The organism is Cohnella massiliensis (assembly GCF_900169535.1).
Classification (GTDB): Bacteria; Bacillota; Bacilli; order Paenibacillales; family Paenibacillaceae; genus Cohnella; species Cohnella algarum.
The window spans coordinates 803,004-860,674 of record NZ_LT821258.1; the positions used below are offsets into that span (position 1 = coordinate 803,004).

51 protein-coding genes, 2 pseudogenes and 1 riboswitch (2 of these 54 cut by a window edge) are annotated in these 57,671 nt (G+C 51.2%); of the genes and pseudogenes, 7 read left to right on the forward strand and 46 right to left on the reverse strand.

Annotated features, from left to right (window positions below):
• From B7E11_RS13150 to B7E11_RS28960, 12 genes and pseudogenes are all read right to left on the reverse strand, one after another.
• Nucleotides 1-100, reverse strand: the beginning of a protein-coding gene (locus B7E11_RS13150) for a class I SAM-dependent methyltransferase (RefSeq protein WP_080835011.1). 290 nt of this gene lie to the left of the window's left edge; the window shows 100 of its 390 coding nt (coding positions 1-100); its start codon is at nt 98-100; the stop codon falls past the left edge of the window.
• Between the two features lie 79 nt (nt 101-179).
• Nucleotides 180-425 (reverse strand): annotated as a pseudogene (locus tag B7E11_RS30800) (rhodanese-like domain-containing protein); the annotation flags it as partial.
• Nucleotides 426-597: 172 nt separating this feature from the next.
• Entirely contained in the window at nt 598-948 is a 351-nt protein-coding gene (locus B7E11_RS13160) for a rhodanese-like domain-containing protein (protein ID WP_245809724.1), read from the reverse strand.
• A gap of 22 nt (nt 949-970) precedes the next feature.
• On the reverse strand, nt 971-1,288 hold the full coding sequence (locus tag B7E11_RS13165; protein ID WP_080835017.1) for a rhodanese-like domain-containing protein: 318 nt from the start codon (nt 1,286-1,288) through the stop codon (nt 971-973).
• 33 nt (nt 1,289-1,321) lie between these two features.
• Nucleotides 1,322-1,588: a metal-sensitive transcriptional regulator gene (locus B7E11_RS13170; protein ID WP_080835020.1), complete on the reverse strand. Its 267-nt coding sequence runs from the start codon at nt 1,586-1,588 to the stop codon at nt 1,322-1,324.
• A 69-nt stretch (nt 1,589-1,657) separates the two neighbouring features.
• A complete protein-coding gene (locus B7E11_RS13175) occupies nt 1,658-2,134 on the reverse strand; it encodes a DsrE/DsrF/DrsH-like family protein (protein WP_080835023.1) in 477 nt (158 codons plus the stop codon).
• A gap of 123 nt (nt 2,135-2,257) precedes the next feature.
• Nucleotides 2,258-3,049 (reverse strand): sulfite exporter TauE/SafE family protein, encoded by a 792-nt coding sequence (locus B7E11_RS13180; RefSeq protein WP_080835026.1) that lies wholly within the window; start codon nt 3,047-3,049, stop codon nt 2,258-2,260.
• 299 nt (nt 3,050-3,348) lie between these two features.
• Nucleotides 3,349-3,576: a sulfurtransferase TusA family protein gene (locus B7E11_RS13185; protein ID WP_080835029.1), complete on the reverse strand. Its 228-nt coding sequence runs from the start codon at nt 3,574-3,576 to the stop codon at nt 3,349-3,351.
• Nucleotides 3,577-3,591: 15 nt separating this feature from the next.
• Nucleotides 3,592-4,713, reverse strand: coding sequence for an MBL fold metallo-hydrolase (locus tag B7E11_RS13190; protein WP_080835032.1), 1,122 nt, complete (start codon nt 4,711-4,713; stop codon nt 3,592-3,594).
• Between the two features lie 49 nt (nt 4,714-4,762).
• Nucleotides 4,763-5,158, reverse strand: a complete 396-nt coding sequence (locus B7E11_RS13195; RefSeq protein ID WP_080835035.1) for a DsrE/DsrF/DrsH-like family protein — start codon at nt 5,156-5,158, stop codon at nt 4,763-4,765.
• Nucleotides 5,159-5,183: 25 nt separating this feature from the next.
• Nucleotides 5,184-5,765, reverse strand: coding sequence for a sulfurtransferase TusA family protein (locus B7E11_RS13200; protein ID WP_080835038.1), 582 nt, complete (start codon nt 5,763-5,765; stop codon nt 5,184-5,186).
• 961 nt (nt 5,766-6,726) lie between these two features.
• Complete coding sequence (locus B7E11_RS28960; protein WP_139787170.1) at nt 6,727-7,362, reverse strand: hypothetical protein; 636 nt, start codon at nt 7,360-7,362, stop codon at nt 6,727-6,729.
• A gap of 192 nt (nt 7,363-7,554) precedes the next feature.
• Between B7E11_RS28960 and B7E11_RS13215 the strand changes: the two genes are divergently transcribed.
• Both B7E11_RS13215 and B7E11_RS13220 read left to right on the forward strand, forming a co-directional pair.
• Entirely contained in the window at nt 7,555-7,884 is a 330-nt protein-coding gene (locus B7E11_RS13215) for an ArsR/SmtB family transcription factor (RefSeq protein ID WP_036684721.1), read from the forward strand.
• Between the two features lie 175 nt (nt 7,885-8,059).
• On the forward strand, nt 8,060-9,820 hold the full coding sequence (locus tag B7E11_RS13220) for a SulP family inorganic anion transporter (protein ID WP_080835047.1): 1,761 nt from the start codon (nt 8,060-8,062) through the stop codon (nt 9,818-9,820).
• 676 nt (nt 9,821-10,496) lie between these two features.
• Here the strand turns inward: B7E11_RS13220 and arsC are convergent.
• Genes arsC through B7E11_RS13235 form a run of 3 tightly spaced genes read right to left on the reverse strand, consistent with a single transcriptional unit; the run spans nt 10,497 to nt 12,341 of the window.
• On the reverse strand, nt 10,497-10,925 hold the full coding sequence (gene arsC, locus B7E11_RS13225; protein WP_080835050.1) for an arsenate reductase (thioredoxin): 429 nt from the start codon (nt 10,923-10,925) through the stop codon (nt 10,497-10,499).
• Between the two features lie 20 nt (nt 10,926-10,945).
• The gene (gene arsB, locus B7E11_RS13230; RefSeq protein WP_080835578.1) at nt 10,946-12,001 is read right to left on the reverse strand and encodes an ACR3 family arsenite efflux transporter; all 1,056 of its coding nucleotides are present in this window, start codon (nt 11,999-12,001) and stop codon (nt 10,946-10,948) included.
• A 16-nt stretch (nt 12,002-12,017) separates the two neighbouring features.
• On the reverse strand, nt 12,018-12,341 hold the full coding sequence (locus B7E11_RS13235) for an ArsR/SmtB family transcription factor (RefSeq protein ID WP_080835580.1): 324 nt from the start codon (nt 12,339-12,341) through the stop codon (nt 12,018-12,020).
• A gap of 178 nt (nt 12,342-12,519) precedes the next feature.
• Here B7E11_RS13235 and B7E11_RS13240 point away from each other — a divergent pair, with 178 nt between their 5' ends.
• The gene (locus B7E11_RS13240) at nt 12,520-12,972 is read left to right on the forward strand and encodes a MarR family winged helix-turn-helix transcriptional regulator (RefSeq protein WP_080835052.1); all 453 of its coding nucleotides are present in this window, start codon (nt 12,520-12,522) and stop codon (nt 12,970-12,972) included.
• A 79-nt stretch (nt 12,973-13,051) separates the two neighbouring features.
• Here B7E11_RS13240 and B7E11_RS13245 read toward each other — a convergent pair whose 3' ends face one another.
• From B7E11_RS13245 to B7E11_RS13270, 6 genes and pseudogenes are all read right to left on the reverse strand, one after another.
• Complete coding sequence (locus B7E11_RS13245; RefSeq protein WP_080835056.1) at nt 13,052-14,065, reverse strand: IS110 family RNA-guided transposase; 1,014 nt, start codon at nt 14,063-14,065, stop codon at nt 13,052-13,054.
• 234 nt (nt 14,066-14,299) lie between these two features.
• Nucleotides 14,300-14,773 carry a hypothetical protein gene (locus tag B7E11_RS29565; RefSeq protein ID WP_080835059.1) on the reverse strand — a complete coding sequence of 158 codons (474 nt, stop codon included), beginning with the start codon at nt 14,771-14,773 and terminating at the stop codon, nt 14,300-14,302.
• Nucleotides 14,774-14,898: 125 nt separating this feature from the next.
• A complete protein-coding gene (locus B7E11_RS13255) occupies nt 14,899-15,966 on the reverse strand; it encodes a sensor histidine kinase (RefSeq protein ID WP_139787171.1) in 1,068 nt (355 codons plus the stop codon).
• Entirely contained in the window at nt 15,963-16,655 is a 693-nt protein-coding gene (locus B7E11_RS13260) for a response regulator transcription factor (protein ID WP_041049405.1), read from the reverse strand. The genes B7E11_RS13255 and B7E11_RS13260 overlap by 4 nt, the downstream gene beginning before the upstream one ends.
• Before the next feature lie 82 nt (nt 16,656-16,737).
• Nucleotides 16,738-17,487: pseudogene (lgt, locus tag B7E11_RS13265) on the reverse strand (prolipoprotein diacylglyceryl transferase).
• A gap of 169 nt (nt 17,488-17,656) precedes the next feature.
• Nucleotides 17,657-18,055: a DUF1259 domain-containing protein gene (locus B7E11_RS13270; RefSeq protein WP_080835584.1), complete on the reverse strand. Its 399-nt coding sequence runs from the start codon at nt 18,053-18,055 to the stop codon at nt 17,657-17,659.
• Between the two features lie 147 nt (nt 18,056-18,202).
• On the opposite strand from B7E11_RS13270, the gene B7E11_RS13275 reads away from it, so the two are divergent.
• Nucleotides 18,203-19,741 (forward strand): multicopper oxidase family protein, encoded by a 1,539-nt coding sequence (locus B7E11_RS13275; protein ID WP_245809706.1) that lies wholly within the window; start codon nt 18,203-18,205, stop codon nt 19,739-19,741.
• Nucleotides 19,742-19,871: 130 nt separating this feature from the next.
• Here B7E11_RS13275 and B7E11_RS29980 read toward each other — a convergent pair whose 3' ends face one another.
• The 6 genes from B7E11_RS29980 to B7E11_RS13305 form a co-directional block, all read right to left on the reverse strand.
• Nucleotides 19,872-21,866: a C40 family peptidase gene (locus tag B7E11_RS29980; protein WP_213084138.1), complete on the reverse strand. Its 1,995-nt coding sequence runs from the start codon at nt 21,864-21,866 to the stop codon at nt 19,872-19,874.
• Nucleotides 21,867-21,898: 32 nt separating this feature from the next.
• The gene (locus B7E11_RS13285; protein ID WP_245809707.1) at nt 21,899-22,309 is read right to left on the reverse strand and encodes a DUF6075 family protein; all 411 of its coding nucleotides are present in this window, start codon (nt 22,307-22,309) and stop codon (nt 21,899-21,901) included.
• 115 nt (nt 22,310-22,424) lie between these two features.
• Nucleotides 22,425-22,844: an RNA polymerase sigma factor gene (locus B7E11_RS13290; protein WP_080835065.1), complete on the reverse strand. Its 420-nt coding sequence runs from the start codon at nt 22,842-22,844 to the stop codon at nt 22,425-22,427.
• Between the two features lie 620 nt (nt 22,845-23,464).
• Nucleotides 23,465-24,004 (reverse strand): hypothetical protein, encoded by a 540-nt coding sequence (locus B7E11_RS13295; protein ID WP_139787172.1) that lies wholly within the window; start codon nt 24,002-24,004, stop codon nt 23,465-23,467.
• A gap of 224 nt (nt 24,005-24,228) precedes the next feature.
• Complete coding sequence (locus B7E11_RS13300) at nt 24,229-24,942, reverse strand: response regulator transcription factor (RefSeq protein ID WP_080835071.1); 714 nt, start codon at nt 24,940-24,942, stop codon at nt 24,229-24,231.
• A gap of 90 nt (nt 24,943-25,032) precedes the next feature.
• A riboswitch (cyclic di-GMP riboswitch) is annotated at nt 25,033-25,118 on the reverse strand.
• 147 nt (nt 25,119-25,265) lie between these two features.
• The gene (locus B7E11_RS13305) at nt 25,266-26,138 is read right to left on the reverse strand and encodes an SDR family NAD(P)-dependent oxidoreductase (protein WP_080835074.1); all 873 of its coding nucleotides are present in this window, start codon (nt 26,136-26,138) and stop codon (nt 25,266-25,268) included.
• A 70-nt stretch (nt 26,139-26,208) separates the two neighbouring features.
• Between B7E11_RS13305 and B7E11_RS13310 the strand changes: the two genes are divergently transcribed.
• Entirely contained in the window at nt 26,209-26,835 is a 627-nt protein-coding gene (locus tag B7E11_RS13310) for a TetR/AcrR family transcriptional regulator (protein WP_139787173.1), read from the forward strand.
• An 888-nt stretch (nt 26,836-27,723) separates the two neighbouring features.
• On the opposite strand, the gene B7E11_RS13315 is transcribed toward B7E11_RS13310, so the two are convergent.
• Together B7E11_RS13315 and B7E11_RS28970 are read right to left on the reverse strand one after the other, a co-directional pair.
• Nucleotides 27,724-32,127 (reverse strand): InlB B-repeat-containing protein, encoded by a 4,404-nt coding sequence (locus B7E11_RS13315; protein ID WP_080835080.1) that lies wholly within the window; start codon nt 32,125-32,127, stop codon nt 27,724-27,726.
• A 50-nt stretch (nt 32,128-32,177) separates the two neighbouring features.
• Nucleotides 32,178-36,446 carry an RCC1 domain-containing protein gene (locus tag B7E11_RS28970; protein ID WP_176220733.1) on the reverse strand — a complete coding sequence of 1,423 codons (4,269 nt, stop codon included), beginning with the start codon at nt 36,444-36,446 and terminating at the stop codon, nt 32,178-32,180.
• 338 nt (nt 36,447-36,784) lie between these two features.
• Here B7E11_RS28970 and B7E11_RS13375 point away from each other — a divergent pair, with 338 nt between their 5' ends.
• Nucleotides 36,785-39,301 (forward strand): LuxR C-terminal-related transcriptional regulator, encoded by a 2,517-nt coding sequence (locus tag B7E11_RS13375; RefSeq protein ID WP_176220734.1) that lies wholly within the window; start codon nt 36,785-36,787, stop codon nt 39,299-39,301.
• Between the two features lie 186 nt (nt 39,302-39,487).
• On the opposite strand, the gene B7E11_RS13380 is transcribed toward B7E11_RS13375, so the two are convergent.
• From B7E11_RS13380 to B7E11_RS13395, 4 genes are read right to left on the reverse strand one after another with little or no spacing between them, the layout of a single operon-like run.
• On the reverse strand, nt 39,488-41,815 hold the full coding sequence (locus B7E11_RS13380; RefSeq protein WP_080835086.1) for a VirB4-like conjugal transfer ATPase, CD1110 family: 2,328 nt from the start codon (nt 41,813-41,815) through the stop codon (nt 39,488-39,490).
• Nucleotides 41,808-42,173, reverse strand: coding sequence for a PrgI family protein (locus B7E11_RS13385; protein ID WP_080835089.1), 366 nt, complete (start codon nt 42,171-42,173; stop codon nt 41,808-41,810). Before B7E11_RS13385 ends, B7E11_RS13380 begins: the two co-directional genes overlap by 8 nt.
• A 27-nt stretch (nt 42,174-42,200) precedes the next feature.
• Entirely contained in the window at nt 42,201-42,563 is a 363-nt protein-coding gene (locus B7E11_RS13390; protein WP_080835091.1) for a hypothetical protein, read from the reverse strand.
• 30 nt (nt 42,564-42,593) lie between these two features.
• A complete protein-coding gene (locus B7E11_RS13395) occupies nt 42,594-42,779 on the reverse strand; it encodes a hypothetical protein (RefSeq protein ID WP_080835094.1) in 186 nt (61 codons plus the stop codon).
• 169 nt (nt 42,780-42,948) lie between these two features.
• On the opposite strand from B7E11_RS13395, the gene B7E11_RS13400 reads away from it, so the two are divergent.
• Nucleotides 42,949-43,200 carry a helix-turn-helix domain-containing protein gene (locus B7E11_RS13400; RefSeq protein ID WP_054819090.1) on the forward strand — a complete coding sequence of 84 codons (252 nt, stop codon included), beginning with the start codon at nt 42,949-42,951 and terminating at the stop codon, nt 43,198-43,200.
• A gap of 2 nt (nt 43,201-43,202) precedes the next feature.
• On the opposite strand, the gene B7E11_RS13405 is transcribed toward B7E11_RS13400, so the two are convergent.
• From B7E11_RS13405 to B7E11_RS13465, 13 genes are all read right to left on the reverse strand, one after another.
• Entirely contained in the window at nt 43,203-44,042 is an 840-nt protein-coding gene (locus B7E11_RS13405; RefSeq protein ID WP_080835097.1) for a VirB6/TrbL-like conjugal transfer protein, CD1112 family, read from the reverse strand.
• Between the two features lie 66 nt (nt 44,043-44,108).
• A complete protein-coding gene (locus B7E11_RS13410; RefSeq protein WP_425351434.1) occupies nt 44,109-44,408 on the reverse strand; it encodes a glutamyl-tRNA amidotransferase in 300 nt (99 codons plus the stop codon).
• 5 nt (nt 44,409-44,413) lie between these two features.
• Nucleotides 44,414-46,066 carry a VirD4-like conjugal transfer protein, CD1115 family gene (locus B7E11_RS13415; RefSeq protein WP_245809708.1) on the reverse strand — a complete coding sequence of 551 codons (1,653 nt, stop codon included), beginning with the start codon at nt 46,064-46,066 and terminating at the stop codon, nt 44,414-44,416.
• A gap of 103 nt (nt 46,067-46,169) precedes the next feature.
• The gene (locus tag B7E11_RS13420) at nt 46,170-46,361 is read right to left on the reverse strand and encodes a hypothetical protein (RefSeq protein ID WP_080835107.1); all 192 of its coding nucleotides are present in this window, start codon (nt 46,359-46,361) and stop codon (nt 46,170-46,172) included.
• A gap of 39 nt (nt 46,362-46,400) precedes the next feature.
• Nucleotides 46,401-47,306: a hypothetical protein gene (locus B7E11_RS13425; RefSeq protein WP_080835110.1), complete on the reverse strand. Its 906-nt coding sequence runs from the start codon at nt 47,304-47,306 to the stop codon at nt 46,401-46,403.
• Nucleotides 47,303-48,199: a PcfB family protein gene (locus tag B7E11_RS13430; protein WP_080835113.1), complete on the reverse strand. Its 897-nt coding sequence runs from the start codon at nt 48,197-48,199 to the stop codon at nt 47,303-47,305. The genes B7E11_RS13425 and B7E11_RS13430 overlap by 4 nt, the downstream gene beginning before the upstream one ends.
• Complete coding sequence (locus B7E11_RS13435; protein ID WP_080835116.1) at nt 48,117-49,532, reverse strand: relaxase/mobilization nuclease domain-containing protein; 1,416 nt, start codon at nt 49,530-49,532, stop codon at nt 48,117-48,119. Before B7E11_RS13435 ends, B7E11_RS13430 begins: the two co-directional genes overlap by 83 nt.
• 14 nt (nt 49,533-49,546) lie before the next feature.
• Entirely contained in the window at nt 49,547-49,987 is a 441-nt protein-coding gene (locus B7E11_RS13440) for a plasmid mobilization protein (protein ID WP_245809709.1), read from the reverse strand.
• 219 nt (nt 49,988-50,206) lie between these two features.
• Complete coding sequence (locus B7E11_RS13445) at nt 50,207-50,524, reverse strand: type II toxin-antitoxin system RelE/ParE family toxin (RefSeq protein WP_080835118.1); 318 nt, start codon at nt 50,522-50,524, stop codon at nt 50,207-50,209.
• The gene (locus B7E11_RS13450; protein WP_054819087.1) at nt 50,502-50,792 is read right to left on the reverse strand and encodes a type II toxin-antitoxin system Phd/YefM family antitoxin; all 291 of its coding nucleotides are present in this window, start codon (nt 50,790-50,792) and stop codon (nt 50,502-50,504) included. The genes B7E11_RS13445 and B7E11_RS13450 overlap by 23 nt, the downstream gene beginning before the upstream one ends.
• 164 nt (nt 50,793-50,956) lie before the next feature.
• Entirely contained in the window at nt 50,957-51,907 is a 951-nt protein-coding gene (locus B7E11_RS13455) for a DUF3991 and TOPRIM domain-containing protein (protein WP_080835123.1), read from the reverse strand.
• 49 nt (nt 51,908-51,956) lie between these two features.
• Nucleotides 51,957-52,241 (reverse strand): hypothetical protein, encoded by a 285-nt coding sequence (locus B7E11_RS13460; protein ID WP_041052803.1) that lies wholly within the window; start codon nt 52,239-52,241, stop codon nt 51,957-51,959.
• 181 nt (nt 52,242-52,422) lie between these two features.
• Nucleotides 52,423-57,671, reverse strand: partial view of a helicase-related protein gene (locus B7E11_RS13465; protein ID WP_245809710.1) — the 3' portion only. 691 nt of this gene lie beyond the right edge of the window; only the last 5,249 of its 5,940 coding nucleotides appear in the window; the start codon falls outside the window, past its right edge; its stop codon occupies nt 52,423-52,425.

Genomic DNA, 57,671 nt, shown 5'->3' on the forward strand with positions numbered 1-57,671 from the left:
AATTGAGTTTATCAAGCAGCGGCTCCGGAGGATTGGCTGCTCTGCGTTCAGGACTCTCCAACTTCGCCATATGTTCCGGATTGAACCTTCGATCATGCATAGGATCTCTCCTCCTTAGCAGTTCCAACAGTACTCATCGAATTAAGCTTACCCATACGATAAAGGGTTAACCCTCCCGTTTATCGCTTCGACACCGGGCCTGTCCAAGCGCTGATACCACCGCGCAAGTGAGCCAGCCGGGTAAAACCGTTCTTCATCAGAATCCGCGCTGCACTTTTGCTTCTCATGCCGCTTCGGCAATAGAGCAGCAGATCCCGATCCTTGGGGATTTCGCAAAGCCGGCGATTCAACTGGGACAAAGGGATATTCTTCGCCCCTTGAATATGTCCTCCCTTGAACTCTCCGGGTTCGCGTACGTCGATAAGAACCGTTTGCTTGGACCCCTAAAGCTCTTGTTTGAAATTTGCCGCACTAAGCGTCTTTAGCCCCTTCGTCGGACCGAATCGGAAATAGAAAAATGCGAGTACCAGAACGACGAGAATGATATTTACCCAAAGGTCGCTGTTCAACTAAAAAGGCCTCCTTTCGCCTTGGCTTTTATGCGCATCCTTTGCCTTCTCCGGTGTATAACTTCCGGAAGCCGCGTCGTCTGAGGATTCGCGCGGCGGATCTTCGCTCGTAATCGCCATCCGCGATGATGAGAACGGAATCCTCTGGCGACAACTCCTTCTTCCAAAGCACCGGAAGACGGCCTAAAGATATGTTAATGGAGCCATTCACGTGGCATGCTTCATAGTCCATGGCATCGCGAACGTCCAACAGTTTCATTTCAGAATTCCGGTCGATGGCTTCTTTCCATGTTTGGGAATCCACCCAATTTAGCCCTTTAGCCGGCCAAATTCGGCGGAGTCCCCAAGAAGCCGGAACAAGAACGACCAGAGAAAACACGATCGCCAACGTTCCTCCTACTTTATTCGCGGACCAACTCGTCCGTCCAGTTATTGAGACCGCCTGTCATGTTTACGACGTTGTATCCTAGTTCGCTAAGCAGTTCGCATGCAAGACCGCTACGGTTGCCGCTTCTGCAAATGACGATGGTTTCGCGCTGGGGGTCCAGTTCATTGCGACGTTCGCCCAGTTGACCGAGGGAAATATGTTTGGCTCCGGCCACGTGTCCTTCCGCCCATTCCACCGGTTCCCGTACATCCAGCAACATCAGAGGTTCTCCTGATTTCAGACGGGCTGCAACTTCTTGCGGAGTAATTTGCTTTGGAATCTTGAATGCCATGTTTTTCTCTCCTTCAGATTGTTATTTGTTGCGTTAGCGGCTCTTAACCAGAAGCTCCACAGCTTCCTTGACCATCTTTCCCGTATCGTTACCGGCAGCCTGTTCCGCCAGGATGCATTGCTGCAAATTTTCCGCAACGATCTGAGCGATTGCCTTGTCCGATGCGTTGCGAACGGCGGACAACTGTGCCACAACTTCTTTGCAGGACTTTCCTTCCTCCATCAAACGCAGCACCCCGCGGACTTGTCCTTCGATTCTGCGCAGCCGGGTTTTGATTTCGTCCGTGTATTCGTAGTTCATGTTCAACATCTCCTTATACGTGTATGGGTATAGTATAAAGAAAAAAATAATAAGTTCATACCCGCTTGTTCAAATGAACAAGTTTACTTTGCCGTTCGCGGCGTCACCCAGATATGCGGCTACTCCTGCATACTCCAGACCATCGATCAATTCTTCCTGTTTCAGACCGAGCAAGTCCATCGTCATCGTACAGGCGACCAGTTTCACGCCTTGTTCTTGAGCCAACTCAATCAACTCGGGCAGCGACAAGGCCTTGTGCTTTTTCATGACATGCTTGATCATCTGGGGTCCCAGGCCGCCGAAGTTCATTTTCGACAAGCCCAGCTTCTTCGCGCCGCGCGGCATCATCCATCCGAACGCTTTTTCGAGCAGGCCTTTGTTCGTCTTGATCGGTTCGGCACGGCGAAGCGCGTTTAATCCCCAGAACGTGAAGAAGATCGTCACCTCGTGATCATACGCCGCAGCTCCGTTCGCAATGATGAATGCCGCAATGGCTTTATCCAAATCGCCGCTGAAGAGCACGATTGTCGTTTTATCTTTTGCCATATCCTCGTCACATACCTTCTCTCTCATGAATTTTTACATATACCCCTATAAGTATAATAGTGAACAATAAAAAAGATTGCAACCGTTTTGCCGCTGCAAATATTTGCAGATACGATTTATCATTCACAAAATCGACGACCACACTTTAATGGCCGTGAGTACGATCAGAACGACCAAACCATATCGAAGCACCTTCACGTTGATTTTCGAACTGACCATCGTGCCGATCGGTGCTCCGATCAAACTGCCGATGACGGTATATACCGTCGCCCACAGAGGGATATCCCCGCCCGTCATTTTCCCGATGACGCCTCCGATAGCCGAAATGAAAACAATCGCGAGCGAAGACGCAATCGTTGTGCGCGTGGGAATTTTGAGAACGGTGAGCATAATGGGAATTAAGATAAACGCGCCGCCGGCCCCTACGATTCCGGAAACGATACCTACTACAAATGCCGCGGTAATGGCAATGATTTTGTTGAAACGGAGGTCGTCCGTTTCCTGTTGTTTCCCCCGGTTGGGAACGAGCATCAGCACGACGGCCAGTACCGCAAGGATGCCGTAAATCAGGTTGATGACATCCCCGTTCAACATACTCGAAACAAAGCCGCCGACCAGGCTGCCGGCAAGAATGCTGCTTCCCATGTAAAAAACCAACTGCTTATTGACGACGCCCGTTCCTCCCTTTTTGCTTTTTTTCCGGAACGCGATAACACCCGCAAGTGAAGCGAAAAAGACTTGGAACATGCTGATGGAGGAAACTTCGTGGGCGGTAAAGTGTGCCGCACCGAAAAGGGATGGAATATACAGTAGGAGGGGATAATTAATAATCGCGCCGCCAATACCGAGCAACCCCGAAAAGAAAGAGCCGCCCAGACCGATGAGCACCATGACAATGAGCAGTAAGAAATCCATGACACCCTCCTGTCGTAAAGTTTTCTATAAGGCGTGACCTCAAGGTGAATACAGGTTATAATTAAGTCCAAGTAAACTAATCAGAAATAAGGTGATCCAATTGCTTCAACAATTAAAAAGCCTATTCGAAGATAAATGCCCGGTGTGCAATCAAAAGTTGAAAACGAAAAACGACATGGCAAGCAGCACGAAAACTTGCCCCCAAGGGCATTATACCGAAGAAAGTTACTGTTCCCTTGGCGTCACTATCGTATATGACGAGGCGAAATAAGCGGGCCCTTCCGGGTACCGCTTATTTTTTATACTTTGCGAACGTAAAATTTATAAACGCCGTCTTCTTCTACGTGCTGAATGAGTTCGTGGTTCGTCTGTTTGACCCACGCCTGAAAATCTTTGACGGAGCCTTTGTCCGTAGACAGAACTTCCATGACTTGACCCGTCTGCAGGCTATCCAACGCTTTCTTTGCCTTGACGATCGGCATCGGGCAAGCCATACCTTTCGTATCGACCGTGATATCTGTATTCATATTCATGTTCCTCCTTTATTTATCATGCACCGCGCAGCGGTTCGGACCGATTTCCATCTCGCGCTGCTCGTCTTCGTTCGGTGTAATCTTACCCATGTTCGTTTGGCGAATCTCCTGATAGGCGTTCGGTTGAGGCGGAAGATTCACGGTTACCGTCCGCCGAAACGTCTCCTCATCCTGAATGTTCAAGCCCGGATTGTCGCGGTACAGATCCGACAAACGGGCCATGACGCGGCCGCCTTCTCCCAGCTCCGTCACTTTGCCGAAGTGTGCCGGCAGTACGATCAAATCCTGAGCCAAGCCTTTGTAACGGTTATACAAGGTGTTGCGAAGATCGTCAACCCAGTCCTCTGCTTTGCCAGCCAAGTCCGGGCGGCCGATCGATTCGATGAACAGGATATCGCCCGTAAGCAGATATTCATCATCTACGATAAACGACGTGCTGCCGACGGTGTGACCCGGCGAGTAAATAGGTTGAATTTTGATCTTCGTATTGCCGACCGTGATGTCACGGCCTTCTTCCAGTTTCTCATATGGGAACGTTACTTCTGTCGCGTCCTTGGGCGGCAGCCAGTACGTTGCGCCTGTTTGCTCCGCCAATTTGCGCCCGCCGGAAATGTGGTCCGCGTGCAGGTGCGTGTCCAGCGTGTGTTTAATGGTTGCTCCCTGTTCCCTGGCGAAGCGTTCGAATACGTCAGTCATCCGGAACGTATCGATCACAGCCGCTTCACCGCTGGAAATCACCATGTAGGAGAGGCAGCCTTTGCCGATCCGCACGAATTGGTACAGGGAGCCGCCGTCTTTCAAATCCCCGATTTTTACCGGCTCCAGATGCTCGCTCCAGGATTTCATGCCGCCTTCCAGATAAGAGACGTTCGTTCTTCCAGCCTCGACCAATTGTTCCGCCACGAATTTGGACGAGCCTTCCTTGGCGCATACCACCAGCAAGCGTTTGTCGCTTGGGATTTGTTCTAACGCTTGATCCACGCTGTCAAGCAAGTCGAAATACGGAATGTTGATGATCTCGACGCTTTCCCCTTCGATTTTCCAATCGTCAAAATCGCTTTGGTTGCGCACATCAAGAATAAAGAGCTCTTCTTTGTTCAGGACGATTTTCGTCAGTTCTCCCGCTGCCATCGGGCGGAGTCCGCTTGCAGTAGTCAATGTTGTTTCCCCCTTTGATGAATTAGAACGTCAGGGTCACGTTTGCGTCCTTCGCGAAATCCAGGAACGTGACGGCTCCACCGACTTCGATTCCTTCAATAAAATCCTCTTTCTTCAGGTTCATGACGTCCATCGTCATTTGGCAGGCGATGATTTTCACGCCCATTTCCTGCGCCATGTTCACCAGTTCCGGAATGGAGGGAATGTTGGCGTTTTTGAAGCCTTCCGCGAAATGCTCTTTGCCCGCGGGCAGCGGAAGCTGGTGATGCGCCTGCTTGTGGATCAGGTTCAGTCCTTCGAAGGTGAAGAAGATCGCCACCTCGGCATCGGTTGCCGCAGATGCGGTCGCGATGTTGAAGACCTTATAGGCATCGAACAGTCCACCGTTGCTTGCGATAATCGCTACTTTCGTGCTCATTTGGAATGACCTCCTTGGTCGATGATTAGATTTGAAAGTCCTTTTCCGTCGGGCCGGACCACCCGGACATGCCAGGCTCCACGTTCTTCACGTTCTTGAAGCCTTTCTCGGCCAGCAATTGGCAAGCAAGATCGCTGCGTGTTCCCGTACGGCATACTACGTGAATGTCATCATCCGGATTGAGCTCGCCGAGGCGCTCTTCCAGCTCCCCAAGCGGAATGGAGACGGCGCCGGGTACGCGGTTAAACGCGTATTCAGCAGGCTCGCGAACATCGAGCACGGTTACGCTACCCAGTTTTTTCTCCAGCTCTTCATTAGTCACGGTGTGAGGATATTTTTTTTCTTCCTTGATCTCATCCGCGCTCGATTTACGGATGAAGTGCCTGAGCACATCGCCATTCTGAATCGTACCCAAATATTGATGGCCGGTATTCTTGGCCCAGCCTTGTATATCAGCCAGTGAACCTTTATCGGTTGCCTGAACCTCGATAACCTGCCCGGATTGCAGCTGATCCATCGCTTTTTTGGTTTTGACGATAGGCATCGGACAGGCCAAACCTTTGCAATCAAGCGTCTGATCGGCTTTGATTTCTGGATGTGCAGTCAAATCGTAACCCTCCTATATTGGTGTTTTTCCGGGGCTTACCTATTCTGTTCGAGTTTACCCAAAAAACTACAAAATCATCATTACATATACCCCTATAGGTATAATAATCGCGTAATGTATTGTTGTCAACTTTGGATTAACTGGGGCTCAAAAGATATAAAGATTATTAATTATGAAACCAATATAAAAACAAAAGCAGACTTTACCAGCCATATCCAGATTTAGCCAATTTTTTGGAATTTATTAACGATTTGTCGGGACATCTTATTTGGCTCGATTCGATTATGGTACTTGTAAGCAAATACGGTTTGGAGTTATTTGCTATATGGCTCGGATTCGTGTGGGTGCTTGGCGATCGAAGGAGACATATTGATGTACAGTCGGGGTTCGCTGGGATGCTGGCTTTGTTTCTGAATTATGTGATTGCCCAGTTCTATTTTGAGCTCGGCCGTTTGTAAGCCATCCGGTTCATTTACTGTTCCCTCACGCAGCGGATGCTTCCTTTCCAAGTGATCATACACCGGGGGCATTCGCACTTGCATTAACGGTACTTATTCGTAAACGCTGGTCCGGATGGTGGGGCTACATTATGTTGGCTTTAGCCAATAGATGCCGAGCTTGAGAAGGATTTCGACATTATTTTTATGGACATCCGAATGCCGGAATTGGACGGCATTCAAGACACATAATACATTTTACTTAATTGTGCGAACCGAAAGTAACCTTGTATTATCGCCATCACAGCGTTCAGTAATTACCACGACAGATTTTAAGAGGCAGGAATAAGTGAAATGATCTCAGCGTTCATGAATGCTTGTCCTCTGTAAGATCCATTCATGACTGGTATCCACCATGTTTTCCAAATCATCATTTGTCAGTTTTTTTGGGGTACATACGTTCCAATGGCTGTAATACGCCAATGAAACACCAATATCCCCCCTCTTCCTCCTGATTGAAGTTGCTACGAAATCGGAAATTTTTGTTGATATTCATGCAGTTCTTTTTGAAAACGCTGGAAGGGACTGGATAACACTTTTATATTCCGTTTTAATTTGTTTTTCTTTTTCCGATTATGCTGACACTCGTGGAGTTGATCAATCTGTTTATCGATTTTTTCCCGTAGGGTTAGGATAAACCCGATCGCAATGTGAGATTTAGCCAGTTCATGAAGATCAATAGCAAGAGCCTCACTCAAATTGCGAAGATCTGGAAGATATAACGACTTTGTCACATAAAAGACCTCTGGCGTAAAGTCCTCACGGTAATCTTGTCCCGGGACTTGCTCCCAAAAGTCATTCCATTCTCGTAGAAGACCAGTTTCATACAAAAAGAACTTTAAAAAACCGCATAACCATGCCGTACAACTTGTATTTCGTTTTTGGCATCCAACACCTTTGACAAGATGTCGGCACCCTTGACAACAGGAACCTCCATTGGCGATACAAACTTTACAAATGGAATTGGACCCGATCTCATGTAACGCATGAATCCCCATTGTTATGACGGTTTGTCTGCTTACCTGCATGAAAGGTGTAGTCGATTCGCGAGAGGATGACGAATCTTGATGTGACGAGTCCTTACTCGTTGAGTCCGGCATTCGCACCCACTCCTTATGTTATTTTGGAAAAATCAAATAATCAGATATTTGAATATTATAGGTATTATACAGGAGCTTCAACCAAATCACAATCCATGCGCCGGTATGCCCTTCTTTCCAGAATGTTTTTGGGTGGAGTTGTGTTATGATATTTATATATTCAAAAATATAGCGATCAAGGAGGCGTTAGCCATGAATCAAAATATCCAACAGTTTAAAGCCGATTTTTTTAAGGCGCTGGCGCATCCCATGCGGATTCGAATCCTGGAGGTTCTGAGTGAAGGAGATAAAAACGTAAATGAGATACAGAGTATTTTAGGCTCAGAGGGTTCAGCCGTTTCTCAGCAGTTGGCAGTATTGCGAAATAAAAATGTGGTGACAGGCTTAAAAGATGGTACTTCTGTCATTTATTCGTTACGTGACCCGTTGATTAAAGATTTGCTCGCAGTCACAAAGCAGATCTTCGATAATCATCTCGTTGATGCCATTTCATTACTTGAGGTCATTCGAAATGAATCTTAAACTGAAAAACAAGGGGTTCCATAAGCAACATCAAGGATCACCTTGTTTTTTTGTTTTGCAGCCGGAAACATGCGGGGCGACACGAGATTATTACGATTGACATTATTCGATGACAGGAGTAACATTTCACATATATTCAAATAATCAAATATATGAATAAGAGAAGGTAATTCAGATGAAATGGACGGGAAGATTTGAAGGATACCATGCGGCCGCATTCCGCAAGGATCTCATTTCAGGCCTCATTGTTGGTATTATCGCCATTCCATTAGGGATGGCGTTTGCTATTGCGTCGGGTGTAAAACCGGAATATGGCATTTATACCACCATCGTTGCCGGTATCTGTATTTCCTTGTTCGGGGGTTCTAAATTTCAAATTGGCGGACCGACCGGTGCATTTATTCCGATCCTTTTTGCGATCGTCATGGAATATGGATACGAAAATTTATTGCTTGCAGGATTTTTGGCGGGAATTATACTTGTTCTCATGGGGCTATTTAAACTCGGTGCGTTGATAAAATTTATTCCTCGCCCTGTAACCATCGGATTTACCGCTGGAATTGCCGTCATCATCTTCAGCGGACAAATTGCCAACTTTTTAGGTTTGAGCGGTATCAAGAAACATGAGAATTTTCTACCCAATATGAAGGAAATTGTAATGCATCTCGCAACTACGAATCTCTACAGTATTATCACAGCGGTCGTCTGTTTGGCAGTTATCCTCCTAACACCGAAATTTTTACCGAAGGTCCCTGGTTCCTTGGTAGGGCTTATCGTATCCACTATAGTGGCGACCGTATTCTTTAAAGGGGAAGTTGCAACGATTGGATCGTCATTTGGAGCTATTCCAAGCACCTTACCCCATTTTCATATCCCTGATCTAACCTGGGATCGCATTGAAAATTTGATTCGCCCCGCCTTTACTATTGCCATGTTGGGGAGCATCGAATCTTTATTATCGGCGGTTGTTGCCGACGGCATGACCGACAGTCGTCATAACAGCAATCGGGAACTGATTGGGCAAGGCATCGCCAATATCGTAACCCCTCTTCTTGGAGGCATACCAGCAACAGGAGCCATTGCACGAACAGCAACCAATATCAAAAACGGTGCGGTCTCACCTTTGTCGGGTATAATACATGGCATTGTTGTGCTGCTGGTGCTCATTTTGTTTGCACCTTATGCATCGCAGATCCCACTTGCTAGTATGGCACCGATTCTAATGCTGGTTGCCTGGAACATGAGCGAACGAAAAGAATTCGCTCACGTCTTGAAAACCAAAACGAGCGATTCTTTTGTCCTCCTCATTACCTTTTTGCTAACGGTCTTTACGAATTTAACGACTGCCGTTGAAGTCGGGTTAATCTTAGCCGTTATTCTATTTGTGAAGCGCATGAGCGACGGTTTACTGGTTTCCAAGGTATTGCCTGACCCAGCAACTAAACATGAAAAAGTGAAAGCTCATATGGTAACCGAAGGCCACGATTGTCCACAAATTGGGATCTATACCATCGAAGGTCCTCTCTTTTTCGGCGCCGCGAACATGTTTGAAAAGTCCATTATGGATACGATTCATCTAAGACCGAAAGTGTTACTGCTGCGCATGGGAAAAGTACCTTTTATGGATACGACGGGTGAATCAAATCTGTCCAGTTTGGTGAAGCATTTCGAGAAATTTGGTGGGATTATTCTTGTATCCGGAATTCAAGCTCAGCCTTTAGATGTATTGAAGAGAACAGGGTTGTATACGCTGATTGGGGCTGAACATTTTTTTGGACATACCGGCGAGGCACTTAACTTCGCGCTATTGCAACTGGATTTGAATAAATGTCTAGGTTGTAAACATTTTGCTTTCCGTGAATGCGCGGCGTTATCAAACAAGGAGTCTCAAAAAGAAGTGATCACCAGTTTAAAGGCTGATCCAGCAAGGACATAGCCTAATCTCATTCGAAATCGCCCTAAAGACGAAATGAGGTGAATGGCTATGCACTTGCACGTCAGCAATACAAAGTGATCATGGCTCATCCGCTGCAAAAGGTGTCAATGAGCATCAATCGCGTATTATGACTCGCGTCGTTTATTCAGTGCAAGACAATGAAAGATTTAAAAATATTGTTTTGTGTCGACTTGTCAGAAGGTCACGTGAATCTCGAACACTATTCATATTGTTTCGACAAGAACAGTTTCTAGACAATATCGAAAATTAAAAGGTTACAATGATTGTCGGGCGGATAAATAAAAAAGTGTTCTAACAATCTTATCGTTTATTTAAGCAAAAATGAGATCGACTGCGAGGCGCTCTCTCGTCCAATTGAAACAGTAACATACAGACACGCCCATGCTCGGATTCTTTTGTTACACAGCCACTTTCACGTCATCCTCGGCAAATGATTGCGAATGATTCCCACTATAATATACGGTTGCGTAAGCAGAGTTCGAACAAAATAAATAAGAGTTGTCGGGATGAACGGTTTCTAAAGCAAAAGCTTTAACATGTACAGCAATCCATCCTAAACCACTCCTCATGTAGACGTGAATGGGCTTAAGGGTGAGGATACATTTCTTTCTTTACTGACAATGTTTAGTTTACAACTTTACATTCCCGTTCAAATTTACCGACCTTCGGCAAGAAACTTTTCGATACGCGACTTAATCGCATCCCGAACCGCTCGAAAATGGCTCGTGATTTCTTCCTCGGTACCGGTCGCCTTGGCAGGATCATCGAAACCCCAATGCCATTTCACGACGTTTTTATTCGAAATCACCGGACAATGCTCGTCTGCATGTCCACATAACGTTATTACATAGTCAGCTCGATTCAAAATCTCCGGATCGATGACATCCGATGTATGGCTGCTAATATCGACGCCGGCTTCCTTCATCACCTGAACGGCGCGCGGATTCAGCCCATGTGCCTCTAACCCGGCGCTTTTTACTTCGTAGCGATCAGTACCGAGAGCCTTCAAAAAGCCATCCGCCATTTGGCTGCGGCAAGAGTTTCCTGTACAAAGGAAATAAACGAGTTTTTTGTTTTCTGACATGATGAGTCCTCCTGTTTATATTAAGCTGCTTGCTTTGAAAAATACTTCCGCTGGAATCGGAGCGCGACGTTGACTAAGGCAATCATCACGGGGACTTCCACAAGAGGACCGATGACGGCCGCAAATGCTGCGCCGGAATGAATACCAAACACCCCAACGGCAACGGCAATCGCCAGCTCGAAGTTATTCCCCGAGGCGGTAAATGCCAGTGTAGAAGTAACCGGATAACCAGCCCCGGCTTTTTTGCCCATGAAAAACGAGATCAGGAACATGACAACAAAGTAAATCAAGAGCGGAATCGCGATCCTCACGACATCGAACGGCAATTGGATAATCATTTCGCCTTTCAGCGAGAACATGACGAAGATCGTAAACAATAACGCGATCAGCGTAATGGGGCTAATTTTCGGAATAAAGACCGTTTCGTACCAGAACCGTCCTTTTGCTTTTACAAGAGAATAGCGAGTAATCATTCCGGTCAAAAACGGTATCCCTAGATAAATGAACACACTCTTGGCAACTTCGGCCATCGTAATGTCAACAACGACACCTTCCAACCCGAACCATCCCGGCAAAATCGTAACAAAGATAAAGGTGTAGACGGAATAAAACAAAACTTGAAAGATCGAGTTGAAAGCAACGAGTCCCGCCGCGTACTCGGCATCCCCTCTGCACAAATCGTTCCAAACGATGACCATTGCAATACAACGGGCTAAACCGATCATAATCAGGCCGACCATATATTCCGGATAGCCTTGGAGGAAAATAATAGCCAGAAAAAACATTAAGATCGGGCCAATGAGCCAGTTTTGAATCAATGAAATGGTTAACACTTTGCCATTTCGGAAGACACGGCCGATTTCTTCGTATCGTACCTTCGCCAGCGGCGGATACATCATTAAAATAAGGCCAAGCGCAATCGGTATCGATGTGGTTCCGACTTGAAATTCATTCAAACCAACGACAAAGTTAGGAAATACGTAGCCCAGGCCAATCCCCAACGCCATCGCAACAAAAATCCATAACGTCAAATAGCGGTCCAGAAACGAAAGCCGCTTTCTCTCTTGTTTGCTCACTTGCTGCATACCCCCTTTACTCGCATGTAACTGTCAGTCCTTGTTGCTCCAATTTCCGCAGCTCCTCGGATAGATCGGGCAAATGGGACAAGGCATAACCGATTTCCTCTAACCGCTTCTCATTGATCGAATAGAACACCCATTGCCCCTTTCGCGTTTCGCGGACCAGTTCAGCCGTTTTTAGACGGCTTACATGTTTGGAAATGGCTGGCTGGGAAATGTTAAAGATGGGAACCAGTTCACACACGCAGCAATCGCGAATACGGAGCAAAGAAAGGATTTTCAGCCTTGTCGGATCGGCAAGAGCTTTCAGAATATCCGCTATCTTTTCAAATTCCATTGGCATTCTTATCACCCCAAACTTAAAACCTTATAACCATATTGTTATTTATATATGATAAAAAGTCAATACGGAAAATGATACTTTTATATTCCCTCTACAATAGCCTGTCTAAGACAAACCCTTTCCGGAGTACTTATTTTTTTGCAATGCAAACTGGTTCATGAGGTGAAGCACCGTGGAAAATGTACGCGAATTATTTCAAATCATGACTCGTCGCTTTGGCTTTCTGGATAAAAACTGCTGTTCTGCCGGTGGCTGCGACATCTCCTTAATTCAAAGCCATATTCTTTACGAAATTGATCGCCAGCACAAGCCTTCCATCCAGCAAGTAGCAGAGGCATTAGGGACCGATATCACGACATTCAGCCGACAAGTCCAGTCGTTAATCAAGATGAAATTAGTAAAAAAAACGCCCGATCCCGATGACCGGCGGGTGAAGCTGCTTTCCTTAACGACAGAAGGAAAATATGTTGCAGCGTCGATTGACCAGCAAATGAATGACTATTTAAACGAAATTTTCTCACATATGAACGATTTTGAAAAAGATACCATCATTCGCTCGGTCAAGCTATTAAACGAAGCGATGGCGAAAACCGGCCAATGCTGTTCAACCCCTTCTTGTGGGTGATCTTTTTTCTATAATACTTGTAATTTGCAAACAATTTAAGAAGGACTTGGAATGTCAGCGATTTTCGATGCAATCGTTATCAGGGGTGGGCAAGCCGGTCTTGCTTCCGGATACTACTTGAAGAAGAACGAGCTGCAATTTTTTTGAGCCCCTTATTGCCTTTGTTCGTCTTCGAGCTTCTCTTCTTACCGGCACTCTCGTTATTTCCTGGACAAACCGCGGCCCACGAAGCCAGATGATTCTCAGAGGGAAATACGGACATGTCTGCACCGATCTCCGCCAGAATGCTCGCCGCAGCATCCTCTTGAATTCCCGGAATGGTCTTCAGTAGGCCAATTTCCTCTCTGTATGGCTTTAACAGCTGGTCGATCTCTTTTTGCAAGGCTTCGATATGGCCTTCCACTTGATGCATGTGCTCCAAGTGCCGTCCAATCATAAAACGATGGTGGGCGCGCAAACGACCGTTTAATGCTTCAATCAATTGTGGCACTTTGTTCTTTAATTGAGCAAACACCATGTTTTTGACGGAGTCAGCATCCAACACTTCGCCGTTGACTATAGCCTCGAGGAGCGCAAGCCCTGACTTCCCAAATAAATCGGAGACGTAAGTGGTTAGCTTTACGTTCGCATCCTGTAATATTTTGTGTATGCGATTTTTCTCTGAAGTGATCTGCCCTTGAAGTTTTCTGCGGTATCGCGTCAAATCTCGAAGATCACGGATATTCACGGGCGGTACGAAGCTAGGCTCGATAAGACCACAACGTAACAGACCTGCGATCCAAGCTGCATCCTTTACATCCGTTTTTCGTCCCGGCACGTTCTTGATCTTCTTTGCATTTCCCAACACGAGCAAAAATTGGCCTTCGAGAATGTTCCAAACCGCTTTCCAATAGATTCCAGTACTCTCCATAGCAACATGAGAGCATTGGTTCTCTGTCAGCCAATCTGACAACTCCAAGAGTTCCTTCGTCGTTGTCCCGAAAGTGCGTATCGCTTGCTGTGGCTTACGATCCAACGGGCCGGATAATACACATGCGACTACGGTTTCTTGGTGTACATCTAACCCTGCACACCGTTCTAATACGGCATCCATACTTCATCCCTCATTAAATCGAATGTACAGGTCATGCAACGGAGAGAAATGTATTTTTATACACGTGCTCAGGCAACAATCGGCGGTTCTCAGCGTTGCAATAGGGCGGTTTTTTATTCGGGTTTGGTATCACCAAAAAAGAGTCGACCTTTGACCTGTCATTACCAGTATCGGGCGGGGATTCGTCTTTAAAACAAGCTTTTACCATTTTCATTCATCGCGGTGACCGATAGGTCATGAAGGTTTTTTAATGATCATCTTGCCATTATCTGCAATTTGTGTCCACGCAGCCCCGCTATTCGTAGAGAGATAGACATCCTTTTGTTCCGTTGCGATGGCCAGCTCCGTTGAATTTGCTGGGTTCTGGGCAATATACGTAATCTTATCCTTGGTCGGCGTTTTGATCCGCTCCGGAACGTTATTTTGTGTATTGATTTTGGACAACGAAACGTCTGAATCCGCCGCAGAAAAACCCATATAGTCGTGTTTCTCTCCCGGGGCATCGCTCCACACTCCATCTGCATAAACTTTTAACCCGTTATGAACCGGGATGAACAGACGTTTGCCGTCTGCGGAATAACCAAGGCCATGCAGATGCATAAAGGTTGTTTCGGTATTGGAGTTCGGACCTTCCGCCAGTTTGTTCGAGCATGCTATCATCCCGATGAATAATGCAACCGCTAATGAAAGCATCGCCATCTTTTTCAAATCATTTCCCCGTATCTCTATAAAAAGGGATCTCTAGCAAGTATCCCCTATTTCTTTCCAACTCATTCGATAATTGAAGTTCCTCAAAGTGTAACCGATACTTTTGAAGATTCTGTGTTGATCGTCTACTTTCCCTTGGGAAGCCGTAATGTAAACGTTGTTCCATGCCGACTCTCCGCCGATATGTTCCCGCCGTGAGCTGCGACCAATTCCTTTACAATGGTCAACCCAAGACCGCTGCCCCCGGTCCGGCGATTACGGGACTTATCCGCCCGATAAAAGCGTTCAAACACATAGGGCAAATCCTCTTGTGGGATTCCCATCCCCGTATCATGAACTTGGATCAAAACATGCTCGTTGTCCTCGCTCCCCTCAACGCGCACTTCTCCGTTTTCGGGTGTAAATTTCAGAGCGTTACTAAGCAGATTCACAAGAATTTGAATCATGCGATCATGATCAACATAGACACGGATGTGAGGGCTTACGAATCCACTTAAACGGACGTTTTTTTCACGATAGGCAGCAGCAACCAGTTCTATACCTCTTTCAATGATTGCCGACAGCGACTCTTCTTTTCTGATCAATTGAAAACCGGGTGATTCCACATGGGTCAGGTCTTCCAGTTCGGCAACAAGTTGCGCTAATCGTTCGATCTCTTCATAGCAGGAATGGATACGCTCCGGAGTAGGCTCCCAAATCCCGTCTTCCAAAGCGCGCATATGGCTTTTGAGCGTAGCCAACGGGGTTCGTAACTCATGAGCAATGTCTTCCGTCATCGTAACGCGTAGCTGCTCGTGCTGTTGAAGTTGCCCTGCAAGGGTATTGAGTGATGCGCCCAAATCTGCGAGTTCGTCTTTCCCGCGAATGACCACTCTTGAGTTCCATTCCCCTCCCGTCATTCGTTCCGCGATACGTGTCATATGCACAAGAGGAGCCGAAATCCGCCTGGCCACATAAAAGCCGAGAAATATCGCAAGGACAATAGAAAACAGACACGTCCAAATGATCGTTTGCATGAGTGCTTGTTCTAAATGGTAATCGAGTTCTGGAAATTGATGACTCATGCCTGCTTGCGTTTGATACATCGAGAAATGATAGTGTGTGGTTAAAATGAGACTGATGGTTGAAATCAAGACGATACCGGCAGCAATCCCTATAATCATCAGCGCAAAACGGGTATGCAGCCTGTTCATACTGTACCACCTGCAAAACGATAGCCCGTCCCATACACCGTCACAATATATTTAGGCGATTTAGGATCGTGTTCTATTTTTTGCCGGATGTTTTTCACATGTTGATCGATCGTGCGAATATCGCCTTCAAAATCATAACCGAGCACTCTTTCCACGAGTTCTTCCCGCGAAAAAATGCGCTGCGGATGTTTGGCCATGATCAATAGCAGCTTATATTCATTCGGAGTCAAGCTCACCAGTTCACCGCCGCGGTATACCTGCTGCTTCAATGAATCGATTGTCAGCTCCCCCTCATGAAAGGCGAGCCGGTCAGCAAGCAAATGATAGTCGTCGGTCCTACGTAAGATGGCCCGTACTCGTGCTACCACTTCACGCGGATCGAAAGGTTTGATCAAGTAATCATCAGCTCCAACGGATAATCCCTTGATCCGATTATTTCCCGAAACTTTGGCGGTCAGCATCAGAATCGGCACGGAATGGATTTGACGTATCGATTGGCAAACTTGCTCGCCCTCCATATCAGGAAGCATGAGATCGAGAATGACGAAATCAACCGATTCGTTGTGCACGATTCGGATGGCGTCTGCTCCAGTTTCGGCTTCAACCGTCCGATAGCCTTCTTTACTTAAATAGGACACAACGACATCTCGTATTTTGGGCTCATCATCAACAACTAATATGGTTTTCATCATTAACCTCCAAGAATACATGAAGTCTAACCGTACCTTCTCCAAATTCATCCAAATGGATTAAAGGGCCCGAGGTTTCTTCTCATAAAAATAGTTCCATGAACACAAGAGAAATGAGGATAACTGTCACGCTTGTCCATTGCGCCGCGGTAAAATCAAACAAATATCTAGGCGTATCCCCCCGAAGCATTTCCAGCATGAAGCGCCCAAGCGAATACAAAATATTATAAGACAAGAAAAGAAAGCCCCGGGGCCAAAAACAGTTTTTAAGGATAAGCAAAATTCCAAATACAATAAAGTCCCACTGACCCTCCCACACTTCTGCCGGCCATAACGGTTGAGAACCATACGTTTCATACGCAATCGTTCCTGGTGGATAGACAAGCCCAAAATTCGAACCGGTTGGCGATCCAAAAGCATCCCCATTTAATAAACAAGCGATTCTTCCCACTCCCTGGCCAAATACGATTGCAGGTGCCATGATGTCTGCAAATTACCAGAAATTAATTTTTTTTCGCCAACAATAAATAAGACCTACTGTAAATCCCCCAATAAGCCCTCCTTGGATGGATAAGCCGCCCTTCCCAATCGCAAACGACTCGATAAGGTGCTGAGAATAGTATGCTCCCTCAAAGAACACAACTTCCCATAAACGAGCTCCAACAATAGCTCCCAGAATCACATAAATAACGACATCCCAAAGATGCTTTCGGTACTCCGTACCTTTAGCAAGATAAAAGGCTACCCCTAACGAAAGAAGGATCGCGGCTGCAATCACAGTTCCGTACGCCCTTACAGGAAAGTCTCCAATCGAAAATAAAACAACCCTCATTTAAAGCAGGCCCCCCTATATGGTGTTAGTCAAGTCTAATCGTAACATATGAAGAATCTGTGTAGAGATGTTGTGTTTCCTTGGCAAGTGTTCGTTTCTAAACGGGAAAATAAAAAACCGAGCCCTTAAGCAGGTTAAGGGTCCCAGTTTCATTAAACTCATAAAAAAATTATTTTAGCACTTTATACGCCTCCGCGACTTTTCTTGCAAAGGAAAGCGGCTCCTCAACAGAGGCATAGTGTGCGTAAACGAGATGAGGATGGTCCATTAACCAGTGATTGTGCAAGGCGGATAACATAATCCCGTTTCTCTGTAAATGCCAAGTAAATGGATAAGCTTCATCCTGAAGGAGAGCTGTTTCTCCTAAGTTCAATGTTCTTCCTTGGGCGTCCATCGATTCAAAGGACCACATGGAATGGAGAGCAAGACCGGATTGGCTCGGCCTTCCCAATATGTTTACGTTAATATGCGAGCGATCTCGGTTCACCATACAGACGCCGTGTTCCACTTTCCCATTCCCGCCAAGTATAAGAGCAAACTGTTGGCAGAATGCGCTAATATCCTTCATCCAAATCTCCTCAAATTTTTGTATCAGCATATGCCTATTTAACAAATTGTGTGCCGGATTTCTCTTCCCCGTTTCTTCAAAAGTTCTACATATGAACCGGATATGATTGATGTATCGGCTAGTTAATACAGAAAGGAATGATAACTCATGGCTAGTTGGAAGTTTAAAAGCATATTTGCAATCGGTGCTTTATCCGTTGTATTGGCAGGATGTTCCGGTTCAATGAACGGAATAGATCATTCCAAAATGAATATGGATTCTGGTTCAGCAGGAGAAACGGATCACTCAAAAATGAAAATGGAGGGAACAAAAGCATCCTCAAAGATGGCAGATGGGCAGACGGTGAAGCCAGCTGTTCTAACGGGAAAAGAAATTAATTTAACGGCTTCCGTAAGCAATCAGGAAATAGCCCCCGGCAAAACTTTGCCTGTCTGGACGTTTAATAATTCGGTTCCCGGTCCGCAAATACGAGTTAAGCAAGGGGATACCGTAAAGATTAATTTAAAGAACCAATTGCCCGAGCCAGTCACCATTCATTGGCACGGCGTTCCCGTACCAAACGCGATGGACGGCATACCGGGTGTAACGCAAAATGCGGTTCAACCGGGCCAATCGTTCACGTACGAGTTTAAAGCGGATGTCCCCGGCACCTACTGGTACCATTCACATCAGGATAGTGTAAATCAGTTGGATCGTGGACTGTACGGTTCTTTCGTTATAGAAGGTAAAAACGAGGAAAAAGTGGACCGCGATTACACGTTGATGCTGGATGAATGGATGAGCTCCGGGGAATTGTCCGGCATGAACATGTCTGGCGGCAATATGTCCGGTATGGATCACAGTACGATGAATATAGGACATGATATGAGCATGTACGATCTGTACACCATAAATGGAAAATCCGGTTCGTTGCTGGATCAGCTCCCTGTCAAACAGGGAGATAAAGTCCGAATCCGTTTGATCAATGCAGGCTATTTGTCTCATCAAATTCATTTACACGGACATGAATTCAAAGTTATTGCTACCGATGGGCAGCCGATAAACAATCCGGGTATCTTGAAAGATAATGTGATAAGTATTGCTCCAGGAGAGCGTTACGATATCGAATTTGTCGCAAACAATCCAGGCAAATGGTTGATCGAGGACCATGGCGACAATCCTGCTGTTAAAGGAATGAAAGCGACGATCGCTTATGAAGGAGCTGCCGCGGGTTCCGACAAAGCGAATGAATCGGAGAAGCTGACGATTGTCGATATGAGCCGATACGGCCAACCGGCCAAAGCTAACTTTACGTTAGATCAGGAGTATACGTTGGAATATACGATGAATTTGAACACCGAAATGAAAAACGGAGAAATGGTCTACACCATAAACGGAAAAACATTCCCGGATACCGATCCGATAAACGTCAAAAAAGGAGATACCGTCAAAGTTCGCCTTGTCAATAACTCGAAAAGCGACGACCATCCGATGCACCTACACGGGCACTTCTTCCAAGTCCTAAACAAAAACGGGAAACCGCTTGAAGGGTCCCCCGTTATTAAGGATACGTTGAATTTGAAGCCGGGCGAAGAATACGTTGTTGCATTTGAAGCAGATAATGAAGGGAACTGGATGTTCCATTGTCACGATCTTCATCATGCTTCGTCTGGTATGGTAACGGAATTAAAATATACAGACTATTAGACTGATTTTATTGCAGACCCGAATGCAGGAAATAAACCAGAGTAATACAAAAATGAGCGCTCACCCGTAACCTGGCCAATTCGTCACATCCGCACCGTTGCGCCATTTTTGGCGTTGGTTCTTGCTTTCGCTATTTTTGTGCCGACAGGGGGGAATCTTGTTGCGAAAAATCAGAAAGACTCGGCCTGCCGAACAACACCTGTTTATCTGAATCAAACAAGTCGCGGTACACGACCTGTTCTCTACTGGAGGAAGCGTCAACTACTTTGCCGTTACCGGCATAAATGCCGACATGAGTAATATTCATAAATCGCCCATTGCTTTCATAGCTCCAAAAAACCAAATCACCGGTTGCTAGATCCGTAAAGCTTACAATAAATCCGTTTTCCAAACAATAACGAGCCTGTTCCGCCGCGGTTCGCGGCAAGTTAATGCCGAGCTGACGATAAACCCACTGGACAAGATAACTGCAATCCGTATAGTTATCCTGTCCAGCCTTCGGTTGGCTGTACGGATCGCCTAGACGAGTCAGCGCCAATTTGACGGCTTCACTGCCCAATTCGCCTTCGGGCAAATGCTGTTGAACCAAATCAAGCTGCTCCGGCGTCAAGCCAATATCCGTATCTTTTCCAAGCATTGCATACATGAGCGGGCGGAACTCCTCGGACAGCATTTCCTTCATTAAATCTATCTGTTCATTTGTAAAGCGATATATTTCTGCCTGTTGCTCCGCAGTTTGGCTAATGACCGTAATATGCAAAATGCGCTCATATCGGGTAACCGTCTCTTCGCCGGTGCTCCCGTCCTCCTTTTCGACAGTAACCGTTTCCTTATGTTCTATTGTCTCAACACGAGATTCCAGCGAATTCATATCCCAAAACACCGAACGGATGATACCGATTCTTGTTGCATCGAGCGTAGCCACATCCATTCCGTTTTCCGAATCCGTGACGGTCTTCACGGCAAAGACGGAGATAATGTCCATCCAGTTATCGATTCGCGTATTGTCCGCGCTGCCGGGATAATGATATTCCACCCGGTCTACATTGCCAGCGGATTGCTGTATATCTACCAGTCGGGCGGCGAATTCATCCTCTATTTCCTGAACGATTCGGGTAAGCGGCTTTACATCGGCATCCGTATTTTCACCGGACACAAAGATACCGAACGGAGAGGAAATGACAGCGGCTATCGCCATGACAATGCACATAACTACAATTACCGAACCGCTGAATCCCAAAAGCGCTGTCAATCCCTTGACAAGCAAGGCAGTGGCTCTTACAACCATTTTAACGATAAGGCGATTCAATCTCGCGGCAGCTCGCGCAGTCTGGATGGATCGGCGAGCAGACACCACCATCTGCGCAGCCCGCTGAGCTTCCTTGACGGCATTCATTCTCCCTTCAGTTTGAGCATCCGAATAATTGTTAGTGTGATCTACCCGATGCCCATTTTTTATAAATGGCGATAACATCTTGAAATTTCGTACTTTCCGTTTGATCGCATGACCTGATTGTTTCACTAATGTAGACGAGGCTCGGTTTAGCTGGTTCACGCGTCCATTTGCTGAACGAGATACCGCGGCGGAGAATGTTTCCTTCTTCCCGGCCGGTTTTGGATGTCCGATATCCCTTTTCTGCATCCGCTCAGGAAAGCTGCCTGTTCGAGAACGATACAGAAGCCGGGCATTGGCCCAGCTTCGAATAAATCGTTGTTTTCCTGAATGCGAACCAGTAGACAAGACGTATTTTCCATCAATCGGCCTACGGAGACGTAAGCTACGGGCAAGTCGCGGTGTACGCGTTAGCGAAGGCTCCGCATTAACATCAAGCGAGCTATGACTTGCGACAGAATCACCCTCAGACAACAGCTGCCTTTTTAGAATGTGTCGGATTAATCTCTTGTTGATACGCAGACTCATCCCCATATGGACGCGTATCGTTTTTTTCGTAGCCGCTGCGGAATGGCGCTGCGCATATTCAACTGGAGAATGGGAAGTCGTCTTGTCATGATCAACCTTCCGCTTGGCACGAGCGGTTGAACGCCTTACACGATGCAATACGTTCGGGAATCTGTCCAAACGTTTGATGTCTTTCACAACACTCCTCGTTTTAATTTCCTTCATCGTCCCATTTCACTCCCGTCGTTGGTAGCCATTCAGCGAATTTGTTCGGCCAGCCGATTGATCGTTCTCTCGTGATTTCGGCAATATTCGGGATAACGAAGATGAATCGCTTCAAAAAAGTAAGGGGCATAGCTGCAATCGAATAGTTCGTGGGGAGTGGAGTAACGTTCGCCCCCTGCTTCGGTCCAGCCGTTCCACAAATTAAAGGCGAGCCGGCACACTCGAATGGTACTGCCGGTTTGCCAAGGGGCCGAAAGGCCTTCGGGCCTAATGCCGCCATTAGCAAAATCATACAAATCGCGGATATGACTTCTGGTTTCTAGGGAAATGCCCAATGTATAGAACAGTGCTCGGTGATAGCCGTCTTTGCATTTCCTTTCATCCAGCATCTGAACATAAAACCTCTCGTGTTCATCATCTCGAAACCGAACCTGTTGCATCATCGCATACCCCTTTCGTGTATAGTGCAGCGGCTGGTTGCAACCAGCCGCTGTCTGAACATGGTCCTCTATATAACCGTTCATTTTGGCAGGAAAATCGGACCCTCCCACGAAACGATTACATGTTTTTGAGCAAGTATTCCATTTGTTTCAAGCCTCGTTGAATCGATTTACGAACCGCCCGCTCATCGACATTTTCGGCCCTGGCAATATCGACTTTGCTCATGCCCAAGAAATAATGGGCGTAAATCCGCCTGGCAGATTTCTCCGGCAAAAGGCACATAGCTTCATAAAGTTGCTGCCTTGAAAGTTTGCGCTCGTAATACTCCTCCGGTGAAATCGAAAGAAATAAAACATGCTGCTCAATCCCATCGTTGCGATCAAGCGAATAATAGGCCCGATGGCGATACGTTCGCAGTCTGTAGGCGCTTTCCTCCAAGTCGAAGCGCCGCATTTCATGGGCAATCTCTTCGTCTACATCAACCCATACATCCGACTTTAAAAAAGGATACATATCCCGCAAATTCATCTTTTTCATTCATGTCCCTCCATTTTGGTTTGTTGGCAAACCAAAACAGAGGGGGGAGAACGACAGCCAACGCTGCCTTTTATGCCTTTGTATAACAGCTGTAAAAAACAAATAGGACCTTGCCGCAGAGCGCGTCCACGCTCGGTTGCGACTAGGTCTGATTGTGAAATTGAATTATATTCTTGCCGATATTTTCGCCGATTGCAGTTATGAGCAATAAGCATACATCGCCTTCACCCTCTTTCTCACCTGGCAACACCGTGTGAGAAATTAAGTGGGCTATGATGTATGGCGCTGCCCTTGTTTCGTTCAGCTCCTTGGCATCCGATATTTAGCCGACAACTGCATGAACAATATAAAAAAGCGCCGTAATTCCTTCCGCTGGGCATCAGGGAAAGAAACGACGCTTGATAAAAGTGAGTAATCACACATATTTATCGTTGCTACCATGGCACTGTCTGTCCACATTATCAACATAACATGAAACAAGTGCATATGGCGTGCATAGTTAGTGCAAAAAAAGGCAAAACCAGTGCAGCGTTCGGCATGTTCGATGCGACACCGGCACTCCGATCCTCAAAGTTGAGTACGGGGGACAAATCTATGTGCAATGCGTCTTCTGAATTCATTCAATCTGCTTGAGACGACTCCAAATCCAGCAAAAACGCCCGATCTTTGATTTTCATGTAGATTTTGCGTAAAATTCGCTTCCGATGATAAAAGTACGCGCGGCGGGAAAGCGCCAGGCGACTTATGGCATCTGAGGATGCAAGATTATCAATATATCTCAAACGAACAAATAAGCCTTCTTCCGAGGTGAGCGCCGTAAGAGCGTAGTCGATCAGACTAATTCTGGATAGCAACAATGGGATTTCATGTTCAGTGATCTGTATGCGTCGAATGACCGTTCGCAATACCGTTTCCTGTTTTCTACCTCTGCTATGAGCCGCAACCATATGCAGGGTGCGCGTCAATTCTGGGATGTGAGTGAGTTCGGATTGAACATACTTCAATCTCGCTTTCCAGTCTTTATAGGACTTCAGCCATGATTCAACTTTCTGATAAGGAATGGGTACTTGGTCTGCGACATCACAAAGTCCTCCTTGTGATACATGCTTTCTTATCGTTTTCGGCCAGTTACATTTTTCACTCTCCATTTCCATCGTCATCTACCCTTCATCTCGAGATTCGCAGATGTTGACAAGGTACGATATTCACAACCTTTATTCCTCTTTTTATGACTCTCACCTCCGGTCGTATTCTCCTAAAAATCTCCATTTACACCCTCCATTTTACCTATAAAATGCTTAAATATGGAGGGTGATTTTTTCATCACACGATCAGTTCATAAAATGTCGAATGAACACAAAATGACTCGAATCAGTGTGAATCGCTAACACGTGATTCGGTCTTGCCGATTGTACAGGCCTCTTCGTTTCGCTTTTTCGGCTGCTTCATGAATGGAGCTAGCATTGAATTTTCGAATGATGTTACGAACGTGCGATTTCATGGTGTTCTCTGTGACGCCTAACAACTCTCTAATTACCGGCTGTTTATAGCCCCACCCGATCAACTGCAAGATCTCTTTTTCAGTGGGCGTCAATATACGATGTAATTCTTTCCGCTTATCAAGACCAATTTCATTACGGATTATGGATGCAACATCGGCATGAAGGGAAGATTGTCCCCGATAGGCTTCCCTTACGGCGTTTGCGACATCCGCATAGTTGATCTTGGTAATGTAATTGATCGCCCCGGCCAGCATAGTTTCCACAATGATTTCAGACTCATAGAGGCAGGTCAAGATAATGATTGGCATCGATTTAATTTTCAGAACTTCGGAAATTGTATAGAGTCCATCTTGTTGCGATGAATGTAATACCAGATCAAGAATCATGACGTCTAAATCCAATTGCTCACACGCTCGAATGGCCGATTCCTTATTTGTTGCAATATGAAATATATTCATATCAGGCTCTGCATTGATCAGCTCCGCCATCCGTTGTTGCCAAATGGGGTCGCTGTCCACCAGCAAAACTTGTATCTTCCCTTCTTTCCAACGCACGACTTCATCAATTTCTACGGCATAACTTGCACGCTCCTCCATCTTTTCATCACCTCGTTGATTGTTCTGAAAGCGCAAAAAAAAAAGACACGTACCCTCGAAAGGCCGTGCCTTTTAACTGACAGCAATAGAGAGGGTAACCCGGCGATCATTGCACGAAGGCAGAAGACCCGTGGCTTTGCGTCCCAGTCTTTCGAACTGGTTTGCCTTTTTCCTGTTTCGCTTTATCGATATATCGGGACAACTGATCAGATAGTCATGCATGCCCGTTAGGAATGAAATCCAATCACTGCTGGTCAATCCTGCCATTACCGCATTCAGTTGCCTCTCTTTCGTACCGAATCGAGCCTATGGCAGGATTAACTTTATAGCTTACTAAGGTCGGGATGGACGGCATCGTCGGCGTCCGTAGAGAGCGAGAGTTCTTCCCATTTGGCCAGTTCTGCGAGCTTCAATTCGTCGGCCTGCCGGATCATATTCACTGCATCGCTGCCCAAAGGGAGCCATTGCGGCGGCTCTTCCATGTCGGCCACTTTGAGGATAACGTTCGCAGCTTTCTTGGGGTCTCCAATGGGGAGTCTCCCTGTCCTGGCAGCATCGTTGAATATATTCAATAATATCCCGACCGTCTCTTTATACGGCTCACCAGGTGGAATGATCTTCATCGAGGACCCTGCCCAGTCGGTACGGAAGCCACCGGGTTCAATCAAGGTAACTTTCACCCCAAAAGGCTTTGTTTCGGCGGCAAGCACACCGGAAAACCCTTCGACGCCATGTTTGGCGGCCGTGTATGCGGCGAGTCCCGGCCCTGCCGGACGGCGTCCGCCGATGGTGGAGAACTGGATGAATCGTCCGCTCATTTGCTTCCGAAAGACCGGTATCGCTACGCGGCTGACATTGATGACGCCAAACAGATTCGTCTCGATTTGGGCGCGAAACTGGTCCGACGGTGTTTCCTCAATCGATCCAAGGTCGGCGTATCCGGCGTTGTTCACGACAACGTCAATTCGACCGAACTTCTCTACTCCACAAGCAATGGCCTGTTTGGCTTCGTTTTCATCGGTAACATCCAGGCGAACGGCATAGGCGCGTCCTTCGCTTGCAGATACAAGATCGTCTAGTGTTTCCGGATTTCGCGCCGTTGCCACTACCAGATCGCCCCGCTCAAGCGCAGCTTCTGCAATGGCGCGACCAAATCCGCGCGAGGCTCCCGTAATAAACCATACTTTTGCAGGCATGTATTTCTCCCTCCTTATTGAATGAACGTTTAATAAATTACTCCCTTATTAAATCACACAGCAGATTTGGTTGTCAAATGAACGTTTATTCAAGTATAATGGTCACATGATAAAAAGAGATCCCGAATCGAAAAAACGACAACTCCTTGAAGCCGCCTTAAAGGAATTCGCCGCTCACGGTCTGGCCGGAAGCCGGGTCGATCAAATTGCCGAGCGCGCCGGGTGCAGCGCAGGGCTGGTATACACCTATTTTGGCAGTAAGGACGAATTGTTCGACGCCGTGCTACATTTTATCGTTAACGAGACTGTAACCAATATTCCCATTATTCCAGAAGACTTGCCCGAGTATGCAGGAAAGCTGTTCGATGCGAGCGAGCAGCATCCTGAAGTCGCTCGCGTGATCATGTGGCACCGACTCGAGCGAGGCGGGACCGACCAACTCATCCCTGGGAGCATCGATGCCGCCCGGCATAAAATCGACGTCATTCGAGCCGCTCAAGAGGACGGAAGGCTTTCATCCCGATTTGATGCTGAACAATTGATGATACTCGTTCAAAGCATCGCTGCTTTGTGGTCGTCCCAACCTCCTGAAATCGCAGAACTGGTGGCCGCGAAATCGGATCATGCACGTCGACGCGCAACGGTGGTTGAGGCTGTTAGACAATTGATTTCCAAATCCGGAGAGTCTACAACATAAAGGGGCAGGTACGACGAAGATGGTAAGCCCTGTTCTCTCTAGTTTGTACGTCCATGCATGACCCGTTCTACTACAAAAATCATGAAAATCAACTACACGATATTGAAAGACTGAACCAGCGAATGATCACTCGTCGGTCGCTTCTTGAATACTTTATTTTTTTCGATCATTCATTGCAACTGTTTTAATCCTGCATCATTTACAAACAAGATCGATTTGCCCTTGAATCATTGAATCAAGGAGTCCAAAGCGGGTACCGCTTCAGAAATGCAAATATCCTTCCGTTTAAGGATACATTCCCCCTGAACAAGAAGAAGCGTAGCCAGTGGTTGATTTGCTAACGTTTTTCATCCCTGTTTATACCTTCGGAAACGATGACCGCATTTGTTGGAACAGTCTCATGAATCGATTGCTCATCGACTTCAAAAGAAAGGGCAGACCAAACTGAGTAAAATCATGTTAGGTCTGGCCCTTGATGTTTGTTGATCTATTCTTGCTCCCGAACTTCCAGCATTCTGAGCAGCATGACGACCGCTTCCGCCCGTGTTGCCGCATCGTTCGGAAAGAAATGGTTGCCGCCGCCCGCCGCTGACGATACCAAGCTTGCGGATCGCTTCCGCCGCGCCTTTCGCCCATGTCGGAATGTCTTCGTTATCGGCGAAGCCGGTTTGTTGTTAAATCCTGCATTTGATATATTCCCTCTGAACAAGAAGAAGCCGCAGCCAGTGGTTGATCTGCTAACGTTTTTCATCCCCTGTTTAAACCTTCGGAAACGATGATCGCATTTGTTGGATCAGTCTTCATGAATGGATTGCTCATGACTTCAAAAGGAAGGGCAGACCAAACTGAGTAATATCATGTTAGGTCTGGCCCTTGATGTTTTCTAAGCTATTCTTGCCCCCGAGCTTCCAACATTCTGAGCAGCATAACGACCGCTTCCGCCCGTGTTGCCGTGTCGTTCGGAACGAACTTGTTGCCGCCGCGGCCGCTGACGATGCCAAGTTTGCGGATCGCTTCTACCGCGCTCTTAGCCCAGTTCGGAATGTCTTCATTATCTGCGAAGCCGGTTTGAGCATTTGCGTCAAGAGGCGCCTTCAGCGCATTGGCGATTATCGACGCCATCTCCGCGCGGGTGATTGGCGCATCCGGCCGGAAGCTGCCGTATCCGTTCACGATTCCCGCTTGCACGGCGAGAGCGACCTCGCGTTTTGCCCAGGCACCGATCTTTGTCTGATCTATGAAGTGAAGGGCCTCACCTATTCCGTCCAGCTTCAATGCGCCAACCAGCATCACCGTAAATTCGGCGCGGTTTACCGGATTTTCCGGCCTGAACGTTCCATCCGGATAACCTGCAACGATTCCATCGAATACGGCCTGCTTGACACTCTCTTCCGCCCAGTGGCCGGCCATATCGCTGAAGACAATCCCGGGCTCCGCCGCCTCCTGGGCAGGTTCGGCCGCCGGCTGATCCACCGCGAACACCGCAAACTTGGTGAAGTGATCGACCTCTACGGCGATGCGATTGCCTTCGATCTTGCCCCCGGTTATTTCCACCCATTCCTTCTTCGCTTCATCATAATAGAATACGACAGGAATCTGATGTTCTTTCAAACGAGCCGGATCGAATGCAAGGATTAGCGTAACCGGTTTTTTGAAGTTCTCCGAGGAGGTTTTCAAAATCTCATAGATCGGGCTGGCAACTCTATCCCTTTCGGTCAGAAGCAGCTGCGTGTCCGATGCCTTCTCTATGGTCAGCGTCAGGTCTTTATCGGAAGCGCCTGCCGGAATGATGACGGAGACAGCTTCCCCCAAACTGATCTCACCCGCTCGACATGCGGGAAGGGTTAACTGTCCGTCTGTAGCAGTGACTTTGGTATCGCATGATGGCGTAGGTGCAGGTGAACCGCCTTGACCGTTGCTTCCACCGCCGTTGGCTGTCCACTGCGCGTACACGGTCAGGTCCGCGGTCACCGCCGTAGAGGCGTCGAACGAATCGCCGCTTCCGTCCGCCTCCGTGTTCCATCCTGTGAACGTGTACCCCGCTCGGGTCGGCGGCGTCGGCAGTGTGCCTACGTTCTCGCCGTACACGGCCGTCTTCGTCATCGGCTCGGCGTCCGTCTCTCCGCCGTTCTGATCGAACGTCACGGTATAGACCACCGCCGTCCACTGCGCATACACAGTGATGTCCGCGATCACCGCCGTCGTGGCATCGAAAGGATCGCCATGCCCGTCCGCCTCCGTGTTCCATCCTGTGAACGTGTACCCCGCTCGGGTCGGCGGCGTCGGCAGCGTGCCTACGTTCTCGCCGTACACGGCCGTCTTGGCCGCCGGATCGGGGGCCGCGTCGCCGCCGTTCTGATCGAACGTTACGGTGTAGACCACCGCCGTCCACTGCGCATACACAGTGATGTCCGTGGTCACCGCCGTCGTGGCATCGAAAGGATCGCCATGCCCGTCCGCCTCCGTGTTCCATCCTGTGAACGTGTACCCCGCTCGGGTCGGCGGCGTCGGCAGTGTGCCTACGTTCTCGCCGTACACGGCCGTCTTCGTCATCGGCTCGGCGTCCGTCTCTCCGCCGTTCTGATCGAACGTCACGGTATAGACCACCGCCGTCCACTGCGCATACACAGTGATGTCCGCGATCACCGCCGTCGTGGCATCGAAAGGATCGCCATGCCCGTCCGCCTCCGTGTTCCATCCTGTGAACGTGTACCCCGCTCGGGTCGGCGGCGTCGGCAGCGTGCCTACGTTCTCGCCGTACACGGCCGTCTTGGCCGCCGGATCGGGGGCCGCGTCGCCGCCGTTCTGATCGAACGTTACGGTGTAGACCACCGCCGTCCACTGCGCATACACAGTGATGTCCGTGGTCACCGCCGTCGTGGCATCGAAAGGATCGCCATGCCCGTCCGCCTCCGTGTTCCATCCTGTGAACGTGTACCCCGCTCGGGTCGGCGGCGTCGGCAACGTGCCTACGTTCTCGCCGTACACGGCCGTCTTGGCCGCCGGATCGGGGGCCGCGTCGCCGCCGTTCTGATCGAACGTCACGGTATAGACCGCCTCCTCCCATTGCGCATACAGCGTGACGTCGGCTGTTCCCATCGCGAGGGTCGCTCCCGCCGCGTAGTGCGTACCCGTTCCGTCCGCCTGCGTATTCCAGCCGACGAACGTATAGCCGAGCTTCGCCAAACCGTCCGGCTCCAATACGTGGACCGTTGAGCCGGGAGGATAGAAGGCTTCGTCATACAGCCCCGCATCCCCGTTGTTCCCGTAATAAGTCACCGTCGTGAGCGCCAGATCGGTCAGATAGGGATATCCGTTATTGCGGTCTGCAGAGATTCCCCATACATGGTAAAAGTCCCATCCGTCCGGATCGTCGGCAACCTGGGGATACTGGGCGCGGTCCGTCAGGCCTTCCGTCGGTTTGCCTTCGCCCTTTCCGGTATCCAGTTGTCCTGCAGTATCTTGATCGTAATAAGAGTCCGTGACCGTTCCCCCTGTATTGGAACCGATCAGGCCGCCGACTTGTTCCCCGGTACCGGTCACGCCGCCCATTGCGTACGACGTCTGCACCAAGCCCGCGTTCCGGCCAATCAGGCCGCCGGTTCCATTCGGAGACGCCCCGCCATTCACGCGGCCCGTCGCGTATGAGTCCCGCACCGTCCCCCCATCGTTCCAACCGACCAGGCCGCCGGTCATGCTGATCGTACCGTTCACGCCGCTCGTCGCATACGAAGTTTGCACCGTCCCCCGATTCCAGCCGACCAAGCCCCCGACGCCATCGAATCTTCCGCTCACACTGCCCGTCGCATATGTATTCTGGACCAGGCCATCGTTCCGACCGACCAGGCCGCCGACCGTACCGGAGCCGGTGACATCTGCGTCAACCAGGCCGATATTTCGGATCTGCGCGCCGCCGTCCGCATATCCGAACAAGCCTTGATAGAAGTCGCCATCGATCTTGAGATGGGAAATAACATGCCCCCTCCCGTCGAATATCCCGCGAAAAGGGGTGACGTCGTTCCCGATCGGTCCCCAGCTCGCGTACCCCGCCGCAGCCAGATCCAGATCGTTCATCAGCTCGTAATGATCGCCCAAGTCGAACGGTCCCGTTCCGATCGCCGCCAGTTGATCGGCCGTCTCGATGCGGTGCGGGTACAGGTCGGAGCCGTCCTCGCGAATGACCGTTAACTCATAGTCGGTAGCGAACGGGTACGCGCTTGCGCCTGGAACTTGGACACCGGCTGACACAGCGATATTGATCGTATTGAGTCCCGGGTTCAAGGCAATCGTCTCCGAACCGCTCAAACCGTTAATTTGCACCAAGGAAGACGCGTTCTTCGGCGCGGCCGTCACCGTCAACTCGTGGATGTCGCCTCTTACCCGCGCGGAGTACGAGCGCTGGTCGCTCGCAAACGCCGGCTCAAGTTCGATCGGGTCTCCGCCGTTCTCCGCCGTCAGACCGCTTAGCGCGAACCAGTCGTACGTGCTGCGAAACATCGGATAGGTTTCATCCTCGAAAATCCCCCAATGCGTGTCCTCTCCCGGCGAAAAGTTCCAGCCTTCGAACGTGCTGCTCCGCTTCATCTCCGCCTCGGAAACTGCGATCCCCGCTGCGGAGACGAACGTGAGCGTACTGTTGTAATAGGACTGGGATACACGGATATCGCCTTCCGCCAGGCCGATGAGACCGCCGAAGTCCGCATCTCCGCTGGCTGTAACCGCCGCATAGGTTCGGTGAATGCTCCCCGAACCGATATTCACATAGTAACCTGCCAGCCCTCCCGCAGAAGCCGAACCCGTTATCGTTCCAGTCACATAGGCATCTTCGACCGTACTGTTTACCAAATAGCCGGCCAAGCCACCGACATACATGATGCCGGCTACATTGACGTCAAGCAATCCGACATTGCGGATGACGGCACCGCTCGCATAACCGAACAAACCGACATCATTCGCCGTTCCCGTTATGTTCAAGCCGTCAATCGTATGCCCGTTTCCGTCGAAAATACCGGTAAACGGGGCGTCAGGCCAAGAACCGATCGGATTCCAGTTTGTGTACCCCGCCGCGGCCAAGTCGATATCCGCTTCGAGACGATAGTGCGCTCCCGGGGTGTTCCTCACTTCATCCAACTGCGCGGCCGTCGTGATCAGATAGGGAGAATCGGCCGTTCCGTCCCCCGCGCCGGAAAATGCCGCATAAGCTTTGTGCGGCCCCTGTGTTTCCAATGTCGCCGCAGCCAAACAAATCAATGCGGTCAACCAAATCCATTTGCGGCTACACCGCCTCGCCATCAACGCCTTCCCCTCCCGAAGCTTCAAACTTGTTTAGGCTGTACGCGAGATCATCCGTCGATCATGCCAAGCGCTTGCAGCGTTCGGATGAGCACGGCCGCAGCCTGGGCGCGTGTCGTCACCCCCTTCGGGCTGAACGCATCCTCGCTTGTGCCGGTCATGATGTGCAGCTTGACCATCAGGCGAACGTCCTCCAGGTAGGCCGCGTCCACATTCCCCATATCCTTGTATCCGTTCAGATTCACATTTTCCTTTGGGATCGGCAGCTTTTCAAGGGCGATGACGGCAGCTAACATGCTGGCCATTTCCTCGCGAGTAAGCGGCTGATCCGGTTGGAAGCGCGTCCCGCTCGCAAAGTCCAGTAGTCCAAGATCCTTCGCCGTTGCTACCGCATCGAAATACCACGCGCTTTGCTTTACATCGTCATAGGGCGCTGTGCTGCCGGCAGAAGCGCCGCGTCCGAGCGCCCGGACCAGCATGGCAGTAAACTCCGCTCTTGTTACGGTTTTATCAGGGCCGTACTGTCCGCCGCCGACTCCTTCAACAAGTCCTTTGGCCGCAGCAAGCTGGATATAAGGCTCGCCCCAATGCTTCTGCACATCGGTAAAACTTACCGTATTTTGCGCCACGATGTATGCGCTGTTGGAATAAGAGCGAATGATCGCATACCACACATCGGCGATCTTTACCGCTTGAGCGGGGACAAACTCAAACTTCTTCGTTGTTTCGTTATAGCGGAACGCCCCCCATTGCTCCGGCATGCCGGTGATGTCCTTCGGCATCGGAAGCACTCTTGTAAGCGCCTTGCCGAACTGATCCGCCGTACCGATGGCTTTTCCCGTCCTGTTGTTGATGATATCCATGTGAAAATCCACGATTGTACCCAAGACTTTGCCTTTAGGCAAACGGCTTGCCAACGCCGCCTGGATGTCCTTGTCGCCGGACTTGTCGGTCAAGGTGATCTTGAAGCTGATATCCTCGGGTTTCAGGTAGTTTGCGGCAAGCAAGTCCGTCAGCCCCGGAATCAGCGAAGCCAGATCGGCCGGCACCTGATAGCTGCCGTAAGGGGTTTTGATCTCGATGAAGAAGGCGGCGTTTTTCTCCTCCCAACCGGCTAGTATGCTTGCCGGAATGCTGACATAAGCTGTGTTGTCCTTTGGCGTCACTTCCAGCGTGACGGACGGCTTCGTCGTGTCAATCGCCGACGGATCGAATATGATGCCGTTTTTGTCAATGAACGGCCTGAAAGTTATATATGTCGAATTGCCCGTCTCTTGCGTTACCTTTACCGTGCGCGTAACTTCCGCGGCGGCATTGCCAGACGGATCCGTCACATTGTAACGAAGCGTATACTCGCCCGCTTGGCTTGTATCTACCGTTCCGGTCACGACAATGCGATCGGAGACGTCGCCGTAATAGGCATCGGTCGCTTGCGCTCCGGGATCGGCAAACGCTGCGCCAACTGGCACGCTCATCACGGGATCGCCGAGCAGCGTGAGAGCAGGAGGCTGCATATCCCGCACATAGACCGTACGCATCACGGTCGCAGCGGCGTTTCCTGCGGCATCGGAAACGTTATAGGAAAGCGTATAAGCGCCTAGTGTCGTCGTATCCACCGTTCCGGTCACCGTGATCGAAGCGGAAATATCGCCGTCCTGTACATCCTGCGCCGTTGCGCCGGGATCGGTAAATATGCTGTTCACTTCCACCGTCATCGGACTTGCGCCATTCAAATAAATCGCCGGCGCGTCCCCGTCGTACACGTACACATCGCGGATGACCGAAGCGGTATTCCCTGCGCGGTCCGTGACCGCATATTGAACCGGGTAATTTCCGAGGCGCGCCGTGTCAACGGTACCTGAAATCGCGATGGACGAGGCCGGAATAGGGCCATCGATCGCATCCGTCGCCACCGCCCCCGGTTCCGTATACGTCTCGCCTTGCGGGATATTCATCGGATTGCTGCCATTGAGCGCAAGCTCCGGCGCCGTGTTGTCCAGCACGAACGCGTTCGATACCGCGTCGGCGACATTCCCGGCCAGATCTTGCGCGCGGACATGCAAATACCAGTCGCCGTCTCCGCTCGTCTGCCGCAGCGTGTCGCCGCTGGCAAACGCCGTCCAGCCGCCTGTGGGAACGGCCGCGCTTTGCGTCCAGGCATATTGCAGCGAAGCAGCATCGACGCCGCTTTGCGTATCCGTCACGGTTACGGTGCTTTCCGCCGTTTGCGAAGGCGACGCATTGCCGTTCGCGGCGAACTGGACGTCAGGAGGCGCAGCGTCTTTCAGCACGGTGATCGTATACGTCTGCGCCGGCTTCAAATACGGTTCAACCCGAACGGGGATGACCGTCGATGATCCCCAGACGCTTACGGTCGCCACGTCTCCGCTTGCTTGCGGCTGATTGTCGACATACAATTCGGCGCCGGTCGGGTCTGCCAGCGTTGCCGTGATATGCACGCTCGTTACCGACGGATCGAGGTAAGCATAGGTATAAGCAGTGACCGAAGGGGAAAACGAGGGCTCCAAAACGCCTTCCTGCAACGTCAAACCGCTTAGACTATCGTTGCCCGGCACGGCCGCTAAATCGGAGTTCCCCCAGCCGACGACGGTGCCGTCCGACCTCAACGCAAGCGAATGAGACCCTCCTGCCGCAATCGACACCACCCCGTTGAGCCCGGCCGGCACGTTCGTTTGACCTAAACTATTATCTCCCCAGGCGACAACAGTGCCGTCCGCTTTCAGCGCCAGCGAATGAGACCCTCCTGCCGCGATCGACACCACCCCGGCGAGTCCGGCCGGCACGTTCGTTTGACCTAAACTATTATCTCCCCAGGCGACAACAGCGCCGTCCGCTTTCAGCGCCAGCGAATGAGACCCTCCCGCCGCGATCGCCGCCACCCCGGTGAGCCCGGGTGGCACGTTCGTTTGACCATAGCTTTTACTTCCCCAGGCGACGACAGTGCCGTCCGCCTTCAGCGCCAGCGAATGCGACCCTCCCGCCGCGATCGCCGCCACCCCGGTGAGCCCCGGTGGCACGGTCGCCTGACCATCATGATTATTTCCCCAGGCGACAACGGTGCCGTCCGCTTTCAACGCCAGCGAATGAAGCCCTCCAGCCGCGATCGACACCACCCCGGTGAGCCCGGATGGCACAGTCGTTTGACCAAAATTATTACGTCCCCAGGCGCCAACGGTGCCGTCCGCTTTCAGCGCCAGCGAATGAAGCCCTCCAGCCGCGATCGACACCACCCCGGTGAGCCCGGCCGGCACGTCCGTTTGACCTTCACTATTATTTCCCCAGGCGACAACGGTGCCGTCCGTTTTCAGCGCCAGCGAATGGTTCCCTCCAGCCGCGACACCATTCCCCTTGACTGGCATCGCAAGCCCGGCTGGCACACGCGTTTGGCCATACAATTTGTCTCCCCAAGCGACGACGGTCCCGTCCGCTTTCAGCGCCAGCGAAAGAAACTGTCCCGCCGCGATCGTCGCCACGCCGAAGAGCCCGGCCGGCACGTTCGCTTGACCGTCGCTATTGATTCCCCAAGCAACGACGGTCCCGTCCGCTCGCAGCGCCAGCGAATGATTCCCTCCAGCCGCGATCGACACCACCCCGGTGAGCCCAGTTGGCACGTTCGCCTGACCAAAACTATTATCTCCCCAAGCGATCACGGTGCCGTCCGCTTTCAACGCCAGCGAATGCGACCCTCCCGCCGCGATCGCTACCACCCCGGTGAGTCCGGATGGCACGGTCGTCTGACCATCATGATTATTTCCCCAGGCGACAACGGTCCCGTCCGCTTTCAGCGCCAGCGAATGAAGCCCTCCAGCCGCGATCGACACCACCCCGGTGAGCCCGGCCGGCACGTCCGTTTGACCATAAAGATTATCTCCCCAAGCGATCACGGTGCCGTCCGCTCGCAGCGCCAACGAATGATTCCATCCCGCCGCAATCGCCACCACCCCGGTGAGCCCGGCCGGCACGTTCGTTTGACCCAAATTATTGCGTCCCCAGGCGACGACGGTGCCGTCCGACTTCAGCGCCAGCGAATAATTCCATCCAGCCGCGATCGCCGCCGCCCCGGCAAGCCTGGATGGCACGTCCGTCTCACCATAAAGATTATCTCCCCAAGCGACGACGGTGCCGTCCGCTTGCAGCGTCAACGAATGACTCCATCCCGCGGCTATTTTCACGATTCGGCTTCCCATTCCCGTTTGCGCCGCATGCGCTGACCCGGCACCGTATGGAGCCGCCGCAATGAACAGCAGCACGAAAGACAGAATAAGAGAAACGACCCTTCGCCTTTTGATGAATAGCATAGATACACACCCCAATTTCATGGCCTGATTTTCATATCGCATTCGTTTTCTAAAATTTTGCCATTCCGATTATGTCTCGTCCATTCCCCTGTCGGGGGATATTTTTGAACATAAAAACACCCCCTCTGCGATACTCATGATATAATCAAGACAGCTGCCGAAAATTTGAAAAATACGTTTGAAAGATGAGAGACGCATGTATGGAAAATATGATGACTCCTCTATACGAAAGCGCAGGACTATTCCGCTCGAAGTCAAGCCCTCCCCAGGCAGTGGAATCCCCGATTCGCCGGGATCGGCTGGAAACGATGCTGAATACCGGCTGGAAACGCCGGTTGATGACGATCGCCGCTCCTGCCGGATACGGGAAAACATCCCTGCTGCAAGCTTGGACAAGCAAACAAAAGCGACCTCTCGGATGGCTTCGGCTGGATTCTCTAGATGACAACCTCGGGCGTTTTCTGTCTTATCTGTCGCATGCCATTCCGACACTTCCTGCCGCGTATCAGAAGGGGTGCTCCGATTGGATCATGGCACAGGAAGAGGATCCTCTGACCCATGCATTGGAACCGCTCGCAGCGGAGTGGACGGCCCGCATTCAAGACAGCGGACAACATGTCATGATCATTCTGGACAATTGCGAATATATCCGCCATCCGAAAATCCACCGATTCCTCGACCTTTTCCTTCGCTTCGGACCGCCTCAATTGCATGTGATGCTTTCCGGCAGGCGGTTGCCCGGAATGGAAGCGCTGAAAAGCAAAGCAGGGGGAATCAGCGCGATTGAGGCAGAAGACCTGGCCTTGACGGAAACGGAAATTTTCGATTTTGTGTTCCGTAAATCCAAAATTCGTTTGAAGGAAAATGAACGACGCGAATGTTTCGAACGCACCGGCGGATGGTTTCCAGGCGTAACCGCCTATCTGGCGCTGATCAGGAAGACGGGCTACAGCTATGGGGATCCCGATTTTCACAACAGGGCGGCGCGGGAGGTATCCATTTATTTTCAAAATCTCGCCGAATGGGAAAGCCCTGCCTGTCTGCCCCGGACGCTCATGGCCCTTTCGGCGGCCAAACGTCTGAACCGCTCGCTAATCAATCGGCTTGCGCCACATGCCGGCGCGATCAACGTCAACTTCGAGACGCTTGTCAGCGAAACGCCGTTTCTGTTGCCCATGAAGGATCGGCCTGACGAATACGCGTTCCTCCCGATGTTCGCATCCTGGCTGCAAGAACGGCTGAAGTCGGACGATCCCGGATCCTTCGCCAAATTGAACAAGGAATGCGCTTTGCATGCAGAGGAGGAGGGACGGTTCGCGGAGGCGGCGACGTATGCTTTGGAATCCGGCAATCCGGACTTCGCGGCGGAATTGATGCTGCGGCACGCCGAGGATTTGCTGCGCAGCGACAATGACGCGCTCCTTGCCTTGCTCGGGCGTTTCCCGGCAAACGTATTGCGGCGTCATTCGGGACTGGTTTTCATGTATGGCTGGGCGTTGATCCATGCCCGCCGGTTCGGAGCAGCCGAACAGATGACGGATGTATTGGAAATGGAAACGGTCCGTGCGAATGGGGCCAATCTCACGATCATGGGTGAATCGCTTGGCGGTTATGTGGCCTCCCTTCGCTCCATGATCCATTTCTCCAGGGGCGAAACCGACCTGGGCGCTGTCTATATGAAACAAGCCTATGATGAATTGAAGGGCGGAGGCGCGCTTTTTCGCAAGGCTTTATATTTTTCACCTTATGCGTCCTCCCTGCTTAAGGGTGAATATGGGTATTACGGCGTTCTGTCCTCTGCGCTGACCTGTTATGCGTATTTCAAGTCGCATTGGGATCGGCAAGACATGGCCTATGCTTTGTTCATGGTCTTGCTTGGCGAATGCTATTACGAAACCAACCAATTGCCGAAAGCGGAAAAGCATTTGCGGAAGGGGCTTCAGCTCGCATTGGAATTTGGCAATCCAGGGGTGTTTGTGCCGGCTTATCTCGCTTGGGCGAGATTGAAATGGATCAGCGGCGCCAAGGAAGAAGCGATCGCGGCACTGCAAGAGGCACGGGAGCAGCTGATACGAATTCGTTCAGGGCATGGACTCCCTTTGGTCGATGCGTGCGAGACCCGGTTCCACCTGAACCAGCGGAATCTCAAAGGGGTGAGAAGATGGATGCGAAGTCATCCGTTTCCCCCGGATCATATTCCATCGCGAGATCGTATGTATGAAGCCGTTACGTTGCTCCGCGCGCGGTTGTTTGCGGGAGAACTGACGGACGCCCTGACGTTGGGAGAAAAACTGCTGCAAATGGCGGAATCCGGCAATCTGGCTTGCTTTTTTGTCGAAGTAAATGTCATTCTGGCGCAAATCTACCGCATTCAAGGCCAAAACGACAGATCGCTGGAGAAGCTGAACCGCGCGATAGAGGTTGCACACGCCCAAAGGTATGTACGGACGCTGGCGGATGAAGGAGAGGCTCTGGTTCCGTTGCTTCGGGATTATATGAAAATGTACCGGAAGAGCGGACGCAGAGCGCTTGTCCGATATGCAATGAAAATTGCGGCGCTGCTTCCTCAAGAAAGCTTGCGGGAGGATGCCCTCTTCCCTGCTTCGGCTTCATTGACGCGCCAGGAAAAACGAGTGCTTCAATATCTGATGGAGGGAGCCGACAATCGAAATATTGCAATGGCGATGTCGATCTCCATGGAAACCGTTAAAAGACATTGCCGGCATATTTACCGAAAGCTTGGCGTTCGAAATCGGAAACAGGTCGCTCAGCAATATGCCAACCGCAACGAATACGAGGAGCCTTCCATGTTCGAATCGGCAAACAACCTAAGCGATACTGCCAACAACAGCTAATCTTTGGACTAAACGAATTGGGAGACGATGACGTCTGACAGGGAAGTTATATCAATGACAGAGAGTTATCGTTTATTAAATAAGGCCGATTATCGACTCGTACTCTGCAAATGTTAGAGAACTACTGTATATTCGTAGAGCGAAGCGGCTGGCTCATGTAGAAGCCAACCGCTCACCATTATTTCCTTATGCCTCACCCGGCTTCGTCGTCATCAGCCGATACAGCTTCGTATGCCGCGGGAACCTGTCGGTAAACGGAACAAGGGAACTGCCTACCTTCATCAAGCCATTCCCGGCGTCAACATTGGTAATATAAGAGAGTTGCAGGTCCGAAATATTAAGTAGCCCAGCAAGCTCTGCTCGGTCGGTAGCTGCCTGATTCAGCATGACGATAAACTCGCTGTTTGCGAGCATAGTCCGGGCCGTATGACTTTGCAGCAAATCATCCACGTTTTGCGTAATGCCCGTACAAAAAGCGCCATACTTTCGGACGCGCTTCCAAAGCGTGAATAGAAAGTTGGCGCTGTATTCATGCTGGAACAAAAGATAGATTTCGTCGATAATGATAAACGTATTTTTGCCTTTTGCCCGGTTCTGCGTAATCCGATTCAGGATGCTGTCCAGGACAACCAGCATGCCGATCGGAAGAAGCTGTTTGCCCAGGTCGAGAATGTCGTAGCAAATGAGCCGGTTATGGACATTGACATTGGTCGGTTTGGCGAACGTGTTCAGGCTGCCGGAAGTAAACAGTTCGATCGCGAGCGCGATGTCCTGCGCTTCCGGCTCCGATTGCTTGAGCAGTTCCGCGCGAAAGTCTTGAAGCGTCGGCGGCTGCCCCTTATAGTTGCTCTGCAAATACTTCCTGTACACGCTGGCGGTGCAACGGTCAATGAGCGACTTTTCTTTGGCTCCCAGTTGATACCCGCCAATCAACTGCTCGCAAAGCGAAAGGACGAATTCCGATTTGAGAATGATCGGATTGGCTCCGTCGCCGTATTGCCGATTCATATCCATCGCATTGATATGGTTGGGCGAAGTGGCGGATATATGAATCGTCTCGCCGCCCAATGCGTTCACCAGTGCGGAGTATTCTCGTTCCGGGTCGATCAGAATCATATCGTCGTCGCTGGCCAGCATCTGGTTGACGATTTCCCGTTTCGCGGTAAAGCTTTTGCCGGAACCGGATACGCCGAGAATAAAGCTGTTTCCGTTCAGCAGCTGCTTGCGATTGGCAATAATCATGTTTTTGCTGATCACATTTTGCCCATAGTAAATGCCGCCCGGATGCACGATTTCCTGTGCCCGAAACGGAATAAAGACAGCCGTGCTTTCTGTCGTTAACGTCCGCAGCGCGTGAACCTTCCGCAAGCCGTAGGGCAGCACCGTATTCAGGCCGTCCATTTGCTGATAGGTAAGCGTGGAAAGCTGGCACAAATGCTTGCGGGCAGTTGTGAGCAGCGCCTCCGTATCGCTGTCAAGCTGCTCCTTGCTCTCCGCAATGTGGACCATCGTCAGCAGGCCGAACATCATCCGCTGATCGCGGGTGGTCAAGTCGTTCAGAAATTCTTTGCTCTCTTTGCGTTGCTGCTCCATATCGTAAGGGACCACGGCAGAAAAATTGTTGTTCCGGTTTTGTCGCCGCTGCCAGTTCGTGATGTTCGTCTCCACGCCGAGCAAACGGCTCTCCACCTCGCGAACGGCCTCGTCGGTCGGAATCGGGATGATATCCAGCGACAACAGCAAATTCCGATTCAGGTCGCAAAGCTCAGACACCATGCTGTCCTTTATATAGCTGGCGTATTCCCGCAGAAAGATGACGCGCCCAAAAAAGTTTCCCATCCGAAAATGATCTTTTTCAAACTCGAACGTATCCGGGCAAATGTAGTCCTTGAAATCATGCCCCTTGCGCATCGTTTCGGACAAATGGAAACGAAAATCCGCTTCCTCGCCGATCCGAAAGAAATCATGGAAAATGCGCAGACGGTCGGTTGCATCCAGTTCGATACATTTTGAACCGAGACGGGAAAAATGCGACATCAATTCGGTTCCGACTCTTGCGAAGTATTGACGGGCTTCCTCCACATTTTTCTTGACAACAGAAATGGTAACGTACTTTTCCTGAATCGTTCCGTTCGCGCCAATGGCCTTTTCGAGCAACATCTCGTTGTACTCCTGCCGGTACACATCAAGATGGTCCTCCTTAAGCGGAATAAGAATCGAGCTTTCAAAATCGGCCCGATTCAAACGCCGGTTATGGATTGTAATTTTAGTGGTCGCTCCGCTGTCGAAGGAATTGAGCAACTCGGAATAAGACAAAAACATCGCTTCCTTGTCTTCCCTGGACGCTACGGCGTAGTTGATATCCTCGAACCGATACGATTTGGAGAATTTGTTGCCAACAAAAAAAATCCCGTCCGGCCAGAGGGCGCGAATCGGGATGACTTGCTGAACGCCTTTCGGAATGACAAATCGTTCCTTGTCCTGCTTGATGATGCGTCTGAGCGTTTTAATCACGGCTTATCATCCTTTCCTGCTTATGATGCTGCATGCTCTTTTTCAGCGCTTCAACGTAGATGTTAGTCGAATAGAAGACGAAGCGTTTTGGCAGCAGAAATTCCGATTTCACATACGCCCAAAGCAGCTGCTCGGCCGTCATGCCGTGATAGCTGATGAAACCCAAGGCTGCGCAGGGCGCGGCTCCCAAAATGCACATCCAACTGAGCGTTTCCAAGCCAAAGCGGCCGCGCAGTCCAAAATAAAGGCCGATCGCCGCGCCGACAGCCAGCACAGAAAAAAAGAACTGCCGCAAGGACAGTCCAAAGAATAAGCTTTCCGTATAATCCCGGATTTCCCGGTTGATTTTCACTTCCATTTGAAGTCCTCCCATGAACGATTCTCGCTACGGGCTGCAACTCGGCCCACCCTCCGGTTTAACCGTTGTTGGCTCTGTCTTTTTCGATCTAGTTAACAACTTATCGCCGGATAGAAGAGGATCGGCTAAAAGCGCAAATACAAGCTGAGCGCCGTCTCGCATGCCTTGCAAATATAACCATTCATTCATGATCGCCTGCTTAAAATGGTGCTTGTCCTCCCATTCCATAAACGCCGGCAACTGCGTCATATCCACGCCGGAAAACATTGCTTGAAAAGCCGATTTCTCTTCATCGCGACATCTACGCAACTCGGGATGGTGTTCGATCCGAGCCGAAACGTGGTCCAGCCGCCGCTGGATCGCATTTTGAAACCATAACGGAAACTCCATTGACATCCCCCCTCCTTGTGCGAATGCGATCTAGCGCAACTGATGTTCTCGTCCGGACTTCCTTTGAAGCCACTGGACAATCCATTCGTCCACCTTCCGGCTTTGAGCCTGAACCGCCTCATTCTCGAACAGGGGAATTCCCTGTTCAAGCGATTTTTTCCCCAGCTCGTTCAACTTCCTTCTTTCCTCCTCCAATTGATCAAGCAAACGTGTCATCGGTCGGCCTCCCCGTGTCTTCATTAGATCGGCGTTCCTGGCTGTCTGAACGGAAGCTTGCCTCTCCATTTTACTGCGAAAATCGGTTTATTTTATTTTAATTCGATATTCGCATTAAAACAACGATGCACTCACGTACAATTTTGCTTGTAATGTGAGGTGCATACAAATGAAACATCGAAAAGAACCGCCAGGCGACAAAAATATAATCGGCGTGAGAGTCGTTGCCATCCGCAAGGCAAAAGGGATGAAACAGAAGGAGTTTCTCGCCAGACTGCAAACGGCTGGCCTTGACATCAGTCCTACCAGTCTTTCGCGTCTGGAAGGGCAGTATCGGCTTGTCCAAGACTACGAAGTCGTGGCGATTGCCAAAGCGCTGGATGTTTCCGTCCGGGAATTGCTGGGCGAAGAATCGGAATGAAGCTACAGCCCCATCATTTCCCTCACCACCCGGTCCGCCATTTTGACCGTCCCCACGAGTACCAGCATGTTGAAAATCAATTCGCCAATGTACGTCCACACCATCGTAACCGCGCCTGCGCCTTCATCGACCGCCGGGGGAGCAGAGGCAAAGGCGGAGTAGATGATGCAGGCGAGTACGATAATCGCTCCCTCCAGACAAGCGGCCGCATACCCCTTGAGAAACGATTTGCCGATATTTTGGCTTGGCTCCCCGGCAAAAGCGGAAAGCGGAACGGGAGCGATGGCCGTATATAAATAGATGCGAAAAAACCGTCCGTACACCGAGAGGATCATCACAAAAGACAACACCGTAATGAACAGACTGCCCAGAAGGGAGACGACCCACAGCGGAATGCTTTGCCAAAAGCCGACGTCTTCAATCGCTTTGGCAATGGTGTTCGGCAAAGTCATAGCCTCCGTCTTTCCGAACCCGGAACGCCCCATCATCGTCGAGATGATTCCCTGAACAATGGTAAACAGCGCCATCATGAGCTCCAGCCCGTAGGTAACGACCGCTTTGGCTAGGACAAAGCGGATAAACAGCTTGACGGCCATCTCCGGCTTTTTCATTTCGGCAAAACTGCCGGTCGTCTTCATTACGCCAATTACAAAAAACAAGACCAGCAGCGCCAGTCCCGTCGCCTGCAACGCGCCGTGAATGTCAGTAATGACGCGCCAAACGCCGCCGCCCTTGAAGTCGGCCGGCGACTCGGTAACAAGCTGCCAGATTTCGTTCATTTTCTCGTTCCACGTATCGAGCGCATGTTCGAGATTGTCAATGATCCAACTGTTTTTGGCCATATTCTCACCCCTTTCAGTAGACGGGGAACAGACAAACCGTCCGTTCCCCTCATTTGCGACTCCTGTTTAACCGGCAATCAGGGTAAGAATCTCCTTCGTGAAGGTGATGATAATCCCGCCGGCGAGCGTCAGGAATCCGTTCGCTCGCTGGGAAGGATCGTGAGACTTGAGCGACAATCCGATCTGGACAATGCCAAAGCCGAGGATGATCATGCCGATGGCCCGGATTAAGCCGAATATGAAAGTGGACAAATTATTGACCGTCGTCATCGGATCGCCCTCGGCATAAGCGGTAGAGACGAATACGGTCCCCGTTAAGACCAGCATGATGTACAGCGCCAGCAGCCGTTTCCTTTTGATTTTCATTTTCATCATTCCCCTCGTAAAAATAGCGACTCCATGTCTTCTTCCGACAGAAGCTCGTACTCTCCGTCTTCATCAAGCGTCACGGTTCGCCAATCCAAAGCGTGTTCCGTGCCGCCATGCTGGTAGGGGAGACCGCTGCCATCCGTCGTGAGCTCGACATAGGGATGCCTGAGCAAATCGTACTTGTCGTCCTGAACAGGACGCTCGCCTCGAATAAAGAGCAAAGCATGACGGTTATCGAGAAGACGCACCTCATCGGGCGTTAGCAAGTCGCGACCGGACAACTGATAGTTGACCGAATAGCTGCCGCTGCGTCCCTTGCTTTGGCCGTACGTGTTCGTGTCGATCGTTTCCTTGCCCAGCAGCTCCGAGACGTATTTGTGGGTGGATTGTTCATTGCCGCCCAGGTACAAGAACACATCACAGTTCCCCACGATCGATTCCCATGAATCCTTGTACAGCGCTTTGAGCTGCGCTAAATTTTGCAGGATAATGGAAACCGAAATCTCGCGGCTGCGTATGGTGGAGAGCAGCTTGTCGAATTCATCGGGCAAGGCGACGTTGGCAAATTCGTCCATCACAAAATGCACGTGCACCGGCAAGCGTCCGCCGTGCCGGTAGTCGGCCTCGTACATCAGGCATTGGAAAAGCTGGGTGTAGAGCATCCCGACGATGAAGTTGAAACTGCTGTCGTTGTCGGGAATGACGGCAAACAGCGCCGTCTTTTTTTCTCCCATGAAAGGCAATTCCATTTCATCGACCAGGCTCATCCCGGCGATCGTATGCAAGTTGAACTTCTCCAGCCGAACGCCGAGGCCGATCAGAATCGACTTGGCCGTTTTCCCCGCCGCCAGCTTGAAGATGTTGTACTGTTTGACCGCCAAATGCTCCGGGTCGCGCATGGCCAACCGTTCAAACAACTCGTCCAGCGGACTTTGGTAGGTTTCGTCTTCTTCCCGCACTTCGGCGGCAGCGATCATCTCCATCACCATTGGAAAATTCTGTTCCTCCGGCGGCGCTTCATAAAGCAAATACAAAACGAGCGCCTCCAGCAGAGCCGTTTCGGACCGTTCCCAGAACGGGTCGTTCGTATTGCTGCCCTTCGGCGTTGTATTGCGAATCAGGTTCGTGACCAGCTTCAGCACATCCTTGTCGTCGTTCAAATAGGCGAAAGGGTTGTAGCCGTGGGAGCGGTGCGGATTGATCAGGTCGAGCACCTTGATGTCATACCCTTTGGCCTTGAGCAGATGACCGGTATCCCGCAAGATTTCGCCTTTCGGGTCGAGAACGACGAAGGACGTATGCGCCTGCATGACGTTCGGTTTGGCGTAAAACCTTGTTTTGCCGGAGCCGGAACCGCCTACGACAAGCACATTCACATTCCGGCGATGCTTGCGGCCGTCGAGTCCGATGCAAACCTGCTTGGTTAAAATTTTGTTTTGCTCCGGCTGCTTGCTTCGATATTTGGCGCATATGCTTTTCGCCCGGCCCCAACGGGCGCTGCCGTGCTCCTCCCTCCGACGGTAGTTTCGCGGAGAAGCCAGATAAACGCCGACGCCGAGTCCATAGGCCAGCGTAAAAAAGAGCAGACAGCGGGGCGTATCGTCCACCCACTGAATGTTGAACGGGTGCTTGATCGCCGCGCTGAGATGCTCCACAATCGCCGGCAGCCCCCCGGAAAGAGAAGGGGCGGTGAGCAATGCCGCCCAAACGACGGGAATCAAAAAAACCGCAAAGAGTATCAAATGACTCCTTGCGGTTTCAACGCGCCTCATGATGGCTCCGTCGTTTATGTTTTTGATAAGGGGCTTCAATTGTTTTGAGCAACAGATCATCGACGGCGTCGGTGGGGCGCTTCTCGCCGATCAAATCGTTACGCAGCGCATTCAGCGCATGCACCACAATGCCATGCTCGTAATGATCCAAACAGAGAATCCGTTCTTCTTCCTTCACAGGCGCTCCCTCCCTAAGCAAAATAGAACTTGACGGCGCTTACCTTGCCGGTTCCGGCCGCTGCTGCTGCCGCTGCTGCGCCAGCATCCGGTTCATCCTGCGGGCCATGTCATGCGCGGCATCCTTCATCACCGTCAGTTCGGCGCGGATTTGCTGCGGCTCCATGTCCTTCAGCTTTTCCGGCACTCGGTGGAAACGAAAGGAGGACGTGTCCACGCCGAACTGTTTGCACAGCATGTAAGAGGCGCAATATGCATGGAACGTAAAATGGGAACGGCTGTAACGGCCATCGCCGCGATCAAGTTCCGCATGCGCCAGCTCCTGCGCGAGCGCCCGAAAAATATCTCCCGCATCCATGCCGCGGCGAATGACAATATTTCTCGTATCCGGCTGATAGAGCGCATGCATTTCCGGCGGCAGCGAATCCCCGATGACGATCGGAACAGGGGCGCGATCCATCAGCGCTTTGATACGCATTCGGTCGTCCGGATAGGCCGGTTGTTCCGGTTTTGGGTTGGCCGTCGTTTGCGCGATGTCGAACATCTTTTTGAGGTTATAACTGATGCCGGTGCTGCCGTCTTCCCTCCGGTACTCCTCGCCCGGCTCCAAAATATAAAAGCCGGTTTCCTTGCGGCGAATAAACACGCCTTGTTCCTTCCACGAATCGAATTCGGCGATGCGGGTCGCCTCCGGCCGCTGCGTGAGAATCAGCAGCGCATTGGATACGCTGTAGCGGTCAAAACGGCTTTGCACATCCAGATATCGCTGAAATTCATCACCGCTTTGCGCGATGGCGGTCGTGGCGGCATCAATCGTCTCATAGGCCCATTGCCTGAGTTCCTGCTTTTTCTGTGCCCACGCTTCCTTGTCAAAAGGTTGCTCGAATGGATTCGTGGAAGAATGGCCGGATGTTTCCTGCCGGAATAAATCGTCCAGATTGCTCATTTCGCTTTCCCTCGCTTTCGGGTTCCGATTGGTTTGGTTTTGCCCGTCTTCGATTTTCCATTATGTCGCTCGCTTCGTTTGGGCAGCGACGATTCCTTGACCATCTGACGCCGTTCTTTCTCCGCCTTCCGATTTTCTTCCCGGATCTCTCGAAGCAGTTCGCGGATCGATGACCGCTGCGGCGCTGTCTTGGCTTCCGGTTCAATCGTACCCCTTGCGGATGCTTCGCTGCGCCCGGAGGTAGGCTCGGACGGATGGGGCGGCTCCGTCGTCGCCATCATGGGGTTTGGGTTGCCGTTCGCCGGGGAAGTTGGCTGCGCCGATTCGGGCCTCTGCATCAGTTCGGCCAAAAAATCGTCGGCGCTCTTCGCTCCTGGCGTTCCCTTGACTTCCGCTCCTTGTACGCCCGTCCTCTGCCGGGTTTGGTCCGATGCTTGTTGTTGACGCTCCCCGAACGCTGGATGGTCCTGCTGTTTCCCGGCGCGGGATTTCTCAATTTCGCTCTTGATGCTGGCTGTATCCACGGTCGCCAGTTTGAAGCGCTCGACGATGCGGTTGATTTTGGACGCGTCCTCGGCCCGCACCATCACGTCGCACAATCCATCGACATTCTTTTTGTCCCGCAGGGCGCAGTACAAAACGCCGTATCGTTTGGCTTCCTTGCAGAATGTGGGCAGGTCCTCGTTTTTGACGGCAAACACTTTCAATTCCTTGCCGCTGCGGAGCAAGCTTTCCAGACGAATGCTGCCCTTTGTCCGTTTCTGCCCCTGCAGGGCGGCAAACAAATAGACGGCCAGATGCTTAGCGCCTTCACCGGAAATCTTGGCCATCACCTCGATGCCCCGCAGACTCATGTTGACGACCTGATCGGCCGCCTCGGCTCCACTGCTCATGGATGGAATCCTCCCTTCGTAATGGTTGATTTTTCCTGTCACCATGTAGTTTAGTCATCATTTCACCGGATCGGGCAAGGATGCCCGCACACAGCTTCACCTCCTTTCGGAGCGCGGCAAGCCGCTTGGATAGTACGGCTATTTGCTCTTTGTAAGCGACGATCTGGCTTTCCTCCTTGCAGCGGCGGAGGCGGTTGTATAGCGCTTTGCGTTCGCCGTAAAGCGAGCGCATCTCTTGCCGGGTGACAGATACATAGTCCAAAAGCTGATCCTTGCTGGAAATACGGTGCTGACAGAGCAGCTTGGTCTGCGCGGTAATAACCGCCAAATGCCGCAAGTCTTCACGCAATAAAAAATGCGTCCTTCTCACGGACGCGCGAAAATGAGGCAGTATGCCCATCTCATATAAGTAGCGCAGGTACAATGCTTGCAAGCCGCTGAACTTCCTGCCGGATCGAAGCGTTCCTTTGCAAACGGCCCGTCTGCGTCGCGGCATCGGCAAAGGCTGTGGTTTACGGGGAATGCGGTTTCGCAAAATCCGCTGTTTCAGAGCTTCTTCCGTATAGTCGTCTCCCAGACTGCGCAAACGAACGAAACGTTCCTTTCCGGGCGGACGCACCGCCACATGCTTTACGGTCGTTTTCACTTCATAGCCCTGCTTCTGCAACGTGGCGATAAACTGGGTCCATGTCATCGATGCCGCGATCGCCTGATCCACATCGGTCCGAATCAATCCTCGCCAAGTCGGCTTGCCTTCCCGATCCGCTTTCCATTCTCCGTAGTGTTCGGCCTTGCCCGGCTCGGGCTGCTCGATCACTGACAATGCATGTTCCCGGCATAACCGGTCGGATGTTCTCCTTAGAAGGGCGTAGGAGGCTTTGTTGTCGTAGTACCGTTTACCGTCCATAAAGGAGACGGAGTTCAGCACAAAGTGATTGTGCAAATGCTCCTTGTCCAGATGGGTCGATACCACGACTTCAAAACGATCGCCCCATAGCTCCTGCGCCAGCTTGACGCCGATGGTGTGCGCCGTTTCCGGCGTCGTCTCACCGGGTGCAAACGATTGGTATCCGTGAAACGCGACTATGCCATCCATCTTTTGAAATTGACGCTTGGTGCGCTGCATTTGCTCGTAAGCGGTAAGCGGATCGCAATTGATTCCGCTCACATAAAGCTGTTCTTCCGTTTTGGCATCCGCTTTTGCATATCCCAGCACCTGCCGCAAGCCTTCATTCTTCTCGGCGCGATCTTGCGCTGTTTTGTCGGGATTGGTGGCGTAATCAATCACGCGCTTCAATCGGTCGGTGACATCCCATATCGCCGTCGTCGCCATACGTGACGCCTCCTTTACGGCGGATGCACATTTGGAGTCGCTTGCTCGGTTCTTCGTTCCGGCGCAGTCACGGCCTGTTGAATCTGTTGGACGGCGCGGCGCAATTGATCAGCCTCCTGCTGAAAAGCAGCCCGATCCAGATGGCCTGTCGCATGTGCTTTCGCCGCCAGTTGATTAAGATTGTTGCCAATGGCGTGAAGCTCGCGCATCATCGCATAATAATCCGGCGGCGGCAGCGCCTTCGGGATATAGCCATTGATCAAGGAACGGAGATAACCTTCCCGTGAAAGTCCGGATTTTTTCGCATTGGCTTGGAGTCTTGCGTCTTCTTCATTGTTCACCCATACCTGAATGCGAATCCCTCGTTTTCTCATCGCTTTCGCTTCTTTCTTCAAAAAAATGGTCTTAATAAAAATGCTAAATGGCTTCTGCCGTCTCTGAAAAATACCGTTCATTGTTGCAACCTTTATTCTTGAAAAACAGCGTGTTGTTTAGATGAGGGGTATTAGGGGCCTGCCCCTAACAAGCCGAATTTGGGAGACCAAATTCAGTGCTTGCTGCAACACGAGACATTCGTCTCGCGTCGCCTTCAAAGCACCCGCCGGGAACAAGAGAGAACCCCAAAAACACAAAAAGACGCCGATTCGCTCAGCGTCTTCCTTAGAACTATTTTGTTATCGCACCAACCAGCGGTAATCCTGGCGGCAGTCTACAATGAAATCGACATACACGATTTCATCCTGAATCTGATACAACACCAGATACCATTTATCTACGAACATTTTGTGATACTTGTTTGACGGGATAAATTCCGCTTCGAGAAAAGGATAACGTTCCGGCATTTGCGCCAAGGAACGTATCGCATGCAGCAATTCGTTTTTCGTTTTTCGCGCGGCATCCGGATTTTTTTCCGCAAGGAATCGCACATGAACCGCCAGCATTTGGCGGGCGCGATCGGAAACGACGATCTTATATCGGGGCATCTTTTCCATGCTGAACCTCGTCAATAATGCCCTCCAGGTAAGCGTCCAGTTCATCCGGCGTCACACCAACACGGCCCGCCAAACGATCCTCTTGCACAGCGAGCAGTTCTTCGCGCAGCTTTAACATCTTCTCGCGACGGGAAAACGTCTCAATGTCCATCACGACGAGATCGCCTTCACCGTTCTTGGTCAGATAAACCGGTTCCCCGGACGATTTGCATAGATCGGCGATTTCATTATAGTTTTGCCGGATACTGGCGGAAGGTTTGATAATCATCTTGGTCACTCCTTGCATAGCTGTATATTGATTTTATTATACCTATTACATGCTATACAATCAATGCGATTGCGCTTATCCCCAATCTATTCACATCTTATCCACATGCTGCGAAAATTTTCCGTAACCCAAAAGAAAAGACACCAACTGTTCAGCGTCTACCGCTATCGGGATGGTTCACCGCGTCTTCGTCGGAATTCCATCAATTCGTTGTTTACATCCTTTCCGAACTTAGGCGGCTCATCGGATATGAGAAGGGTGGGGGAGAGGAGCCTCTGTATCGTGGCTGCCGCCAATCGCCCCGGCTCATCATTATCCAGGTGCAGAACAAGTCGATTTACTTGGGGAAAGCACTTCAAGTAATGCGTTAGGGCAGACGGGGGAGTAGAGTCCTCCCCATTTGTCCTGGGCCTGTATATTCCGGCCAGCGACAGCTTATGCGCCTGCCGCCAATCCCGGCCGGCGAGATGTTCCAGCGTACAGTAGGATAAGAGATCAATAGCGCTCTCAAACAGATGCAGTTCCGTACTGTTTTTCGAGGCCGGAATGGAAAACGAATACCGCTTGTCGCTGCCAACGGCTTCCCCCATATAACGGGTGCTTGTCGTACCGCGTATCGCCGCATAGCGCGGCGTCCCTTCCTGGTCAAATCCGACGAATACCGCGTTGTGATAGCGTCGGCTTTCATACAAGCGCCCCGTTTCGAGACAGTAGTCGATCAACGTGCGATGGATACCACGTTTGCTGAGATAGGCCATGACGCGATGCGATGTATGATTCGGTTCGGGAAGCTCAAACCGCGCTGGAGATGAGCGTTGTTGCAAAGATTGCGAAAATGCAGGTGCGCTGCCTGGATGAACGCCTTCAATTTGCAGCACCGCATCGGGAAAAGACATGCCCCGCACTTTGATCAAATAGTCCAGCGCCGAGCGTCCGCCGATCCCCCTTGACCACCAGTACCATTTGCCGTTGGAAATTTTCAAGCTGTCGTGTGTCCGGGTGGTGTAGACATTGCGGGAGCATCGGACCAGTTCTGCCGGCTCGTGCATATGCAAATATGTGAGCAGGTCCAGTCTTTTGGCACGTTCGATCTGTTCCTTGTTTACATAGCTCATTGCCGCAGCTCCTTTTGGAAATCCAGGCAGCGTCCGATGGGTATATTGTTCATCGTGCCTTACCCCTCTTTTTGGGGTACGTATAAGCTCTGCCTTCCTTCAACTTCGTAACGCCTTTCTTTTTCATGAATGCGTCTAAATCGCCTTCATGAACTTGACTGGTCACCCCGTTTGAGTCGCGGATGTAATAATACGTGTCGCCAAATCCGTTTTTCTCTTTGGATATCAACTCCAACGATGGCACGGTTTCTCCCTCCTCGATCAAGCCGGTTCCGTAACCAAAAGGCGGCAAAATCGGACAAAAGCATCCGCCGCTTGGGCTGGCATACAACATGTTCATTCCTCCGGAAACGAGAAAAGGACCCCAAAACCGGAGTCCAATTCGTCATGTGATTTATAACTTTAACAAGTGAGCTATCTTCGACCTGTGAAATGCTCGCACCGATACCATGTTCTTTTCCGTAATGGTCAGCATGAAGTTCCCTTTCAGGGGGAGGAACGACGGTGTCAGGCCGTTATCGCTCACGGCCCACCACCCGCCGTTCCGGCGCTTCCGGTTCTTCGTCCGGAACGCTGTCCACGGCTTCGTTTTCCCGTTTGTCCATGTTCAGAAGGGCATTCAGCTCCGCAAGCCGCGCCGCTTTCATTTGCAGCTCCTGCTCCTTCTCGAAAGGAGCCTCGATTTGCTCTTTGGCCGTGACCATCTGCTGCCGCAAGGTGGCAAGCTGCTCGCGGGCATGTTCCAGCTTTGCAGGCAAGTCCGACAAGGCATTGTTGATGCGGCTTATGTTGCCGCCTGCATCCGCTCCGAGCGTCACCGTATGACCGAGCGCGCCGCGAAGCGTGACCTTGTACTCCTTATGGAAGCTGTCAAAGGACAGCCACAAGGAAAATCCCCGGTAGCTGCCGAATTCCTGCGGATCGGGCGATGTCATGCCTTTGCAAGCGTCCAGCAAAGCCGCGCCCGCTGCCGCCCTCTCCGAGTAGGTGTAATCTTTGATCGTCATGCCGGGAAATTTATCTGCCCCATCCGCCTCGGATGCCAGAGATCGTGTATACAAAGCAACGTCCTGTTCATAGCCGGCAATTCGTTCTTCGGTGGATTTGATCTGCTGCGGCAGCATTTTGAGCAGGCGGTCCTCCAGTGCGTAGCGCTGGCTCAAGTGGTTGGCTTTGAGCAGCTTCAATTTGGATACCTGAATGTCCAGGTCCATTTTCTCTTTGATGTACGGGTTGCCGGTCGCCAGCGCCTTGACTTCGGCATAGGAGAGCGCCGTCTCGTCGATATCCTCGGCGGAACGGACCGGCGACTTGCTGGTCATGATCTGCGAAATGAAGCGCTGCTTGTTCTCCAATGTCTGATAAAGGTACGCGTCGAACGTGTTCTCCGTCACATAGCGAAAAATATGCACTTCGCTGTTCTGGTTGCCTTGCCGGATAATGCGCCCGCTGCGCTGCTCCAGGTCCCGCGGACGCCAAGGGCAGTCGAGGTCGTGAAGGGCAATCAGCTTCGTTTGCACGTTCGTGCCCGCGCCCATTTTGAACGTCGATCCGAGCAGTATCCGAACCTGTCCGCTGCGTACTTTGGCGAACAGTTCCTTTTTCTTGACCTCGGTATTGGCGTCGTGAATATAGGCGATTTCGTCAGCCGGAACACCTTTCTCCATCAGCTTGCGCCGCAGCTCGTCGTAGACGTTGAAGGAGCCATCCTGTTTGGGGATAGACAAATCGCAAAACACCAACTGGGTCAACCGCTGCTCCTGATGTTCCTCCCAATACCGGTAAACATTGTCCGCGCAGGCGCTGACCTTGCTGCCTTCGTCGTCGGGAAGCATCGGATTCGCCAGCCGTTGATCGAGCGCCAGTTTGCGTCCGTCATTGGTGATCGTCAGCATATTGTCCTCGTGAGGCTCCACTTCCTTCGCCCGCACCCGTTCGGCGCGGCGGGCAAGATCCGCAACCATGTCGCGCTGAAAGTCACTCGGCGGCACGGCAACATTGTGGAAGTGGGCTTTCGGTACGGGAAGCTGGAGCATGTCCGCCGTCTGGATATCGGCCACTTCCTTGAACATATTCATCAGTTCCGGCAAATTGTAAAAACGGGCAAACCGGGTTTTCGCCCGATAGCCCGTTCCTTCCGGTGCAAGCTCGATCGCGGTGACGGTTTCGCCAAATGTCGAAGCCCAAGCGTCAAAATGCTGCAATCCCTGCCGCTTGAGCCGCTCGTATTGCAAATAGCGCTGCATCGTATACATCTCAGTGATGGAGTTGGAGATCGGCGTACCCGTCGCAAAGATGATACCCCGGCCTCCGGTCAGTTCGTCCAGATAGCGGCATTTGGCAAACATGTCCGACGACTTCTGCGCTTCGGTTTGCGACAGTCCGGCCACATTGCGCATTTTCGTGTAAAGAAACAGGTTTTTGTACGAATCGGCTTCGTCCACGAATAGCCGGTCTACGCCCAGTTCCTCAAAGGTGACGACATCATCCTTCCGGCTGGTGTCGTTCAGCTTCTCCAGCTTGGTTTGTAGCGTCTTTTTTGTTTTTTCAAGCTGTTTGATCGCATAGCGTTCGCCTCTGGCTTCCTTGAGTTCCCGGATGCCGCTTGTAATCTCCGAAATCTGTTCGTACAGTTGCTGCCGCTGCCGCTCCGTCGAAATCGGAATTTTCTCAAACTGCGAATGGCCAATGATGATGGCATCATAATCGCCGGTGGCAATCCGCGCGCAAAACGTTTTGCGGTTTTTCGTTTCAAAGTCCTTCTTGGTCGCCACCAGAATATTCGCCGACGGATATAGCTGCAAAAACTCCGCCGCCCACTGTTCGGTCAGATGGTTCGGAACGACCAGCATGCTCTTGTTGCACAGCCCTAGATGCTTGCTCTCCATCGCCGCGGCGGTCATCGCGAAGGTTTTACCTGCACCGACACAATGCGCGAAAAGGGAGTTGCCGCCGTACAGCGCCCGGGCAACCGCATTGACCTGGTGCTGGCGCAGCCGGATTTCCGGGTTCATCCCGGTGAATCGGATATGACTGCCGTCGTACTCGCGAGGACGGATGGCATTGAACCGGTCATTGTACAGCCTTGTCAGCCGTTCGCGCCGCTGCGGATCTCGCCATATCCAGTCGCGGAACGCTTCTTTCATCATCTCCTGCTTTTGCTGAGCGATGGCCGTTTCCTGCTTGTTCAGCACACGCTTTTCCACGCCGTCCTCATACACAGTGTCAAATACGCGCACGTCCCGCAAATTCAGCGTATCCTCGAGAATTTTGTACGCATTGACGCGGTTGGTGCCGTACGTGACGTTCGCCTTGATATTGTTGCTGCGGTCATCGCTTTTGCCTTTGACGTTCCAGGCAGCCGTATATTCGGAATACATCACATTGATGTAGGTCTGGTACATCGGCGGCGTGTCCACCAGTTCAAACAGAAATTGCCGAATGTCTTCCGGCGGCAGCCAGGTTGCGCCCAAGCGGACATCGATTTCGGCGGCGTCCAGGTCTTTCGGCTGCACCGCTTCAAGCGCTTTGACGTTTTCGCCGTAACGTTCGGCATCGTATGCGGCAAACTGTCTGGCCACCCGCAGCTTCTCCCGCACATTGCCGGACAAGTACGCATCCGCCGTTTCGTAGATCGGCTTCCCTTCCTCATCCAGATTTTCGGGATTGGGAAAGATGACGCCGCGCAGCTCTTTTATCAATTGTTCTTCCGTCCAGCCGGTTAGCTCCGCCATATACGGCAGATCGACACGGGCTTTTGCGCCGATGGAAACGGCCAGCGCCTCCGAAGCGGTATCCACCTGTTCCACGCGGATGCGCTGCCGGATGGTGCGTTTGGTGAACATATCCGCCTTGCGCAGCAACCGCCCTTCCTCGTCGATGATTTCCAGCGAGCAAAGAAGAAAGTAAGAACTGTCGTCCGAAAAAGCAAGGCTGTTGGCGCGGCTGTTGATCAGGCCGTATTGCGCCGTAAACCGGTCATACTGCGTATTCAGCTTGCGCTGTTGCTGCTCTATCATCTCATCGCTGTAGTCTTCGGTTTGATACTCGATCAGCTCGCGCACGGTGTCCCGCAGCAGAATCATTCCCTTGATGCGGCCTGACGCCGTAGCCGAAGTGTCCACGCGCCGCATCCGGCTGTTCTCCCGATAGTAGATTTGTCCGTCCACCAACGCAAAGCTGAAATTGCGCACAGTCGGATCAGCAGGGAGAGAAGGTTCTTCTTCCTCCGGCTGGTCTTCCCGTTCCAGCTCCGCCCATTCGGCATGGATGCCCGACAACGCTTCGCGCAGCAGTTCATCCAGGTTGGCATCCGGAAATGGCTTGCAAGACGTTTCCTGACGATTGCCATACATCCGGTCGTCAAAAACCATGGTGCCCAGCACCATATCGGGATGTTCCGCGAAATAACGATTCACCGGCACACCGTCCGCTGTCTCGGACAGGGATAGCCATGCTTCGGTTTGCTCGCTGACGGCGACCATGCGATCCCGTTTCTGTAAAAAGATGATGTCGGCAGTTACTTCGGTTCCGGCATTGGCCAGAAACGCATTGCTTGGGAGACGCACCGCACCGAGCAGTTCGGCGCGTTCCGCAATATATTTGCGAACCGCCGGGTTCTGCTTGTCCATCGTTCCTTTGGACGTAATAAAGGCGATGATGCCGCCCGGACGCACTTTGTCCAGTGTCTTGGCGAAAAAGTAATCATGGATGAGAAACTTGTGTTTGTCGTAACGTTTATCCGCCACGCCATAACCGCCGAACGGCACGTTCCCGATGGCGAGATCGAAGAAGCTGTCCGGCAAATTCGTCTGTTCGTAGCCGCTGACCGCAATCGACGCCTGCGGGTATAGCTGCCTGGCAATACGGCCGGTAATGCTGTCCAGTTCCACGCCAAACAGCCGCGAGCCTCGGATCGACTCCGGCACCAGTCCGAAGAAATTGCCGATGCCGCAGGACGGCTCCAAAATATTGCCGCTGCGAAAGCCCATCGATTCCAGACAGTCGTACATCGCCTTGATGACGGTCACAGACGTATAATGGGCATTCAGCGTTGACGCGCGAGCGGACGCATATTCATCCGGCTCCAGCACATTTTTCAGTTCCGCATATTCGGTTGCCCACTGCAGGTTCGCTTCGTCAAACGCCTGCGGAATTCCGCCCCATCCGACATAGCGGGCCAGCACCGCCTGCTCGTCCGCTGTCGCTTGCCGCTGCTCCTTCTCCAGCTTGTTCAGCAGCCGAATCGCTTCCATGTTCCATTTGAACTTCGTTTTTGCGCCGCCATGCCCCAGTTCATCATCCGTAATCCGGTAGTTGACAGCCGGGACAGACGGACGGGCTGGCGCGGTGCCGCCGGCCGCACCATCAGAGGAAAGGGAAGTGTCTGGCTGCGATACGGTCTCTCGCCCTTCCGTCACCGGCTTCTCCTCCGGTAAAACCGCATCTTCCGCCGTTTCCCATGCCGTTTCGTCAGTCCATTCCGATTCCTGCTCTCCGGTAATCAAATGATCGTTCAGCGGGTTTTCGCGCAGCATTCGCTCAAAATCCCGGCGATTCACCTCTTTGATGAAGAGCGGGAACTGACGGTCTTGCAGCACCACTGTTCGTTGCTCCAGCTGCACAACTTCATATTCGTCCGCACCAATCCAGACCGTGCTGCCTGCGTCATAACCGTAGCGCGCCCGTTCCCGATTCACAGGCGTGTGTTCCGGTTCCGCTTGCGCGTCCGGTAGAGGAAACCCCTCCGAGGGCGATACATCCG

Bases quoted from the DNA above. Each gene is read 5' to 3' on its own strand.
- B7E11_RS13165 (WP_080835017.1), bottom strand. From the start codon at position 1,288: ATGGCATTCAAGATTCCAAAGCAAATTACTCCGCAAGAAGTTGCAGCC.
- B7E11_RS13170 (WP_080835020.1), bottom strand. From the start codon at position 1,588: ATGAACTACGAATACACGGACGAAATCAAAACCCGGCTGCGCAGAATC.
- B7E11_RS13175 (WP_080835023.1), bottom strand. From the start codon at position 2,134: ATGGCAAAAGATAAAACGACAATCGTGCTCTTCAGCGGCGATTTGGAT.
- B7E11_RS13180 (WP_080835026.1), bottom strand. From the start codon at position 3,049: ATGGATTTCTTACTGCTCATTGTCATGGTGCTCATCGGTCTGGGCGGC.
- B7E11_RS13185 (WP_080835029.1), bottom strand. From the start codon at position 3,576: ATGAATACAGATATCACGGTCGATACGAAAGGTATGGCTTGCCCGATG.
- B7E11_RS13190 (WP_080835032.1), bottom strand. From the start codon at position 4,713: ATGGCAGCGGGAGAACTGACGAAAATCGTCCTGAACAAAGAAGAGCTC.
- B7E11_RS13195 (WP_080835035.1), bottom strand. From the start codon at position 5,158: ATGAGCACGAAAGTAGCGATTATCGCAAGCAACGGTGGACTGTTCGAT.
- B7E11_RS28960 (WP_139787170.1), bottom strand. From the start codon at position 7,362: ATGCCGGACTCAACGAGTAAGGACTCGTCACATCAAGATTCGTCATCC.
- B7E11_RS13215 (WP_036684721.1), top strand. From the start codon at position 7,555: ATGAATCAAAATATCCAACAGTTTAAAGCCGATTTTTTTAAGGCGCTG.
- B7E11_RS13220 (WP_080835047.1), top strand. From the start codon at position 8,060: ATGAAATGGACGGGAAGATTTGAAGGATACCATGCGGCCGCATTCCGC.
- arsC (WP_080835050.1), bottom strand. From the start codon at position 10,925: ATGTCAGAAAACAAAAAACTCGTTTATTTCCTTTGTACAGGAAACTCT.
- B7E11_RS13235 (WP_080835580.1), bottom strand. From the start codon at position 12,341: ATGGAATTTGAAAAGATAGCGGATATTCTGAAAGCTCTTGCCGATCCG.
- B7E11_RS13245 (WP_080835056.1), bottom strand. From the start codon at position 14,065: ATGGATGCCGTATTAGAACGGTGTGCAGGGTTAGATGTACACCAAGAA.
- B7E11_RS13255 (WP_139787171.1), bottom strand. From the start codon at position 15,966: ATGAACAGGCTGCATACCCGTTTTGCGCTGATGATTATAGGGATTGCT.
- B7E11_RS13260 (WP_041049405.1), bottom strand. From the start codon at position 16,655: ATGAAAACCATATTAGTTGTTGATGATGAGCCCAAAATACGAGATGTC.
- B7E11_RS13270 (WP_080835584.1), bottom strand. From the start codon at position 18,055: ATGAAGGATATTAGCGCATTCTGCCAACAGTTTGCTCTTATACTTGGC.
- B7E11_RS13275 (WP_245809706.1), top strand. From the start codon at position 18,203: ATGGCTAGTTGGAAGTTTAAAAGCATATTTGCAATCGGTGCTTTATCC.
- B7E11_RS29980 (WP_213084138.1), bottom strand. From the start codon at position 21,866: ATGAAGGAAATTAAAACGAGGAGTGTTGTGAAAGACATCAAACGTTTG.
- B7E11_RS13285 (WP_245809707.1), bottom strand. From the start codon at position 22,309: ATGATGCAACAGGTTCGGTTTCGAGATGATGAACACGAGAGGTTTTAT.
- B7E11_RS13290 (WP_080835065.1), bottom strand. From the start codon at position 22,844: ATGAAAAAGATGAATTTGCGGGATATGTATCCTTTTTTAAAGTCGGAT.
- B7E11_RS13295 (WP_139787172.1), bottom strand. From the start codon at position 24,004: ATGACGATGGAAATGGAGAGTGAAAAATGTAACTGGCCGAAAACGATA.
- B7E11_RS13300 (WP_080835071.1), bottom strand. From the start codon at position 24,942: ATGGAGGAGCGTGCAAGTTATGCCGTAGAAATTGATGAAGTCGTGCGT.
- B7E11_RS13305 (WP_080835074.1), bottom strand. From the start codon at position 26,138: ATGCCTGCAAAAGTATGGTTTATTACGGGAGCCTCGCGCGGATTTGGT.
- B7E11_RS13315 (WP_080835080.1), bottom strand. From the start codon at position 32,127: ATGGCGAGGCGGTGTAGCCGCAAATGGATTTGGTTGACCGCATTGATT.
- B7E11_RS28970 (WP_176220733.1), bottom strand. From the start codon at position 36,446: ATGCTATTCATCAAAAGGCGAAGGGTCGTTTCTCTTATTCTGTCTTTC.
- B7E11_RS13375 (WP_176220734.1), top strand. From the start codon at position 36,785: ATGACGATCGCCGCTCCTGCCGGATACGGGAAAACATCCCTGCTGCAA.
- B7E11_RS13385 (WP_080835089.1), bottom strand. From the start codon at position 42,173: ATGGAAGTGAAAATCAACCGGGAAATCCGGGATTATACGGAAAGCTTA.
- B7E11_RS13390 (WP_080835091.1), bottom strand. From the start codon at position 42,563: ATGGAGTTTCCGTTATGGTTTCAAAATGCGATCCAGCGGCGGCTGGAC.
- B7E11_RS13395 (WP_080835094.1), bottom strand. From the start codon at position 42,779: ATGACACGTTTGCTTGATCAATTGGAGGAGGAAAGAAGGAAGTTGAAC.
- B7E11_RS13400 (WP_054819090.1), top strand. From the start codon at position 42,949: ATGAAACATCGAAAAGAACCGCCAGGCGACAAAAATATAATCGGCGTG.
- B7E11_RS13405 (WP_080835097.1), bottom strand. From the start codon at position 44,042: ATGGCCAAAAACAGTTGGATCATTGACAATCTCGAACATGCGCTCGAT.
- B7E11_RS13410 (WP_425351434.1), bottom strand. From the start codon at position 44,408: ATGAAAATCAAAAGGAAACGGCTGCTGGCGCTGTACATCATGCTGGTC.
- B7E11_RS13425 (WP_080835110.1), bottom strand. From the start codon at position 47,306: ATGAGCAATCTGGACGATTTATTCCGGCAGGAAACATCCGGCCATTCT.
- B7E11_RS13430 (WP_080835113.1), bottom strand. From the start codon at position 48,199: ATGAGCAGTGGAGCCGAGGCGGCCGATCAGGTCGTCAACATGAGTCTG.
- B7E11_RS13435 (WP_080835116.1), bottom strand. From the start codon at position 49,532: ATGGCGACGACGGCGATATGGGATGTCACCGACCGATTGAAGCGCGTG.
- B7E11_RS13440 (WP_245809709.1), bottom strand. From the start codon at position 49,987: ATGAACGGTATTTTTCAGAGACGGCAGAAGCCATTTAGCATTTTTATT.
- B7E11_RS13445 (WP_080835118.1), bottom strand. From the start codon at position 50,524: ATGGAAAAGATGCCCCGATATAAGATCGTCGTTTCCGATCGCGCCCGC.
- B7E11_RS13450 (WP_054819087.1), bottom strand. From the start codon at position 50,792: ATGATTATCAAACCTTCCGCCAGTATCCGGCAAAACTATAATGAAATC.
- B7E11_RS13455 (WP_080835123.1), bottom strand. From the start codon at position 51,907: ATGAGCTATGTAAACAAGGAACAGATCGAACGTGCCAAAAGACTGGAC.
- B7E11_RS13460 (WP_041052803.1), bottom strand. From the start codon at position 52,241: ATGTTGTATGCCAGCCCAAGCGGCGGATGCTTTTGTCCGATTTTGCCG.